Origin of the sequence: Virgifigura deserti (genome assembly GCA_003576685.1) — a bacterium.
GTDB lineage: Bacteria > Pseudomonadota > Alphaproteobacteria > Dongiales > Dongiaceae > Virgifigura > Virgifigura deserti.
Window position 1 is genome coordinate 1 of the sequence record QOZR01000012.1, and the last position, 56973, is coordinate 56973.

Sequence of the window (56973 nt, forward strand, 5' to 3'; positions counted from 1 at the left end):
GCTGGTGGTGGGCGGCGGGCCGGCCGGTCTGGCGGCGGCGCTCGCCGCGGGCCGCGCCGGCGCCCGGGTGATCCTCGCCGACGAGCAAGCGGAGCTCGGCGGGTCGCTGCTCGGCGGCCGCGCGACCATCGACGGCATGCCGGCGGCCGACTGGGTCGCCGCGACCGAGGCCGAATTACGGGCGATGCCGGAGGTCCGGCTGCTCCCCCGCGCCACCGTCTTCGGCTATTACGACCACAACTATCTGACGATCATCGAGCGCGTCAGCGACCATCTGAGCGATCGCGGCAGGCAGCCGCGCCTGCGGCTGTGGAAGCTGCGCGCAAAGCAGGTGGTACTGGCGACCGGGGCTATCGAGCGGCCGCTGGTCTTCGCCGACAATGACCGGCCGGGAATCATGCTGGCCTCGGCGGCGCAGACCTATACGAACCGCTACGGTGTCGCGCCGGGCCGGCGGGCGGTGCTGTTCACCAACAATGACGGCGCCTATCGCGCCGCGCTGGACCTCGCCAAGGCCGGGGTCGACGTGGCAGCGGTGGTCGACCTTCGCACCGATCCGCACGGCCCCCTGCCGGCAGAGGCGCGCGAGCGCGGCATCCGGGTAATCGGCGGCCATGCAATCGTCGGTACGACCGGCTTCCGCCGCGTCGCTTCGGTCAAGGTGGCGCCGCTCGATGCCGCCGGTGAACCGATCGGCGGCCCAGTGCAGAGCCTCGCCTGCGATCTGGTGCTGAACTCCGGCGGCTGGAATCCGGCGGTGCATCTGTTCTCGCAATCACGCGGCAAGCTGCGCTACGACGCTGATCTTTCGGCATTCCTGCCCGATCTGTCGGCACAGCAGGAACGCTCGGCCGGCGCCGCCAAGGGCTCCTACGCCCTCGCCGCCTGTTTGGCGGAGGGTTTCGAGGCTGGCGCCGCGGCCGCCTCGAAGGCCGGTCACGACGGAGGCACGGGCCAGGCGCCGGAAGCAGGGCCGGAACCGGAAGAGACGCCGGCCAAGCCGGTCTGGTTGGTGCCGGGCGAGAAGCAGATCGGCCAAGGCGGCAAGCATTTCGTCGATTACCAGAATGACGTCACCGCCGCCGACGTGCTGCTGGCCTCGCGCGAGGGCTATCGCTCGGTCGAGCATCTGAAGCGCTATACCACGACCGGCATGGGTACTGATCAGGGCAAGACCAGCAACGTCAACGCCTTGGCGATCCTGGCTGCGAGTCTGGGTCAGGAGATTCCGGCGGTCGGCACGACCACCTTCCGCCCGCCCTACACGCCGGTGACGATCGGCGCCTTCTCCGGCTATGACCAGGGCGACCTGGTAGAGCCGATCCGGCGGACGCCGATGCATTCCTGGCATGAGAGCGTCGGCGCCCTGTTCGAGAATGTCGGCCAGTGGCGCCGGGCCTGGTACTACCCGCGCCCCGGCGAGACCATGCAGGACGCCGTCAATCGCGAGACCAAGGCGGCGCGGACCAGCGTCGGCATTGTCGACGCCTCCACCCTGGGCAAGATCGACATCCAGGGGCCGGATGCGGCGAAGCTGCTGAACTGGGTCTATACCAATGCCTGGAGCAAGCTGGAGATCGGCCGCTGCCGCTATGGCCTGATGCTCGGCGAGGACGGCATGGTATTCGACGACGGCGTGACGACCCGTGTCGGCGAGAACCACTATCTGATGAGCACCACCACCGGCAACGCCGCCCGGGTGCTGAGCTGGCTCGAGGAGTGGCTGCAATGCGAATGGCCCGACCTCGAAGTCTATTGCACCAGCGTGACCGAGCAATGGGCGACGGTGGCGATCAACGGGCCGATGAGCCGCAAGCTGCTGAGCGAGTTGACGCAGGACATCGACCTCGATCCGCAGGCCTTCCCCTTCATGTCGATGCGTGAGGGCCATGTCGCCGGCATCCCGGCGCGCGTCTTCCGGATCAGCTTCACCGGCGAATTGAGCTTCGAGGTGAGTGTACCTGCATGCTATGGCCTCGCTTTGTGGCAGGCGCTGATGACGGCCGGCGAGAAGTATCAGATCACCCCCTATGGCACCGAGGCGATGCACGTGCTGCGCGCCGAGAAGGGCTATATCATTGTGGGCCAGGAAACCGACGGCACCCAGACGCCCGGCGATCTCGGCATGGACTGGATCGTCAGCAAGAAGAAGGGCGATTTCCTCGGCCGCCGCTCGCTGGCCCGCAGCGACACGGCGCGTGGCGACCGCAAGCATCTGATCGGCCTGTTGACCGACAATCCGAGCGAGGTGCTCCCGGAGGGCGGCCAGATCGTCGCCGAGTTGAAGGACAAGCCGCCGATGATCATGATCGGCCATGTTACCTCGAGCTATTACAGCCCCAATGTCGGGCGCTCGATCGCGATGGCGGTGGTGAAGAACGGCCGCAACCGCATGGGCGAGACGGTCTTCGTTCCTCTTGAGGATCGCGTGATCCGCGCGACGGTGACGGAGCCGCGCTTCTTCGATCTGGAGGGGAAACGCATCGATGGGTAGAACGTCGTTTGCGGCCCGCGTGCGTCGACAAGTTCAGCATGAGGGTTGCGGTACCTTTGAACGAGTCCTCATCCTGAGCCTGTCGAAGGATGAAGCTGCCGCGTCAAAGCGGGCGAGTGTTTATGACCATGATTGACTTCTCTCTGCGGCGCAGCCCCCTCGCCCATCGCGGCTTGATCGCCCGCGCCGCCTCCGACGCCGCGGCGCGCGAGGCCGGCGTGACGCTCGGCGAGCAGCCGCATCGCTGCCAGATCAATCTGCGCGGCGACGCCGGCGATTCAGGCTTCCTTGCAGCCGTCGAGGACGTCACCGGTCTGCGCCTGCCGGTCGAGCCGAACACCGTCGCGACGGTGGAAGACCTGTCAGCCCTGTGGCTCGGCCCGGATGAGTGGCTGATCGTCGGGCCGGGCGGTCGCGAAGGCGATCTCACCGGCGGCCTGCGCGGTGCGCTCGAGGGTCGTCATTTCGCCGTTACCGACGTATCCGAAGCACGGACGGTGATCGCCATATCGGGCCCGCACGCCCGCGACCTGCTGGCCAAGGGCACCAGCCTCGACCTGCATCCGCGGGTCTTCGGCCCCGGCCGCTGTGCCCAGAGCGGCATTGCGAAGGCGACGATGATCCTGCATCAGCTCGATGCCAATGGGGACGGGGCCGACGGAGCCGGGGCTGATGAGCAGCCCACCTTCGAGATCTATATCGCCAACAGCTTCGCCGACTATCTCTGGACCTGGCTGGAGCGGGCCGCGGCCGAATACCGTGTCGCGGTGACGGCAGGTTGACCGGGCGGCCGACGTGAAACCGGAAACCTTCAAGCTCGAGCGGTACTTCGCGCGTTACGAGTTCTCGACGAAGTACCTGCTGTCTTCGAGCGATTGCGAGTCGGTGACGGTGGCCGATCTCCTGACGCTCGAGCCGAACGCGCGGGAGGACTTCGACCGGCTCTGGCTCGGCTATACCGAGAGTCACGGCGATCCGGCACTCCGGCAGACCGTCAGCGCGCTCTACGATACCGTATCGGCCGATGAGGTCCTGATCCATACCGGTGCCGAGGAGGCGATCTTCGCTTTCATGAATGTCGTGCTCCAGCCCGGCGATCACATCATCGTCCACGCGCCCGCCTACCAGTCGCTGCATGAGATCGCCCGTACGATCGGCGCCGAGGTGACGGAATGGCGTGCCGACGAACAGGACGGCTGGAGCCTGGATCCCGAGGCTCTGCGCCAGGCGATCCGCGGCAACACCAAGGCGATTGTCCTCAACTGCCCGCATAACCCGACCGGCTATCTCATGGATCGTGAACGGTTTTCCACCGTGGTGGCGGTCGCACGGGCGCATGGCCTGTATCTTTTCTCCGATGAGGTCTATCGCGAGCTGGAGCACGACCCCGCGGACCGGCTGCCGGCCGCCTGCGACCTTTATGAGCGCGCGGTGTCGCTCGGCGTGATGTCGAAGACCTATGGCTTGCCGGGCCTCAGGATCGGCTGGATCGCAACCAAGGACGCGACGCTCTATAACGCGATGGCCGGCTTCAAGGACTATCTGACCATCTGTAATAGCGCGCCTAGCGAGTTTCTCGCCCGCCTCGCGCTGCAGCATCGCCGGATGCTGGCCGAGCGCAGCCGGCGGATCGTGCTCGACAATCTCGACCTGCTCGACGGCTTCTTCGACCGACAGCAGCACCTGTTCGCTTGGCAGCGGCCGGAGGCCGGGCCGATCGCCTTCCCGCGACTCCTCACCGGCGGCGCGGAGGCCTTTTGCAAGCGCATCGTAGAGCAGGCCGGCGTCCTCCTCTTACCGAGCACCCTCTACGATGCCGGCGACTCCCATATCCGCTTCGGCTTCGGCCGGAAGAACCTTCCGGAAGCCGTGGAGCATCTGGAAGCGGCGCTGTCCCCCTAGGGCACTGAGATGCTGCTCGCCTGCAGGAAACGGATCCTGTAGGATCTTCTGCGCGATAAAAATGCCACGCCGCCATCAGGCAGCGTGGCTCAGGTTGGGAGGAAACGTTAGCGGCAGACCGGAACCGTGCCAAACAGAAGTCTCGGCTGCCGTTAACGCCAACATAATCTCATGCTGCGTCGCAGCATAACAAGCTTCTTTTTGCTCCCCTGCCTTTTTTTAATGCCACCGTCATCTTCTGGCATTTTCGCTATTCCATTGAGCATACTGCCTAAATTTTCAGCGTTGCTGAGAAGCAGGCTCGATCGCACTCTCACGCGCCGACACAACTGACACCCCCTAAAATGCTGCGCTGCAATATTCTGGCGGGAGCGGCCATGGATTGCCCTGCGCATCGTCAAACGGCTCAAACTTCACCGTCCCTTGCATTGGACAATTCGCACCCCGCCTCGGCCAACAACCAATCGCGAAACGCGGCGATCCGCGGGTCCTCCGCCGCCGCCTCGAGGCAGACGATGTAATAGGCGAAGCTCGTCGGAACGCAGAGGTCGAACGGCCAGACCAGCCGGCCGGCGGCAAGATCGTCGGCCACCAGTGCACGGCTGCCCAGCGCCACCCCCTGTCCCTGAACGGCCGCCTGCAGCACCATGGAATGCTGAGTGAATCGCGGCCCGCGGGTGACATCGACCGACTCGACTCCGGCAGCGCTGAGCCAACTGCGCCAGTCCGGCCACTCCCCCTTCGCCGGCGTCCACTCCAGATGCAGCAGCCGATGCCATCGCAGGTCGGCCGGCTCGCGCAGCGGATGTTCGCCCTCCAGCAGCGCTGGGCTGCAGACCGGGAACACCTCATCCTCGAACAGACGAACCGCGTGGAGCCCGGGAAAATCACCGGCGCCGTAGCGGATCGCCATGTCGATCTCCTCGCGCGTCAGATCGACATGCGCGCTCGACGCGTCCAGAAAGACGTCGATCTCGGGATGGCGCTGCTTGAAGCGGTCGAGCCGGGCAATGAGCCACGTTGCGGCGAGGGACGGATCGACGCTGACCGTGAGAAGCCGCGCGTTGCTCGCCCGCATCTTGCGCGCCGCCTGGGAAAGCCGGTCGAAGCCGGCGCGCAGATCCTCGAGCCCGCTGGCGCCGGCCTCTGTCAGTCGAAGGCCGCCTTCGGCACGTCGCAGCAGCTTCACGCCCAGCCCCTCCTCCAGCGCCTTCACCTGCTGGCTGACGGCAGCCGGCGTCACATGCAATTCGTCGGCCGCGGCCCTGATGCTGCCATGCCGTGACACGGCCTCGAAGGCTCGCAATGCGTTCAAGGAGGGAAGCCGCCGCGCCATTCGGAACCTGAATTAAGCTTTTCTTACTTTGTATCTCAGGAAATCCCGTTTGGCTAGAAGCCTAATTCACTATAGCTAAAGGGAATGACATGCACAATTCCACCTTCTCCAGCTCGACACAGACCAGAAAGATTAAAGAGAAGCTTACTCTCAGCGCATGATTTGTGGCGTAGATTGCGCGAACGGGTGGCGCGCGGAATCGGGCGGATCGAAATTTCCCTTCGCCGGCGCCGAAACCGGGCCGACGCGATCCGTTGGCTGATGCGGCTTGATGACCGAATGTTGCGAGACGTCGGCCTGACGCGCGAAGATGCGCTCGAACTCAACCGCTCCTGGCGGTCGGGCCGGTGGCAACCAACGCGACGGTGCCGGACGCGTGACGACGCGTCGTGACGCGCGATCAGCCCATCTCGTGACGGAGTCAGGCTTTCGCCATGTAGGCGTCGCGGAGGACCGTGGCCTCCAGCTCGATCTCCTCGAGGCGGTTCTTGACAACGTCGCCGATGCTGATGATGCCGCACAGCCGGCCATTCTCAAGGACCGGCAAATGGCGGATGCGGCCGCGCGTCATCTTCGCCATCACCTGCTTGATGCCGTCCTCCGGCGTGCAGGTGGCCAGCTCGTGCACCATCACGTCGCCGACTGTAAGACCGAGCAATTCGACACCCCGCTCGGCAAGACCGTAGACGATGTCCCGCTCCGAGATGATGCCGAGCGGCGTCGCCCCGTCACGGCTGACCACGAGCGCGCCGATCCGTTCCAGCCGCAACCGTTGGATCGCGGTGGTCAGCGGCGTCTCCGGCCGCGTCGTGACAACCGTTCGCCCCTTCGCCTTCAGAATCGCGTCGACCTTCATGGACGTCCTCCCATCGCACGGTTCTTTCTTTCCGTCCGAGCGTTGCTTCGCCCCTCGAGATTCAGATAGGCAGCCCTGGGCGGCGCCCCAAGGCGAATCCCAGGGGCCAAACCTGAGCAGGAATCGAGGCGGCAAAAACAAAATCCGCCGGCGCAAGCGCCGGCGGATCGGAGACAAAGTTCGATCGTTCGCTCCGTCGTGGCACGACCGAAGCGAGCGCGGGCTGACGCGGCCACCGACAGGCGAGTCAGAGCACCGAGACGGTGAAGAGGATCGCGGCAGCCACGGAGCCGACCGTGAAGACGGTCTCAAGGCTCGGCCACCTGTGCTCGTCCGCCCGAGTCGCAGCGATGCGGACGCGACCGGCAACCTCCTTCGCCGACATTGTATGGCCATAATGGCAATAACAAACGATGCTGTGGACTTCCCAGTCGGACAACCCGAAATACCGCATGGCCTCGCCCAGCTTGTCGCTGCGCAGGCCGTCGGCGCGAAGCACCGGGTCCTCGAACGCCACCGTCAGGGGCGAGTTGTCGCTACGCATCCAGGCACGCTCCGCCTGTGGCGCAAACTCCGTCCGCATCAGGGAACGCAGGGACCCGCCCTGGTGCTGCTCCAGAACCTCGGCCCAGCGCTCAAGACGCTGGCGCTTCGTCATCTTCTTCCGGTGCGAAACTTTCGGGTAAACTTCGGCGACTTCCGTGAGTTCGTTCAAGCTCCTGAGTTTCATAGTCTCTCCTCCGATTATCGCGGATCGACTTCACTGCGCCCTTTTGATCTTAGCACTCTTTGGCAAACCATCCAGCGGCAGTCGGGTATTTTTCTTTCGCCGCATCCGGGCGGTTTACGGGTGGCAAACTCCGCCTTTGAATCGTCATTAAATCCGGCGACAGTTCCAGAAACATTTCCGTGTCCCGTAGAATGACGCATCGGATCGTTCCCGAACGAAAGGTATCCATCATGAAGTCTCCCAAGGCCGTCGCGCTTCTCATCTTCCTGCTGGCGGGCGGTTGCACGACGCCCACAATGAATGGTGTGGCACCCGCCGATGAACTTTCGCCCGTCCCCGCCAGTGTTGCCGGAACCTATCGGCTGCAGAGCGTGAACGACCAGGCGCTGCCGGCACTCGTCGGAAGCTGGGACGACTGCCGGGAAGATCTTCTGAGCGCGGCGCTGACCCTCCGTCCCAACCGACGCTATCTAATGACCGCAACCGCTCGTCAGGAATGCGCCGGTGCCGCGCCGATCGAGAGCCGCGGCCGCGGGACGCAGGGCCGCTATACGGTTCAAGGCGACACCATCCGGCTCGATGACGAGCCCACCATGCTGGCCGGCGCCGCGGGGCCGGGCTGGGTCGACGACTATTCCGGTCGCCGTTTCGCCGTCGAGGAGATCGAGGGTGTCGGCATGCTCGATGGCGACACCCTGACGCTCCGCCTCGAAGGCGGCGGGATCGCCACATTCCGCAGAATGCAGCGCTAAACTGCTTAGGTTCGGCCGACAAGTGGTGTCATTAACAGGGCTGCGGATCTTTTTCTCCGGCATGGCGGTTATATCCGCATGGCCGCCGCGACGGCAACTTCCGGAGGATGGTCCATGTACGCCCGGCAAATGCTCGAGACGCACCCGCGCAAGCCAGTCGCCGACGCGGATGTCCTGGTCGCCTGCATCGAAGCCTGTCACGCCTGCGCGCAAAGCTGCACCGCCTGCGCCGACGCCTGTCTGGGCGAGCAGGAAATCGGCATGCTGATCCGTTGCATCCGCCTGAACCAGGATTGCGAGGACATCTGCGCGATCACCGGCGCGATGCTATCGCGCCAGACCGAACCAGACTGGCACCTCATGCGCCGCCAGTTGGAAGCCTGCGCGATGTCCTGCCGGATCTGCGGCGACGAGTGCGGCCGGCACGGCGACCGTCACGCGCACTGCCGGATCTGCGCCGAAGCCTGCCGCGCCTGCGAGGAGGCATGCAACCGCATGATCACGGCCGTGCCGGCGTAACACCGCCGGGTGCGAGGCAAGTGCGTCTCGAGCGCATCCCGGCGGCTTCGACGATCTTGTCTACCGCGATTCGCTCTGGCAGATTGGATGCGAGAATAAAAATTCCAATCATTCAGGGAGGATGGCGGTGATGGTAGGCAGGTCGGGCGGAGTATCGCGACGCAACCTCATCCAATATGGCGCGTTGACGATCGGAGCGGTGGCGGTCGGCGCGCCCTTCATGCGCACGGCGCGCGCCCAGGCATCCACGTTCAAGGTCGGCGTCATCACCTCCTTGTCCGGCGAGAACATATTCGGCGGCAACCTGACGCGTCAGGGATATGATCTCTGGGCCGAGGTGATGAACGAGAAAGGCGGCGTCGAGGTTGGCGGCGAGCGCTTCCAGATCGAGATGTTCTACGGCGACGACCAGAGCAATCCAGCTACCGGCGCCGATGCGGCCGAGCGCCTGATCGTCCAGGAGGAGGTCGATGTCCTCTTCGGCCCCTATACCAGCGGCGTGACCCTAGCCGTGCAGCCGATCTGCCACAAATACGGCGTGCCGATGATTTCCGGATCGGCGGAATCGCCAAACGTCTGGAAGGCCAAGCCCGAGTTCAATTTCGGCATGATCCCGGCGGTCGACACCTCGTCCGGGAAGTCGGTCGGCGTGCTGGCCGACATGTCGGACCCCAAGGCCAGAAGCATCGCCGTCATCGGTGTGAACGAGCCGTTCTCGAAGGAAACCGCGGAAGGTTTCCGTGCGGGCGCCGAGGACGCCGGCCTCGAGGTGCTAGCCTACGAGTTGGTTCCGTCCACGGCCGACATGACGCCGACCATCTCCAAGATCGCCGCGCTCAATCCCGATCTGGTCGCCGTCGGTGGACATGAGGAAGCCCTCATCAACGTCGTCAAGGCCTCGAAGTCCCTCAACTTCCGCCCCAAGGGCCTGATCATGCATTACGGCGTGACCAACCCGGCCTTTGCCAGGGAACTGGGCGCCGACGCCGACGGCACCTCTGGCATTGCCGTCTGGCTGCCCTCCGTCCCCTATGAGGATGAGGTCTTCGGCACGGCCAAGGAGTATGACGAGCGCGCGCACAACCGCTGGGGCAGCCATCCCGACTACACCGAAGCAGCCTGCTCGGCGAGTGGCCTCGTCTTCGCCGACGCCGCCAAGCGGCTCGGCAAGAAGCCTCCCTTCAGCGCCGAGGACAAGGTCGCCCTCAAGGACGCGATCGCCGAAACCGATATCACGACCTTCTACGGCCCCGTGAAGTTCGAGAAGGAAGGCAACCACTATCACGACAATATCCAACCGGTTCCGGTCCTCATCCAGATCAAGGACGGAGTGTCGGTCCCGGTCGGGCCCAAGGATGCGGCGGAGGCCGAACTCACCTACCCGCTGCCTGCGTGGAAATAGCGCAGCTGGGCCGGCGGCTCGCCCGGGTCGCCGGCCTATCCTTTCACTGTTGATCAACGGACGGGCCCGGTGGACCTGCTTCTCCAGACCCTGCTCAACGGCATCTTGATCGGGGGCATCATTGCCTCGTTCTCGATCGGCTTCCAACTGACCTTCGGCGTACTGCATGTTATCGATTTCGCGGTCGGCGCCTGGGTCGTTCTGGGCGGATATCTCGCTTATTGGATGTCGACGCTGCTCGGCGTCGGCGGTTTTGTCAGCCTGCCGGTCGCCTTCGTGGTCTTCGGCGCCATCGGTTATCTGATCGGACCCGTCATCTACCGCGTGCGCAACAGCCGCTACGCGCGACCGGAACTCATGGCGCTCGCGCTCACCTTCGGCCTCTTCACGCTACTGCGCGGCGGGGCGCTCACGCTTTGGGGATTCAACACGCGCAGCGTGCCGACGGCACTGAGCGGCGAGAGCCTGATGATCGGCTCGGTCACGGTGCCGCTCCTGCGCGTCGTCGCCTTTGCCTTCGCCTGCGCTGTCGCCGCCGCGCTCTTCCTCATCCTCTACCGCACGCGCTACGGGCTGGCGATCCGCGCGACTGCGGAGAACCGGCACAATGCCGGCCTGATGGGAGTCGACGTGCAGCGCCTGAGCGCCAACGTCTACGGCCTTTACGCGGCAGTCACCGGCATGGCTGGCGTACTCATGGCCGCGATCTATTCGGTCAATCCGGAAATCGGCCTGCGCTATACGCTGTTCGCCTTCTTCGTCGCCGTTCTGGCCGGGCTCGGCTCGGTCGGCGGCGCGATTCTCGCCGCGCTCCTGTTCGGCATCATGGAGTCCGTCGTCGCGACCTATGTCGGGTCGAGCTATTCGCATCTTGCGATCTTCGCAACGCTCTATCTCGTGCTGCTGGTGTCGCCCCGCGGCATCCTTCAGCGCGGCCTTTGAGGAGATCCCCGGTGCGAGGTTGGTTTCCCATAGTCCTGCTCGTCTGCGGCGCAGCGGTTGTTTTCGCGCTTCCCGAGCTGCTCAATGCCTATTGGCTGCGCATCGCCACCGGCGTCCTGATGTGGGCGGGACTCGCCTGCTCCTGGAACATCATCGGCGGCTATGCCGGCTATATCGACTTCGGCCATTCCGTCTTCTTCGGCATCGGCGCCTATGCGAGCGCGATCCTCATGGGCGATGCGTTTGGCTGGCCTTTCGCGGCGACGATTCCCGTCGGCCTGCTCGCCGCCGGCGGCGTCGCCGCCGTGATCGGGGGCCCGACGCTCCGGCTGCGCGGCGCCTATTTTGCGATCGCGACCTGGGCCTTCGCAGAGACGCTGCTGCAGCTCGCCACCGTGCTCGAGATCACCGGCGGCACCGCCGGGCTCAGCCTGCCGCCGTTCCTCAACGAGCGCTTCTTCTATTTCGCCATGCTGACGGCCGCGGCAGCGACCTATGCGCTTACCTGGCTTCTGTTCGAGCGGTCGCGCTTCGGCCTCAAGGTCAAGGCGCTGCGCGACCATGAGCCGGCGGCCGAGGCGATGGGCATCAACACCGCCGCGGTCAAGCTGCAGGCATTCGCGCTCAGCGCCGCGACCGCCGCGGTCTTCGGCAGCATCTATGCCTACTGGGTCACCTTCATCAACCCGCGCAGCACGCTCGGCGGCGACATCACCGACCAGATGGTCGTCATGGTCCTGCTCGGCGGGTTGGGCAGCCTTTGGGGGCCGGCGCTCGGTGCCGCCGCCCTCTTCATCGTCAACCGCATCTTCTGGATGTACTGGGGCGACACGACCTTCTACATCGCGATTCTCGGCCTTGCCATCATCGTCGTGGTGCTGTTCCTGCCGAACGGGCTCGCGGGGCTCTTCGCCCGGAAGACACAGAACGGAAGCCAGAACGCAGGCCGCGCACTGTGGCGTGCGCTCACCCGCCCGGGAGTTGAACGTTGACCGGGAGCGTGGAAAGCGTCGCCGGAGGACCGATCCTTGTCGTGCGCGATCTCCGGCGGAGCTTCGGCGGGATCAAGGCGGCGGACGGCGTCAACCTGGAGGTTCGGCGCAAGGAAATTGTCGGCCTCATCGGGCCGAACGGAAGCGGCAAGTCGACGCTCTTCAATTTGGTATCCGGGGCGATCAACCCGGAGGGCGGGGAGATCCTCTTCAACGGCCGCGACATCGCCGGCTGGAAGCCGCACCGCGTCGCCCGTGCCGGTCTGGCGCGCACCTTCCAGATCCCGGCCCTCTTCGACAATATGAGCGTGATGGAGAATCTTCTGTCCGCCGCCGCCGAGGGGCACTGGAACGGGGCGCGGGGCCGCGCCGAGGAGGTGCTGCGGCTGCTGCGGATCGAGGCCGTACGCGACAACCGCGCGGTGGACCTCTCCGGCGGCCAGCAGAAGCTGCTCGAGTTCGGCCGCGCGATGATGCGCGAAGCCCCTCTCGTCCTGCTCGACGAGGTGACTGCGGGCGTCCACCTCAACATCCGCAGCATCATCCTCGACGCGGTCGCCCGGCTGCGCGACAGCGGCACGACATTCTTCCTCATCGAGCACGACATGGAGCTCGTGAAGAACGTCTGCGATCGCATCATCGTCATGGATGCCGGCCAAGTGATCACGACCGGGCGTTTCGACGAGATCGCAACGAACTCGGAAGTGATGCAGGCTTATCTGGGACGGCGCGCCGAGGTGAGCCCATGAGTCGCCTGATCGCCAGCGACATCGTCACCGGCTACGGCAAGCAGGAGATCGTGCATGGCGTGTCGCTGACCGCCGACAGCGGCGAGATCACCTGCATCTTCGGGCCGAACGGCTGCGGCAAGTCGACGCTGCTCAAGGCCATCGCCGGCGCGCTCCCCGCCTGGCGCGGCGAGGTGCGCATCGACGAGCGTGCCTTGAGCAACCTGCCGGCGCATATGATCGTCCGTCATGGCCTCGTGATGATGCCCCAGGGGGGCGGCGTCTTTCCGCGGCTGACCGTGCTGGAGAACCTGCGCATGGGCGGCTATGCCGTCGTCGACGGCCGGCTAGTCGAGCAGCGCATCGAGACATTGCTGGAAGAGTACCCGTCGCTGAAGCGCCGGACGACGGTCGCGGCCGGATCGCTCAGCGGCGGCGAGCAGATGATGCTGGCGCTCGCGCGGGCCCTCGTGTCGGAGCCGCGCTTTATCCTGCTCGACGAGCCGTCGGCGGGGCTGTCGCCTGCCCTCGTGTCGCAGACCCTGGAACGCGTGCAGGCGCTGACCAGGCACGGCATCGGCATCGTCATGGTCGAGCAGAACATCCGAGAGGCACTGCCGATGGCGGACCGGCTCTACATCCTCGCGGCCGGCGAGACACGATTCGAAGGTACGCCGCAGGACGTGCGCGACGATGCGCAGCTGATGGAGATCTATATGGGCCAGGACAGCGCATCCGCAACGGACGCGCTGTCCTGAGGCCCCGGCTGAGCACCGGGTACCGGAAACCGATCAGACGTTCGAATCCGGGACCGCGGCCTTCTTCTTGGCGATGAATTCCTGCAGCGCCTCGTCCACACCGGGGTCGATCTCCGGCGCCTCATAGTCGGCCAGCATGCGCTTCCAGAGCTTGTTCGCGCGCTGCGCCGCGTCGAGGGCGCCTTCCGCCTCCCACTGCTCGAAGCTGTTGTTGTCGGCGATCTTCGAGCGATAGAACGCGGTCTCGAAATTAGCCTGGGTGTGGCTGCAGCCGAGATAGTGGCTGCCCGGCCCGACCTCGCGGATCGCGTCGAGCGCCTGGCCGTTCTCGGACAGGTCAATGCCTCCTGCCAGCACCTGCATCATGCCGAGCTGGTCGGTGTCCATCACGAACTTCTCATAGCCGGAGGCGAGGCCGCCCTCAAGCCACCCCGCCCCATGCAGGACGAAGTTGGTGCCGGCCTGCACGGTCGGCAGCAGGGTCTGCGCGCTCTCATAGGCCGCCTGCGCGTCGGGAATCTTCGAGGCGCAGAGCGAGCCGCCGGTGCGGAACGGAATGCCGAGCCGCCGGGCAAGCTGCGCCGCCGCGAGCGAGACCAGCGCCGGCTCCGGCGTACCGAAGGTGGGCGCCCCCGACTGCATCGAGATCGAACTGGCGAACACGCCGAATATGACGGGCGCGCCCGGCCGCACGAGCTGAGTCGTGCCGGCGCCGGCCAGCACCTCCGCCAGCACTTGGGCCAGCGTCCCGGCGGCGGTCACCGGGCTCATGGCGCCGGCCAGGATGAACGGCGTCACGATGCAGGCTTGGTTCGCGCGGGCATAGACCTTGAGCGCACCCAGCATGGTGCCGTCCCAGACCATCGGCGAGTTGGCGTTGATCAGGCTGGTGATGACGGTGTTGTTCTCGACAAAGTCGGCACCGAACAGGATCCGCGCCATTTCCACCGTGTCGGCCGCGCGGTCCGGCTGCGTCACCGAGCCCATGAACGGCTTATCCGAATAGCGGATGTGGCTGTAGACCATGTCGAGATGCCGCTTGTTCACCGGCAGATCTACCGGCTCGCACACTGTGCCGCCGGAATGGTGGATCGCCGGCGACATGTAGGCGAGCTTCACGAAGTTGCGGAAATCCTCGATCGTGGCGTAGCGGCGCCCCTCGTCGAGCGAGCGGATGAAGGGTGGCCCATAGACCGGCGCGAAGACCGTGTGGTTGCCGCCGATGACGACGTTGCGCTCCGGGTTGCGGGCATGCTGCGTATACTGGCGCGGAGCCGATTTCTGGATGATCGAGCGGGGCAGCCCGCGGGGAAAGCGCACACGGGTGCCCTTGACATCGGCGCCGGCGTCCTTCCAAAGCTGCAGGGCCTCCTCATCATCGCGGAACTCGATGCCGACCTCTTCCAGAATGGTGTCGGCGTTGCGCTCGATGAGCTCGAGGCCCTCCTCGCCCAGCACCTCGGTCAGCGGGATTTTCCGCGTAATGTAGGGAAGCTGCTCGATCTTCGGCTTGGTGCGCGCAGCCCGGCGGGCCTCGGCGCCACCACGGGCGCGACGGCCGCCACTTGGCGGTTCGGCTGCTGATGCTTCGGTCGGCTGCGGACGGGTCATCGCTGGTCTCATCCTGTTCACGGAGTCTGGCGCAGAGTATCCGCCTGCGGCCAAGCGCCCATCTTGCGAATTCGCGACAGCAGCTTGCGTGTTCGCGCCAGCATTTACCTGGTGGAACGCCCGGAAATTCTCGCCGGAAAGCTGCCGGGGAAAGCCGCCGGGGAAAGCCGCCAAGGAAAGCCGATTGACCCTCGCCCGCCTCGGTGCGATTCTATTACTTAATATTCTGTTTCCGACGCCGGACGGTTTCGCCAAATGCGGGCCCAGCCGCAGTTGGGCCAACGACCGAATGACGGGCCGTCCTTCGCCACTAGCCGAGGGAGGATCCGCCTGATGTCAGCCTGCTTGCGTTTCGCCGCTGCCGCGTTTGCCATCCTCTTGCCCTGGAGCGTCGCTGACGCCGCCCCGCAGGTGCTGGGGCTCGTCGCCAGCAACGGCAGCCCGACGCCGCTCATCTGCAAGGGCGCCGAATGCAGCGCCCATCTCAGCGCCTTCTGCCTGCAGGAGGCGCGCGAGGCGCCCTCGTCCGGAACCGCCTATGCGCCGGCCGCGGGCGACACGGTCACACTCGTCGCGACGATGGCGGACGGCCGCACGCTCCGCGTGCCGGGCCAGGATTATCTGGACTTCACAAGCCTGATCGGCTTCACCTCGGTGCGGGTCAGCCTGCCGCTGGGCACCTTCGACGCCCTGGGCGCAGTCGATGCCGCCGTCGAGGTCGGCCCGGCGGTTTCGCTGCTGCCGGCCACGCTGGCGCATGACCCGGATCCGCAGACGGCGCAAGAGATCGCACTGGCCACCGGCCCGATCCGGCAGGCGGCGGGCCGGGTCTTCGAAGCACCGGGCACCGCCAGCGACGCGGCCCGGATCACCAGCCTGTTCATCAATGCCCTTACCCCTGGCCAGATGGAACCGCAGGCGACGCGGGACGGGCTGTGGCAGGCCAAGGCCGCCCATCCGACGATCGCCGGCGCCACGACAGACGGCATTGTCATGGCGCAGCGCATTTACGACGCCTGCCGCGGCGCCGTCGACTCGCGCTCGGCCAACTCGTTGCGGAGCTGCCTCGAACTCCGCCACGCCGAGCTGATGGGTCGGACGAACCATAAGTTCTGGGACTCGATTGGCGGATCGTAATCGGAAGGTGGCGCTCGGCCCCACCCCGACTCTCCCCCACTTCGCGGGGAGGGAGTGGTCGGCATCTTTCAAATCATGAAGGGGCTGTTCCGAGGCGCCGTCCAACTGGCGTGAATCCGACAGTTGCCGTCGCGGAATCGAAAGCCCACAGGGGCAGCGAGGATATCTAAAGGCCTGGAGAGTGTCGTCAGGCCTAGGATGGCCGGTGCGCTTAGACTTAATGGCTCGGGCGGGAGGCTAAGGATGAAGAATCATGCGCGGGTGGTGGTGATCGGCGGCGGCGTCGTCGGCGTCAGCATCCTCTACCATCTGACGAAGAAGGGCTGGTCGGACGTGGTGCTGTGCGAGCGGACCGAGCTGACCGCCGGCTCGACCTGGCATGCCGCCGGCCTCCTGCCGCTCTTCAATATGAGCTACTGCGTCGGCCAGCTGCACAAATACTCGGTCGACCTCTACAAGCGGCTGCCGGAAGAGACTGGGCAGGATGTGAGCTTCCACGTCACCGGCAATCTGCGGCTCGCCACCAACAAGGAGCGGATGGACGAGTACCAGAAGTACTGCGGCACCGCGAACACCATCGGCGTCCCCTTCGAGATCATCGGTCCGAAGGAGGTCAAGGAACTCTGGCCGCTCTGCAACACCGACGGCATCGTAGGCGCGCTGTACCACCCGCAAGACGGCCATATCGCGCCGGTCGACGTGACGCAGGCGCTGGCGATCGGCGCCCGCAAGGGCGGCGCCGACATCTATCGCGACACACCGGTTACCGGTATCGAGCAGAAGCCGAATGGCGAGTGGCTGGTCAAGACCACCAAGGGCGACATCACCTGCGAGCATGTGGTGACCGCGACCGGCAATTATGCGCGGCAGACCGGCGCCATGGTCGGCCTCGACCTGCCGGTCATTCCCGTGGAGCACCAGTACATCGTCACCGAGGCGCATCCGGAGCTGATCAAGCGCAAGGAGCAGGGCCTGCCCGAGATGGCGGTGCTGCGCGAGAGCGACGCCTCCTACTATATGCGCGAGGAGCGCCAGGGCCTGATCCTCGGCCCGTATGAGAAGCACGCCCCGGCCTGCTTCGTCGACGGCGTGCCGGACAGCTTCGGCCAGGACCTCTTCCCCGGCGATCTAGAGCGCCTGGAGCCCTATATCGAGGCGGCGATCAACCGAGTGCCGATCTTCGGCGAAGCCGGCATCAAGGACGTCGTCAACGGCCCGATCGCCTACACGCCGGATGGCAGCCCGCTGATCGGTCCGGCCTGGGGCCTGAAGAACTTCTGGCTCTGCGAGGGGCACAGCTTCGGCGTGACCGCCGCCGGCGGGTCCGGCTGGCAGCTCGCCGAATGGATCACCGAGGGCGAGCCCGGCATCGATCTGTGGGACGTGGACCCACGGCGCTTCGGCCCCTACGCCAACAAGCGCTACACCAAGATCAAGAACGAGGAAGCCTACGAGCACGTCTTCATCGTTCATTACCCGTTCGAGGAGCGCCCGGCGGCGCGGCCGGCGAAGGCGACGCCCAGCTATGACCGGCAGGCGGCGATGGGCGCCGTCTGGGGCCAGAAATACGGCTGGGAGCGGGCGAACTGGTTCGCGCCGAAGGGCATGGAGCCGAAGGAGGAATACAGCTTCCGCCGCACCAACTTCTTTGAGCCGGTGCGCGCGGAATGTCAGGCGGTGCGGGAGCGGGCCGGGCTGATAGACCTGACCGGTTTCTCGAAGTTCGAGGTCTCCGGACCGGGCGCCGAGGCCTTTCTCGACCGCCTCGTCGCCAACCGACTGCCGAAGAAGATCGGCCGCATCGCGCTGGCCCATGTGCTGACCGAGACCGGCGGCGTCAAGACCGAGTTCACGATCACGCGCTTGGCTGAGGATCGTTTCTATCTGATCAGCGCTGCGGCGGCCGAGCGGCATGACTATGACCTGCTGCTGAAGAACCTGCCGGCCGACGGCAGCGTCCGGCTCGACAACCTGACGCTCGGCACCGGCGTGCTGGTGCTGGCGGGACCGAAGGCGCGCGACGTGCTGTCGAAGGTTACCGATGCCGATCTCTCGAACGCCGCCTTCCCGTGGCTGTCGGCCCAGGAAATCCAGATCGGGGTCGCGCCGGTCCGGGCGATCCGCGTCAATTTCGTCGGCGAGCTGGGCTGGGAACTGCACCATCCGCTGCCCTACCAGAACACGATCTTCGACGCGCTGATGGCCGCCGGCGAGGAGTTCGGCATCGCTCCCTTCGGCATCCGCGCCATGGACTCGCTGCGGATCGAGAAAGGCTATCGCTACTGGCGGGTCGATCTAACCACCGACTATTCCGCCTTCCAAGCCGGGCTCGACCGGTTCGTCCATCTGAACAAGGGCGAGTTCATCGGCCGCGAGGCGCTGGTCCGCGAGCAGCAGCAGGGGATTCCCCGCCGCTTCGTGACGCTCGCCGTCGACGTCAAGGACGCCGATCCGCTGGGCAACGAGCCCGTATACCAGAACGGCCAGATAGTCGGCCGCGCGACCTCCGGCGCCTATGGCTATGCGGTCGAGAAGAGCCTGGCGCTGGCCTATGTCAGCCCAGAGGTCGCGGCCCCCGGCACCAAGCTCGAGATGGAGATCCTGGGCGAGCGTTTCCCGGCGACGGTCATCGAGGAGTCGCCCTGGGATCCGGAGAACGCCCGCTTGCGGGCATGACACAACCGCAGGTAACATAACCGCAAAGGCGAATATCGAACGCCCGGACGAACAGTCCGGGCGTTCCGCTCATCGGATCTTTTCGCCGAGGCCATGAGGCCGATGGGCAGCAGTTAAGAACAAATTCGCGTCCGACAGGTAAGGCCGAATGCGGATATTATCTGCAACAAGTCATGGAGACCGTCATGTCCACAAGAATGCTGCTGGCCTGTGGCGCCAGCATCCTTTGCCTTTCGGCCACCCAGGCCCAGGCTGAAATCGAGCTTGGCCTGGCGACGGCGCTTACCGGCCAGATTGCTGCGCTCGGCCAGCAGTCCCGTCGCGGCGCCGAAGCTGCGATTGAGGACATCAACGAGAAGGGCGGCGTCCTCGGCGAAGAACTCGTGCTCACGGCCGGCGACGATGCCTGCGATCCGAAGCAGGCGGTCGCGCTCGCCAATCAATTCGTGTCCGACGGGGTTGAGATCGTCATAGGCCATCTCTGCTCCTCTGCCGCTATCGCCGCCGCGGACGTCTATGCCGAGGAGGGGACGGTGATGCTCACCGCTTCGGCAACGAGCCCGGCGCTCACCGCGAAAGCCTACGACACCATCTTCCGCGCCTGCGGTCGCGACGACCAGCAGGCCACCCTGGCGGCGGAGCTGATCCTGAAGCAGTTTCCCGACAAGCGGATTGCCATCGTTCATGACAAGGGGGCCTATGGCCAGGGCTTGGCGATGGAGATGGAGAAGGCACTCGCCAATGCCGGCGTCACGCCGGCCTACACGGGATCGATCGCGGCCGGCGAGAGAGACTACTCGGCGTTGATCACGCGATTGAAGGCGGACAATGTCGACGTCCTGTACTATGGCGGATATCATTCGGAGCTTGGGCTGATCGCCCGGCAGGCCGCGCAGCAAGGCTATGACCTGCAGCTGATTGCGGCGGACGGCCTCGCGACCGATGAGTACTGGGCGATCGCGGGCGAGGCCGGCGAGGGCACCCTGTTCACCTTCAGCCCGGACCCGAAGCGCAACCCGGAGATCACGTCCATTCTGGAGGAACTGCGCGCGGAGGGTCCAGAACCCGACAATTTCACGCTCTACCACTATGCAGCGGTGCAGATCCTGGCTCAGGCTATCGAAGAAGCCGGCTCCGCCGATCCGGAAGCGGTGGCAGAGGCCCTGCATTCGGGAACATTCGACACGATCGTCGGCACCATGCAGTTCGACGAGCGCGGCGACCTGACGAAGCCGGACTATGTCTTCTACGAATGGAAGGACGGCAGCTACGACTACGCCGCTCAGTAAACCCGCCCGATCCCGCGCTCACCGCCAGTCCGGCTGGCAGCAAGCGCGGGATCATCTCTTGCTGATGCGGGGCGAAAGTCCTACGGTTCGCCATATCGACAACTGCCGACCGTAACAGAAGGCCAGACCTCATGTCCGACCGCCTTGCCCGACTGCTCGCCTCGCGCCCGTTCCTGCTCGCCGATGGTGCGACAGGAACCAACCTATTCGAGGCGGGGCTGCAGACCGGCGACGCGCCGGAGCTGTGGAACATCGACCATCCGGAGAAGATCGAGGCGCTGCATCAAGGCATGCTGGATGCCGGCGCCGACATCATCCTGACCAACAGCTTCGGCGGCACGCGTCACCGGCTGAAGCTCCATAAGGCGCAGGACCGCGTGGCCGAGATCAATGGAGCGGCGGCGCGGATCGCCCGGCGCACGGCAGACGCGCACGCGGCCGCGACCGGCCGCGAGATCATCGTTGCCGGGTCGATCGGCCCGACCGGCGAGCTGTTCGAGCCGCTGGGGCCGCTCACCATCGCCGACGGAACGGAAGCCTTCGCCGAGCAGGCGCGCGCGCTCGCGGATAACGGCGTGGACGTACTGTGGGTCGAGACCATGTCGTCGAAGGACGAGCTTCAGGCGGCCGTCGCCGGCGCCGGCTCGGCCGGCCTACCGGTGGTTTCGACGCTGAGCTTCGACACCAACGGCCGGACCATGATGGGCGTGACGCCGGCCGAGGTGGCGACGCTCTGCCACCATCTGCAGCCGCGGCCGCTGGCCTATGGCGCGAACTGCGGCGTCGGCGCGGCCGAACTGGTGGCGGCTGTGGTCAATATGAGCGCCGGCGCCGAGGACGGCGACGTGATCGTCGCCAAGGCCAACTGCGGCATCCCCTATTTCGAGGGCAGCGAAATCCGCTATGACGGAACGCCTGAGCTGATGGCCGACTATGCGCGCATGGCGCTCGACGCCGGCGCCCGGATCATCGGCGGCTGCTGCGGCACGAGCCCTGCGCACCTGAAGGCGATGCGTGCGGCGCTGGACAGCTACAGCCCGGGCGAGAAGCCGAGCATGCAAGACATCGTCGCCCGCCTCGGCCAGATCTCGACCGGTGCCGAGCGGCAGGCCTCGGGCGAAACCGCCGGCGAGGCGGAGGGCGGCAGCCGTCGCCGCAGCCGGCGGCGGGGCAGCGACGCGGCGGAGTAGGTGTGCCGATTCTCATCCTTCCACAGGCTCAGGATGAGGTTCTTTCCAAACTCCTCACGCTGAGCTTATCGAAGCATGAGGGCCGGCGCGCTGAGCGTCAGCCCAGCACCGTCTCGATCTCGGCGATGCTTTCCAGGACGTAATCCGCCCGTGAGGCCAGGCTTTCGCGCGGGCTGGCGCCGGTAAGGACGCCGATCGCAAGGCCGGCGCCGGCGGCGCGGGCCATCTCCAGATCGTGCGGCGTGTCGCCGACGACAGCCACCGCCGCGCAGGGAACATCGACCGCGCGGCAGAAGGCCCGAACCATGCCGGGACCGGGCTTCGTCCCATGCCCCGTGTCATAGCCACAGACGAAGTCGAGCAGCGCCGAGAGTCCGAAATTCGCCATCGTCTCCTCGGCCGCCGCATGGCTGTCCATCGTCGCGAGGCCGAGCCGAAGGCCGCGCTGCTTCAGGCGGGCGAAAAGTTGCGGGAGGTCGGTTACCGGCTTCGCGCTCGCGACGCCATGCCGACGGAAGTAATCGTCGAACTGCTGGGCAAGCGCTAGGACGTCGGTCCGCCCAAGCACCGATCCCCAAAGCTCCGCAAGCTCGCGATTCGTTCCCGCGGCCATCACCGAATGCGGATCGAGCCGCCCGGTCGCCGGATCGCGGCCGCCGATGGTCAGCAGATGCTGGGCCAACGCCGCATCGCGCCCGGCGGCCTGCTGCGCGACCGCCTCCATGGCCGGCAGCCAGGTCCCGAAGAAATCGAACAGGGTGCCGTCCTTGTCGAACAGGATGGCGCGGATCGGTTCAGGCAAGGCGGACCTCATCCTTCGACAAGCTCAGGATGAGGTCCTCATGTTGAGCTTGTCGAAACATGGGGGCCGGGGATCGGGTTTCCGGGTTTACGAAATCGGCTTTCAGCTCGCGGCAACCGCAGGCGTCGCGTCCGTCTGGCCTTTCAGGTCGGTCTGCTTCAGCATGCCGCGATAGATCTCATGTTCGCCGACGACGCCGAGCAGCCGGCCGGACTCGTCGAGCAGGATTAGCGGCCGGCGCGTCGTCTGGCGGACCAGGATCGCCGCCCGCATGGGCGATTGCGCATCGCCAGTCACCATGACTGTCGGCGGCAACTGAGCAAGGTCCAGATCCGGCGTATAGGCAACGAACCGGCCCGGCGCATCGCCGACGCGCAAGGCCACGGGCCGGCCGGCCTCGTCGAGCCGGCAGCGGCAGCGTCCCGCCCGGTCGAGCAGCACGGTCGCGCCGTCGCCCGGATCGCGCGCGAGATCCTGCAACGGCCGCATCAGCGTACCGCCGGTCAGCACGTTCAGCGGATTCATTGAGGCGACGAACTGCCGGACATAATCGTTGACAGGCTTCGTCACGATCTCCTCCGGCGGGCCGAACTGGACGATCCGCCCCGCCTCCATGATCGCGATGTGGGTCCCGATCTTCAGCGCCTCGTCGAGGTCGTGGCTGACGAAGACGATCGTCTTCTTGAGGCTGCGCTGCAGTTCCAGGAGCTCGTCCTGCAGATGCTCGCGGATCAGCGGGTCGAGCGCCGAGAACGGCTCGTCCATCAGCAGGATATCGGCGTCGGTGGCGAAAGCGCGCGCCAAGCCGACGCGCTGCTGCATGCCGCCCGAGAGCTCGTGCGGGAACTTGTGCGCCCACTGATCCAGCCGGACCAGCTTCAGCTTCTCGGCGACATGGCTGTCGCGCTCCGCCTTGGACATGCCGCGGATCTCGAGGCCGAAGCCGACATTGTCGCGGATGTTGCGCCAGGGCATCAAGGCGAACTGCTGGAATACCATCGAGATCCGTTTCATGCGCAAGCGGCGCAATGTGGCCGGATCGCAGGAGGCGACGTCGATGTCCCTGCCGCCGTCATGGACGAGGACGCGGCCGCGGCTCGCCTTGTTCAGCCCGTTGATGCAGCGGAGCAGCGAGGACTTGCCCGAGCCGGACAGGCCCATCAGCACGCAGATCTCGCCGGTATTGACGGAAATCGACGCGTCATGCACCGCGACCAGATTGCCGGTCGCCTCAAAGATCGCGTCCCGCCCCTCCCCCTGGTCGAGCATCCCCAAGGCCTTCTTCGGATCGGGGCCGAAGACGACATCGACGGAATCGAAAGCGACGGCGGCCATCGGCTCAGCGCTCCTTCGCGTCGCCGGTCGGCTCGACCTGCTTCAGCACGCGGTCGAGGATGATGGCGACGATGACGATGGCGAGGCCGGCTTCGAAGCCTTGCGCGATGTTGACCGAATTCAGGGCCCGCACGACCGGCTTGCCGAGCCCGTCGGCGCCGACGAGCGCGGCGATCACGACCATCGACAGCGACAGCATGATGCATTGGGTGATGCCGGCCATGATGGTCGGCATGGCATGCGGCAGCTCGACCTTGTAGAGCAGCTGCCACCGCGTCGCGCCGAAGGACTCGCCCGCCTCGACCAGCGGCTTCGGCACGCCGATGATGCCGAGATAGGTCAGGCGGATCGGCGCGGGGATCGCGAAGATGACGGTCGAGATCAGGCCCGGCACCATGCCGAGGCCGAACAGGATCAGGGTCGGGATCAGATAGACGAAGGTCGGGATCGTCTGCATCATGTCGAGAACCGGCCGCAGGCCCGCATAGAACCAGGGTCGCCGTGCCGCATAGATGCCGATCGGCACGCCGATCGCAATCGAGATGGCCGTGGCGAACAGCACCAGGGCCAAAGTCTCGGTCATCTCCTCCCAGAATCCCAGGTTCAGGATCAGCAGCAGCCCCAGGCCGATGAGCGCCACCAGCCGCCAGCTTCTGTGCAGCCAATAGCCGAAGACGCAGAGCAGCAGGATCAGGGCAAGCGGCGGCGTCGCCGCGAGGAGGTCGACGAGCGCCTCGATCAGAAAGCCCAGCCCCTCGGAAATGGCGTCGAACAGCCAGTCGAAATTGTCGGTGATCCAGCCGACGAAGGCCTCGACCCACTTGCCGAGCGGAATCTTATTGTCGGTGAGGAATTCGTTCAGCCATTCCATGGGAAAGCGCCGATCTGTTGGAGTGCGGCGGGGTCGCTCCCCATCCTTCGCCCCTCGACAAGCTCGGGGTGAGGAGGCTCAGGATAAGGAACTCGGGAGTCGAACGAGACCCTCATGTTGAGCTTGTCAAAACATGAGGGTCCCATCGGCATCGCTTGAAACCTAAACGCCGAGATCTTCCTTCACGGCGGCCAGGCCGTCCTCGCCCTCGATGGTCTCGACCCCGGCCAGCCACTCGTCGAGCACCGTCGGATTGGCCTGGAGCCACTCCTCCGCCGCATCTTCAGGCTGCATCCCGCCATCAAGGATCTTGCCCATCACCTCGTTCTCCATCGGCAGCGTGAATTTCAGGTTTCTGAGGAGCTTGGCCACGTTCGGGCATTCTTCCAAATAGCCCTTGCGGACGTTGGTGAAGACGGTGGCGCCGCCGAAATTCGGACCGAAATAGTCGTCACCACCGGCGAGATAGGTCAAATCGAAGTTGCTGTTCATCGGATGCGGCTCCCAGCCGAGGAAGACGATCCACTCCTCGTCGTCCACCGCGCGGGCAACCTGCGAGAGCATCCCCTGCTCGCTCGATTCCACGATCTCGAAGTCGCCCAGGCCGAAGGCGTCGGCCTCAATCATGTCGAGGATCAGCCGGTTGCCGTCGTTGCCGGGCTCGATCCCGTAGATCTTGCCTTCGAACTGCTCCTGGTGCTCGGCGATGTCGGCGAAATCCTTGACGCCGGCCTCGGCGACATATTGCGGAACGGCAAGCGTGTATTTGGCGCCTTCGAGATTGGGCTCGTCCAACTGCACGACCGTGCCGGCCTTCAGATAGGGCGTGATGTCCCCGGTCATTGTCGGCATCCAGTTGCCGAGAAAGACGTCGATGTCGTTGTTGGCGAGGCTGGTGTAGGTGACCGGAACCGACAGTACGTTCACTTCCGGATCATAGCCGAGCCCCTCCAGCACGACCGAGGTCAGCGCCGTCGTCGCCGTGATATCGGTCCAGCCGACGTCGGAGAACCGAACCGTCTCGCAGGACTCCGGATCCGCGGCATGCGCGGCACCGGCAACAAGCAGGACCGTTGCGGCGGATGCGGTGAAAAGCGTTTTCAGGGCCATAGGACTGCGTCTCCCTTTATCCTCTCATTGCGACAAGCTGTCCGGGCTTGGTTTTTCCACCAGCCCGGTTGTTCATACCGCTGTGGGCCTGCTTGTCTGTTTGCGGCTTCTCCGTCCGCCTGCACCTTGAATCAAGCGCGCAACGGGAACGGCAAATCAAGCGGAAACTCGTTGCCGCGAACGACTAGACGATGCACCGTTACCTGCGGTTCATTTTTTTAATTGACCGTCCAATTTAAATTCGATAAGCCTGACCTTGTCAAGCGGCATGGGTGGCCCCTATTTGGCCGGCATCGATTTGCCAGCCCGCTGCGGCGTCGCAGAGGCCGCCCGCGATCCTGCGGAGTAGCGTGACCTTGCCGAAAGTGGGAATGGAACCGATCCGGCGACGTCAGCTCATCGACGCGACGATTGGCGCTATCCACGAGCATGGCTTCGCCGACACGACCGTGTCGCGCATCAGCGCCCGTGCCGGCGTCTCCACCGGAATCGTGCATCATTACTTCCGGGGCAAGGACGATCTGCTCGAGGCGACGCTGCGGGCGATCGCCGCCGCGCTGCGGCGCGACACGACCGATCGGCTGGCGCGGGCGCGGTCGCCCCGCGAGCGGATCGACGCCGTGATCGACAGCAACCTGGCGCCCGACCGGTTCACGCCCGAGGCCGTCTCAGCCTGGCTCGCCTTCTGGTCGCAAGTGCCAACCTCGGCGCAGCTCGCCCGCATCCAACGGATCATCATGCAGCGCGTGCACAGCAACCTCGTCCACGCGCTGCGCGCCCTCGTGCCCGGCGAGCAGGCCCAGAAGATCGCCGCCGGGCTCGGCATTCTGATCGACGGGCTGTGGCTGCGCGCGGCGCTGAGCAAGGAATTGCCCGATACCGAATTCGCGCTGATGCTGGCGCGCGACTATCTCGATCGCCAATTGCGGGAGTTCCGCCATGAAGAATTTGCCTGAACAGAAACTCTATATCGACGGCGGCTATGTCGATGCCCGGTCCGGAGAAACCTTCGAGACGATCAATCCGGCAACAGGCGAGATGATCTGCGCGATTCAAGTCGCCGGCGCGGCGGATGTCGACCGCGCGGTGGAGTCGGCCCAGAAGGGCTTCCGAGAATGGTCCGCAATGACCGGGGCGCAGCGCGGCCGCGTCCTGCTGAACGCGGTTAAGCTGCTGCGCGAGCGCAACCAGGAAATCGCCGAGCTCGAGGTCATGGACACCGGGAAGCCGATCCAGGAAGCGGTCGCGGTGGACGTATCGTCGGGCGCCGACGCGATCGAGTATTACGCCGGCATCGCCGCCTCGATCCATGGCGACCATTACGACCTCGGCACCGCCTTCGCCTATACCCGGCGCGAGCCGCTCGGCGTCTGCGCCGGCATCGGCGCCTGGAATTATCCGATTCAGATCGCTTGCTGGAAGTCCGGCCCGGCGCTGGCCTGCGGCAACGCGATGATCTTCAAGCCGGCGGAGCTCACCCCCCTCACGGCTCTGAAGCTGGCCGAGATCTATACCGAGGCCGGCGTTCCGGCTGGTGTCTTCAATGTGGTTCAGGGCGCGGCGCCGACCGGCCAGGCGATGACGCGGCATCCCGGCATCGCCAAGGTTTCGCTCACCGGCGAGGTCTCGACCGGCAAGCGGGTGATGGCCGATGCCGCGGCGACGCTGAAATATGTGACCCTGGAGCTCGGCGGCAAGTCGCCGCTGATCGTCTTCGCCGACGCCGACCTCGACAATGCGGTCTCGGCGGCGATGATGGCAAACTTCTACACCCAGGGCGAGATCTGCTCCAACGGCACCCGCGTCTATGTCGAGGCGGCGGTGCATGATGCCTTTATCGAGAAGCTGGCGGCGCGCACCCGCAACATGCGGATCGGCGACCCGACCGACCCGGAGACCCATGTCGGCGCGCTGATCAGCCGCGAGCATATGGAGAAGGTGCTGGGCTATATCGAGGCCGGCAAGCGCGAGGGGGCAACCCTGGTCTGCGGCGGCGGCCGTCCGACCGACCCGGCGCTCGCCAACGGATTCTTCGTTGAGCCCACCATATTCGACGCCTGCCGCGACGATATGCGGATCGTGCGCGAGGAGATCTTCGGCCCGGTGATGTCGGTGCTAACCTTCACCGGCGAGGAGGAGGTGATCGCGCGGGCCAACGACACCGAGTACGGTCTCGCCGCCGGCGTCTTCACACGCGACCTGCAGCGCGGCCACCGGGTGGTCGCCCGGCTCGAGGCCGGTACCTGCTGGATCAACAACTACAACGTCACGCCCATCGAGATGCCGTTCGGCGGCTATAAGCAGTCCGGCATCGGACGCGAGAACAGCCTCGCCACCATCGAACATTACACGCAGCTGAAGAGCGTCTATGTCGAGATGGGTGACGTCGAGGCACCCTATTGAGCATGGCAGAACGATGAACCAGCCAAACACATATGACTACATTATCGTCGGTGCGGGCTCGGCCGGGTGCGTGCTGGCGAACCGGCTGTCGGCCGATCCGAAGACGAAGGTCCTGCTGCTGGAGGCGGGGCCGAAGGACCGCAGCATCTATATCCATATGCCGTCGGCCTTCGCCTACCCGCTGGCGGACGACAAGTTCAACTGGTACTACGAGTCCGAGCCCGAACCCTATATGGACGGACGGCGGATGTATTGTCCGCGCGGGCGAGTAATCGGCGGCTCCTCCTCGATCAACGGCATGGTCTATATCCGCGGCCACGCCCGCGACTATGACCGCTGGGCCCAAGGGGGACTCAGCAACTGGTCCTATGCCGACGTGCTGCCTTACTTCAAGAAGGCCGAGACGCGGAACAAGGGCGGCGACGCCTATCGCGGCGACAGCGGACCACTGCATGTCTCAACCGCCCGGATGGACAATCCACTGTTCAAGGCCTTCATCGAGGCCGGCGTCCAGGCGGGATATCCGTTCACCGAGGACATGAACGGCTATCAGCAGGAAGGCCTCGGCGTGATGGACATGACCGTCCATAAGGGCCGGCGCTGGAGCGCCGCCAAGGCCTATCTCTACCCGGTCATGGATCGGCCGAACCTGACGGTCGAGACTGGCGCCTTCACCACGCGGCTCCTGTTCGAGAAGACCCGGGCCGTCGGCGTCGAGTTCGCCCAGAAGGGCGCGGTGCGACAGGTTCGGGCGGAGCGCGAGGTGATCCTCTCCAGCGGCGCCATAAACTCGCCGCAGCTCCTGATGCTTTCCGGCATCGGCAATGCCGATGCGCTGCGCGCGCTGGAAATTCCGGTGGTGGCGGACCTGCCGGGTGTCGGCGAGAATCTGCAGGACCATATCGAGATCTACGTCCAGTATGAATGTACACAGCCGATCTCGCTCTATCCTTCCTTGAAGCCGTGGAACAAGCTGAAGATCGGCGTCGACTGGCTGTTCTTCGGCAAGGGGATCGGCGCCAGCAATCAGTTCGAGTCCGGCGGCTTCATCCGCAGCCATGCGGGCATCGAGCATCCCAACCTGCAATATCACTTCCTGCCGATCGCCATCTCCTACGACGCGCGGGAGAAGCCGGACCGGCACGGCTTTCAGGCGCATGTCGGGCCGATGCGGCCGACCAGCGTCGGCCATGTCCGGCTGACCTCGAAGGACCCGCGGGCGCATCCGAGCATCCTGTTCAACTACAATCAGACGGAAAGCGACCGGCGCGAGATGCGCGAGGGCGTCCGGCTGACGCGCGAGATCTTCGCCCAGAAGGCGTTCGATCCCTATCGCGGCCCGGAAATGGCGCCGGGCAGCCAAGTTCAAAGCGACGCGGACATCGACGCCTTCGTGCGGGCCAAGGCTGAGAGCGCCTATCACCCCTCCTGCACCTGCAAGATGGGCACGGACTCGGACCCGATGGCGGTGGTCGACGGTTCGATGCGGGTGCGCGGGATCGAATCCCTGCGCGTGGTCGACGCCTCGGTCATGCCGAGCATCGTCAGCGGCAATCTGAACGCGCCGACCATCATGATCGCCGAGAAGGCCGCGGACATCATTCTCGGCAAGCCGCCGCTGCCGCGTGCCGACGTCCCGGTCTATATCGCCGAGAACTGGATGACGGCGCAGCGATAGGAGTCGCGGGAGCGCACGCATAAGTACAAGTAATGAGATGCACCAGAATTTTCCAAGGTGAGGCTCCACACTCCACAGTTTAGAGTCGGCGTGACATGGTCGGGAGCTAACACAAGGGAGGACGGCGTGCCGGAACAGAGCACTCTATCGGCAGACAGCAGCAGACCCGCACGCCGTGGCAGCGAGGCGCGGCGTGCGCGGCGCAGCGAGCGGGACCGTCAGGCGCCGCCCTACATCTCCCGGCGAATTCCCCTCTATGACCTGCTCGGCGAGGAGGGCTTGGCCGCGCTCGACGATCATGCAGACAGGATCCTTCAGGAGATCGGGATCGAGTTTCACGGCGATGCCGAATGCCTTCGCCTCTGGAAGGAGGCCGGCGCCGATGTCCAGGGCGAGCGGGTCCGGTTCGAGCGCGGCATGGTCCGACGGATCATCCAGGCGACGACGCCCCGGCAGTTCACCCAGCAGGCGCGCAACCCGGCGCGCTCCGTGGAGATCGGCGGCGACAATGTCGTCTTCTCCCCCGCCTATGGCTCGCCCTTTGTGCGCGACCTGGAGGGCGGGCGGCGCTATGGCTCGATCGAGGATTTCCGGAATTTCGTGAAGCTGGCCTATTCGTCGCCCTGGCTGCACCATTCCGGCGGCACGATCTGCGAGCCGGTCGACATCCCGGTCAACAAGCGCCATCTCGACATGGTCTATGCCCATATCCGCTGGTCGGACAAGGCCTTCATGGGCTCGGTCACAGCGCCGGAGCGGGCCGAGGATTCTATTGAGATGTGCCGCCTGTTGTTCGGCGCCGAGTTCGTCGACCGGAACTGCGTCATCCTCGGCAACATCAACGTGAATTCGCCGCTGGTCTATGACGTCACCATGACCGGCGCGCTGCGCGCATATGCGGCGGCGAACCAGGCGGCGGTCGTCGTCCCGTTCATCCTGGGCGGCGCCATGGGGCCGGTGACGACGGCGGGCGCGATCGCGCAGGCCCATGCCGAAGCGATGGTCGGCGTCGCCCTGACTCAGCTCGTCCGCCCTGGCGCGCCGGTGATCTATGGCAATTTCCTGAGCTCGATGTCGCTGCGCTCGGGCGCGCCGACCTTCGGCATGCCGGAGCCGGCGCTCGCCTATCTCGCGGTTGGCCAGCTCGCGCGGCGACTCGGCGTTCCGCTGCGCTGCGGCGGATCGCTGACGGCTTCGAAGGTCGCCGACGCCCAGGCCGCGCAGGAGAGCGCCGACTCGCTGATGCCGGCCCTGCTCTGCGGCGCGAACTTCATCCTGCATGCCGCCGGCTGGCTCGAAGGCGGACTGACCATGGGCTATGAGAAGTTCGTCATCGATGCCGACCATCTCGGCATGATGCATGTGTTCACGCAGGGCCTGACGCTCGACGACAACGCTTTCGCGCTCGACGCCTTCCGGGAGGTCGGGCCGGGCAAGCATTTCCTCGGCTGCGCCCATACCATGGCGAACTACCAGACGGCCTTCTACGACCCGGAGGTCGCCGACAACGATTCCTTCGAGCAATGGCGGGATGCCGGCGAGAAGGACACGCAGGCCCGCGCTCATGCACGCTGGAAGAAGATGCTGTCGGAATATGTTCCGCCGCCGATCGATCCGGCCGTCGACGAGGCGCTGCAGGACTTCATCGCGCGCAAGAAGGAGGCGATTGCCGACGCCTGGCACTAATCCATCAGAGTTAGCCGCCGAGTCGAAGGATCAGGAAATCCCCTTGCATGCCGGTGTCCGGCTGGGGTTCGCTTGTCGTCCGACCGACCGCCTCAACCAAGTGAGACGCCATGACCTCGAAAGACCCCCTCCTCCAGCCCTTCCAGCTCAAGCACCTCACGCTCAAGAACCGGGTGATGAGCACGGCGCACGAGCCGGCTTATTCCGAGGACGGGATGCCGAAGGAAAGGTATCGGCTTTATCACGAGGAGAAGGCGAAGGGCGGCATCGCGCTGACCGTGATCGGCGGCTCGGCCATCGTCGCGCCGGACAGCGCCCCCGCCTTCGGCAATCTGTACGTCTATAAGGACGAGATCGTGCCCTGGTTCCGGGAACTGTCGGACGCGGTCCATGCCCATGGCTGCGCGGTGATGTGCCAGATCACCCATCTCGGCCGCCGCACCAACTGGAACAAGGCCGATTGGCTGCCCGTGATCTCCCCCTCGCCGGTCCGCGAGCCGGCGCACCGGGCCTTTCCGAAGGAGGCCGAGGATTTCGACCTTCGCCGTGTCGTAAAGGCCTATGGCGATGCCGCCCGTCGCTGCCGGGAGGGCGGTCTCGACGGCATCGAGATCGAGGCCTACGGCCATCTGTTCGACGCCTTCTGGTCGCCCGCGACGAACCAGCGGACCGACGCCTATGGCGGAAGCCTGGAGAACCGCCTGCGCTTCGGCCTCGAAGTACTGGAGGAGATCCGCCGACAGGTCGGCCAGGACTATATCGTCGGTGTCCGCCTGGTCGTCGACGAGGATCGGAAGCGGCAAACCGGGGTGGACGCCGCGGAGGGGCTGGAAATCGCCCGGCGTCTCGTCGCAACCGGCTGGGTCGACTTCCTCAACGTCATCAAGGGGCATATCGACACCGACGAGGCGCTCAGCCACGTCATCCCGAGCATGGGCACGCCCGCCGCGCCGCATCTCGCGCTAGCCGGGGATGTCCGCCGCGAGATGGGAGTTCCGGTCTTTCATGCCGCGCGGATCAACGACGTCGCGACCGCGCGCTACGCCGTCTCCGAGGGGCTGCTCGACATGGTGGGCATGACCCGCGCCCATATGGCCGATCCGCATATCGTCGCCAAGATCGAGCGCGGCGAGGAACAGCAGATCCGGCCCTGCGTCGGCGCCAGCTACTGCATCGACCGGATCTATGAGGGCAATGAGGCGCTCTGCGTCCACAACCCGGCGACGGGCCGCGAGGCTACGATGCCGCATGTCATCCGCCGCACGGACGGGCCGACGCAGAAGGTGGTCGTGGTCGGTGCCGGTCCCGCGGGGCTCGAGGCCGCGCGCGTCGCCGCGGCGCGTGGGCATGAGGTCGTGCTGCTCGAAGCGTCGGCGCAGACGGGCGGCCAGGTGCGGCTCGCCGCGGCGCTGTCGCGGCGGAAAGAGATCGTCGGCATCGTCGATTGGCGCACCGAACAGTGCGAGCGCCTGGGCGTTTCGATGCGCTTCAACATCCTGGCCGAGGCGGAGGACGTGCGCGCCGAGAAGCCGGATGTCGCGATCATCGCCACCGGCGGCTTGCCGAACACGTCGTTCCTGCCGGACGGCGAGGATCTCGTCGTCACGACCTGGGACATCCTCAGCGGCGCGGCGAAGCCGGCCGACGACGTCCTTCTGTTCGACGACAACGGCGCGCATCCGGGCATGACCGCGGCCGAAGCGATCGCGCTCGCCGGTGCGCGGCTGGAGATCGCTACGCCGGAGCGGACCCTTGCGCCGGATGTCGGCGGCATGAATTACCCGGCCTATTTCAAGGTGTTCGCCGAATATGGCGTGACGATCACGCTCAACCAGCGCCTGATCGGCGTTCGGCGCGAAGGCAACAAGCTCGCGGCCACGCTCTACAGCGACTATGCCCGCGCGACGCAGGAGCGGCTGGTCGATCAGGTGGTCGTCGAGCACGGAACCTTGCCGTTCGACGACCTTTACTTCGCGCTGAAGCCCGATTCGAGGAATGGGGGCGAGATCGACATCGATGCCCTCACTGCGGGACAGCCGCAGGCAACCGTCAATAACCGGGACGGCGCGTTTCAGCTCTTCCGCATCGGCGATGCGGTGTCCAGCCGCAACATCCACGCTGCGATCTATGACGCGCTGCGGCTTTGCGTCGCGATGTAATGCGGGGGATCAGCCGGCCGTAGCCCGGCGAGGCTCCTCCTCCGCCGGCGGCAGATCGTCCCCAGTGTCGGTGCGCGGGTCGAGCTGACTGCCTACCGCGATGGCGTCGAGCGGAACGAACGGTCCCTGCTCCTCGGCCGGAAGGGCCGGACGCTGACGCATCCGATGCCGCGCAAAGGCGGCCAGGGCGGCCCCGGTCACCATCAGGAACAGGAACAGGCTCGAGGGGCCGAGCTGCCCCATTACGGCCGCGGCGAGAAGGGGTCCGCAGGTCGCGCCGATGGCCCAGGCGAGCAGCATCCCGGCGCTCGCCGCGACCGTCTGGTCACGATCCACATAGTCGAAGGCGTGAGCGACGCTGATCGGGTAGAGCGTCGCCATGAAGCCGCCGAACAGACCGGTCAAGGCGAACATCATCCCGAACGTTCCGACGTCCATCACCGCCACGAGATATTGGGCGAAGCAGACCACAGCCGTAGCCGTCAATACCCAGACGAGCACGGTCCGCCGGTCGAACCGGTCGGACAGACGGCCGATCGGCCACTGCAGGAGCAGGCCGCCAAAGACGGACGCACCCATGAATAGCGAGACGGAGAAGATCGACAGGCCGATCGCCTGTCCGAAGATCGCCCCCATCCCGTAGAAGGCGCCACTGAGCAGCCCGGCGCCGAAGGTGCCGGCGACGCCCAGAGGCGAGATCTCGTAGAGCTGACGGAACGACAGCGCCCGGATATGCCCAAGGTCCGGCGCATCGACCCGGGTCAGCACCACCGGCACGAGCGACAGGCTAAACATCAGCGCGGCGAGACAGAACAGCTCGACGCCGGTTACCTGCCAGCCATTCACCAGAAGCTGGCCGACACCGGACGAGAAATAAGCGGTGACCATGTAGAAGGACAGAATCTGGCCTCGCGTCTCGTTGCTGCTGCGGACGTTCAGCCAGCTTTCGATCGACGCGAACAGGCCCGCCAGGCAGAACCCGCTGACGCCCCTCAGGATCGCCCAAGGCAGGACGTCGAACCAGAGCGCGTGCAGCAACGTCGCCGCCGAGGCGACGGCGGCGAAGGCCGCGAAGGCGCGGATATGGCCGACGCGCCCGATGATCCGCTGGCCGAAGATGCAGCCGCCGACCAAGCCCGCGTAATAGGACGACATGACGAGGCCCGACACCTCCGGGGGCAGTCCTTCGATGCCCATCCGGATCGGCAGCGTGATGCCCATCAGGCCATTGGCGAGGATAAGAATGCCGGCGCCCAGCAGGAGCGAGGCGACGGAACGGAGCGCTTCGATCAAGGCGGCAGGCCCCCCGCGAAAGAGTCCGCCCCCTTGTGCCTGACCCGAGCACCGGAGGCAAGCGCGCCGACGCTGTCGATCGGGCGATACGTCACTCCGCCGATCCACAGATCCCTTGCAATGCCGCCCAATCCTCCGGCGTCATGGCCGGCCCTCCGGCCGGCGAGCCGCGTGCCGTGGCGATTTGACGCAGCGCCGCCGCGGGGTGCGTCGAGAGATAGGCGAAGACCTGGGGCAGTTCCTCCTCCTCTCGCGCCAGACGCGCGAAGAAGTCGGCCAGCCCGTCAGTCCGGATGTTTGCCGCGGCCAGCAGTTCAACGGCGCGGGCATCCGCTTCCGCCTCGAAGTCACGGCTATAGGCGAGCATCGTCAGGACCGGCGCCACATTGGCGAGGCTCGAGCCGCCGGACAAGAGCTCGAAGATCAAGCCCGCCCCCAGGTTCCGGACCATTGACCGCATGCCATGGCGTTCGACGGTGTGGCCGACCTCATGCGCCAGCACGCCTGCGACCTCCTCGGCGGATCCGGCCGTTTCGATCAATCCGCTCAAAAGCAGGATATGTCCACCGGGCGCGGCAAAGGCGTTGATCTCCGCTCGATCGACGACCGTCACGGTGACTGGGTGTGGAGGCGTGAGGCTCTCCGTCAGCCGCGCCGCCAATCGGTCGAGCGCTTCGGTCCCCGCAGGCTCGTTGCAAACCTTGCCCGTCGCCAGCAGCTCCTCGACGAGTCGGCGGCCGAGCCGGTCCTCCCAACTCCGCGGCACCAGCCCTGCGGTGAGGTCCGCGACCGGTGGCCAGAGGAACCACAGGGCGGCCGCGACGGCGGCGAAGCCTGCCGTCGCCAGTCCGAAGCGACGAACCGCCTGCCGGGAGAGGCGGGACCGCGAGGCGAGCTGCGGCGCAAGCGTCAACAGCTCGGTCAGCCGCGAGCCGTCTAGCGGAGCATCGTCCGCCAGAACTTCGCTGAGGACGAGGCGGGCCTCGTCGGCCTCGCCGCGAGCCAGCCGCAACACCTGTCCGGCACGAATCCGCTTGGCGCTAATCCGCTCGGTGGCGCGGAGCTCGGCATAAGGCCAGGTTGCCAGCGGCAGGCCGTCGGCATCGGCGATCTCCAGCGCCGAGGTGCCGAACGCGACGGTCACGGCATGGCGTTCGGCGGCCCTCCCGTCAAGGAAATAGCCCGTCCAGGGCGTCCCGTTCAAACGCCCACCGCGTCCATGCCGAAATAGCTGGCAAGTCCTTCGCCGGTCTTCGGACCCTGCTCGGCCTGTGAAATCTTCTTGAAATCCACAGCGCCCTCCACGGCCAGATTCTGGCACCAGAAGTCGAGTGTCCGCCGGACGACCACCGGATAGAGGAGCCCCAGGCTGACGACCAGCAGGAGGAGATTGCTGATCTGCAGCCAGGCGACCTGCAATCCGGTCACCGGCATCGCGAAGCGCAAGCCGGCAACGCTCAGCCGGCTGGCATAGTAGCGATAGGAGCGCGCGGCGAACCAGAACATCGACAGGAAGAGCGTCGGGAGCGCCAGGGCCCAGGCGATCAGAAAGGGCTTGAAGAGATCCTTGCCCTGACCGTCGAACGCGAAAGGCTGGCTCCCGAACGACAGGTTGTTCATCTCATAGCTCTTCAGCCGAACATTGACGAACGGCGTGTAGAGGCCGAGGGTCAGCACCGTGAGCAGGAGGCCGCGCATCGCCAGGCCGAGATAGACCCAAGCCGAGCCCGCCTGCTGGAAGCGGATGCCGCGCCACAGCGTGCGACTCATGCGATAGCGTTGGGCGGCGTAGGTCCCCAGATAGATCAGCGACATGATGATCGTGAACCGGAGAAGTTCACTGGCCCAATAGAACTCCGGAAGAAACTGGAAAAAAAGGAAGTCCAACACGCCGAGCCCGATGAAGATTGGGATCAAGGCCAGCATCGCCTTCAGGAAACCGAGGAACAGTTCCTTGCCCGTACCAACATATTCGAACGGCTCGTCCAGAAACCGCAGATGGGACCAGATGAAGCGCCGGATGCGCGTCGTCGCCCAAAACCGGTAGATGCCGAGCGTCACGAAGGTGAGGACGAGGTTCTTCAGATAGATCCAGAACAGATCCAGGCTTCGCCCGTCATAGCGCACGCGGCGCCCCGGCTCTTTCGGGCCGGGTGCTTTCGCGGCAATGTGATCGGCACCCAGCGGCGGCGTCATCGCCGCGGAAAAGGTCGCATCGGTCATATCGGCTTCCCCTGTTCAGCCTACCCGGCGAATACGACCGTAGCTTGTTGCGGCAGTTTCTAATTATTCCTTTTCAGAGACGCTTTAGGCTTCGTTAACGGCCCGGGACCAGGCACCCAGAGAACGATATGAGCCGCCGGATCAGCGGCCCGAATCGCTCGAAGGCGTCGCCGGGCCGCGTCGACCAGCCGATATGCGGCAAGTCGAGGCCGGACGGCAGCCCGTCCTCCAACACCAGCCCACCCAGGCACTCCTAGACACCGGACCCGGACATTCGAACCGGACGTCACAAACCCCGGCGCTGGATCGTCATGAGGCTGAAGGGCGGATTTGCCCATGACGGAGGAGAAAGCTATGAGCGAAGCTAGCGCCGTCAGATACGACCAGGAGATCCCGGATGTCCTCCAGGCACTCGCCGCCGTGCACACCAAGGTGGATGCGCATGGCCTGGATCGGACCATCCATCATCTCGTCCAGCTCCGCGCGTCTCAGATCAACCGGTGCGCCTTCTGCATCAAGATGCATGTGAAGGAAGCCCGACAGGACGGCGAGCCAACGAACGGCTGGACCGGGTGATCATCTGGGACCATGTCAACGACTTCAGCGAGCGCGAAAAGGCGGCGCTGGCATGGACCGAAGCGCTGACTCTGCTGGACCCGAAAGCCGATCTCGGAGCACTCCGCGCCCGGCTGAGGGCGCATTTCTCCGATGAGGAGATCGGCGCCCTGACCGCCACCGTGACCATGATCAACCTGTGGAACCGCATCCAGGTGTCGAGGCACTGACATGCCGGACCGCGACGACGCCCTCGTCTTCGAGGAAACCCGTCCCAGGCTCCTGGGCCTGGCTTATCGCATCCTCGGCTCGCGGGCCGACACCGAGGATGCCGTCCAGGACACCTTCCTCAAGTGGCGGAAGGCCGACAGGGACAAGATCGAGACGCCGGCGGCATGGCTGACGACCATCTGCACCCGCCGGTGCCTTGACCTGCTCCGGTCCGCTCACAAGTCACGGGTGGACTATGTCGGCGCCTGGTTGCCCGAGCCGATCCACACGCCGATCGACGATGGGACCGAGAACACCCTGTCACTGGCGTCGTCGCTGACCACCGCATTCCTGCTGATGCTCGAGCGGCTCACGCCGAAGGAGTGGGCCGCCTACCTGCTGCACGATATCTTCGACGTCTCATACGCCGAGGTCGCGGAAACGCTCGATATCCGGGAGAGCACCTGCCGGTAGCTGGTGTCCAGGGCACGCGCCAATATCGAGCAGGCGAAGGTCAGGCATACCACTCCGGTCGAAAGGCAGGAGCAGCTTCTAGCGGCCTTCGGAGCGGCCGTCACCGACGGCTCCACGGGACCGCTCGCCGCCCTCCTCTCGGACGACATCCAACTCGCCGCCGACGGCGGCGGCAAGGTGCCGACGGTTCCCCGCGTGCTGCACGGCGAGGCGGAAGTCATCGGCTTCATCGCGGAAAGCCTTCGCGAATATTGGGCCGACTATCAATGGATCACGTTGGACATCAATGGCGGCCGAGGCATCGTCCTGCGGAAGGATGGCGTGACCACGGCGGCCGTCTCCTTCGCCTATGACGAAGCCGGCCGAACGACGAACATCTACATCATGCGCAATCCCGACAAGCTTTCGCGCGTGGGAGAGACCGCGATCCATTGGGCGAGCGACGCGGCTCCCGGCCTGAACCGCAAACTCCGCATTCTGTTGCCGTCTTCGCGCTGGCACCGGCCCCGCTTAGTTGAACAAAGTGGAGTACGATCCGATGGGGTTGAGCCAAGCTGATCGGATCGTACTCCAAGGTCGGGAGGATCGGCACTGGAAGAGGTGCCCGAGGCGGCTCCGTTACTCGACCTCGTCGGCGGTAAACTGGGCCGTGGTTCCGTCAAGCTCATCGGCCTCGATCACCCCGGGATCCGACAAGGTTCCGACGACGATCATCACGAGCAGGATACCGACCGAGACGATCCCGGCGGCGATGACGTCCCGGCCGGTCAGTTCGGGTGCGGGCTCAATCTTCCTCATCGGACAGCTCCTTCGAAGAGATGCAACAACCGTTGATGGAAGCAACTATCTCGCAAAAGAGGCCGAAGCGATGTGACCCCAATCACAGTCCGGGTCACAATCCGAAGTGATTTCACCACGCCATGATGAAGGGTTCGTAAGCGCCGCTAGCTCACCACCATCGCCGCCAGCGTCTCGACGCGGTCGGCCTCCTCTGGCGGCTTGTCCCAGCGGATGCGGTGGACGCGCGGAAACCGCATGGCCAAGCCGGACTTGTGACGGGTCGAGGGATGGACGCTGTCGAAGGCGACCTCCAGCACAAGGCCAGGCCGGACCTGCCGCACCGGCCCAAACCGGTCGATGGTGTTATCGCGGACCCACTTGTCGAGGCGCAGCAGCTCCGCGTCGGTGAAGCCGAAATAGGCCTTGCCGACGGGCACCAGCTCGGCCGCCCCGTCGGTCGGATCACCGCGCCAGGCACCGAAGGTGTAGTCGGAGTAGTAGGAGGACCGTTTGCCATGGCCGCGCTGGGCATACATTACCACGACGTCGAGCGTCAGCGCGCCGCGTTTCCATTTGAACCAGGGCCCCTTCGGGCGGCCGGAGACATAGGGGCTGTCGCAGCGCTTCAGCATCAGCCCTTCGATCCCCGCCATGCGCGCTCCGTCGCGCAGGGCCGTGAGCTCATCCCAGCTCGCGAAGGGGACCAGCGGCGACAGGTCCATGCGGTCCTTCATTCTCGAACGCGGCGCCGTCGCAGCATGCCACGCCTCGAGCCGCCGCCGCCGCTCCATAAAGGGCAGCGGCCGCAGATCCTCCCCTCCTTCGAACAGGATGTCATAGAGCCGCAGGAAGGCCGGATAATCGGCCAGCATCTTCGCGGTCACGACCTTACGGTTCAGCCGCTGCTGCAGGTCGTTGAATGGCGCGACCACACCGTCGCGGCAGACCAGCAGCTCGCCATCCAGCACCGCGTCGAAATCGAGCGCACCCACAAGGTCGGGAAACGCACCACCGACATCATCTCCCGTGCGGGAGAACAGGCGGCTTTCCCCCTGCCCCAGGCTGCCCCCCAGGCCACCATCGGCCCGCGCGACGATCTGGACACGGATGCCGTCCCACTTCCATTCGGCGGCGTAATCAGCCGGGTCGAGGCCCGCCAGTTCCGCCGCCTCGATCGGATTGGCCAGCATCAGCGGCCGGAACATCGCGAGGCTGTCGACGCTCGGCCGCGGCGCCCGCCCTTCCAGCCAGGCGAACAGCGCCTCATAGGGCGGGGTCAGGCCATGCCAGACCTCCTCGACCGCGCCCACGTCCACCGTCTGCCCGTTTCCGGCGCCGAACTGGGCCAGCGCGGTCTTGGCCAGACGGGCGGAGACGCCGACGCGGAGGCCGCCAGTGATCAGCTTCAAGAGCGCCCAGCGGCCGTTCGCATCAAGCGCATCGAGCCAGCGCTCGACCAAGGCCGGGACCTCGGTCTTCTTGGCGGCGGACAGCCCCTCCACGACCTCGGTCAGCTCCGGCTCGCGATTGGCGCCCGGCCGCTGCGGCCAGATCAGCGCGACCGTCTCGGCCAGATCGCCGACGAAGTCGTAGGACCATTCGAACAGCGCCGCGTCGACCCGCGTCGCGACCAGCGCCCGAATCATCGCCGGCTTGGCGGCGTCGAAGGCCAGCCCGCCGGTGAGCGCTGCCAGCGCATAGCCACGATCCGGATCCGGTGTCGCGGCGAAATGGGCCTCGATCAACCGCAGCTTGCCGAGCCGACCGGGCGTGAAGGCGAGCCGGTCGAGCAGCATGGCGAAGGCTTTCACTGACCCTCCTCATCCCGACCGACCAGGGCCAGTGCGCGAGCCCGGTAGCCGCGGCCGGCGGCATGATGGATCAGAGCCTCCTCGCGACCGTGCGTTACCCAAACCTCCGGCGCACCGACATCGTCGAGCGTCTGCGTCAGCTCGTCCCAATCGGCATGGTCGGAGATCACCAATGGCAGTTCGACGCCGCGCTGCCGGGCGCGGGCGCGCACCCGCATCCAGCCGCTCGCCATCGCGGTGAGAGGGTCCGGCAGCCGCCGCGCCCAGCGGTCGGCGATCGCCGACGGCGGCGCCAGTACGATCTGCCCCGCCATCTCCGCCTTCGTCGCGACCGTCACCGGCCGAAGATCGCCGAGCGCCACGCCTTCCGCCTCATAGAGGTCGCACAAGGCCGTCAGCGCGCCGTGAACATAGATCGGCGCGTCGTAGCCGGCCGCGCGCAGCAGCGTGATCACCCGCTGGCATTTGCCGAGCGCATAGACGCCGACGACATGCCCCCGCTCGGGAAAGAGCCGGAGTGAGTCGAGGAGCTTGCCGATCTCCTCGCCGTCTGGCGGATGGCGGAACACTGGCAGGCCGAAGGTCGCCTCCGTGACGAAGACGTCGCAGGGCACTGGCTCGAATGCGGCGCAGGTGGCGTCGAGCCGGCGCTTGTAGTCGCCGGAGACGACGATGCGACTGCCGCGATACTCCAGCACCGCCTGCGCGCTGCCGAGGATGTGGCCCGCTGGCGCGAGGTGGACCGTGACGTCGCCGACCCGCAAGGGCTCACCATAGGCAAGCGGCTGTGTCGCAGCGGCCATTTCCGGCCCGTAGCGCGCCGCCATGATCGCCAGCGTGCCGGGGGTTGCCAGCACGCGGCCATGGCCCGGCCGCGCATGGTCGGCATGGCCGTGCGTGACCACCGCCCGATCGACCGCGCGAGTCGGATCGACATAGAAGCCGCCGGGCTCGCAAAAGAGTCCCCGGGGCGTTACCTTCACCCAATCCTCGGGTCTTTTTTGCGGAGCGGGTGTGGGAACGGACATGGCGTCGGAGCTTGCTTTCCCGGATTTCGTCTTGGACCGGCGCCTGGCGGCGGACACGGTGGAGCTCGCACGCTGGCCGCTGTCGCTGGTGCTGTTGATGAACGAGCGTCGCTGGCCGTGGCTGATCCTCGTGCCGCGCCGACCGGAGCTGCGCGATGTGGACGACCTTCCGCCGGCCGAGCGGACGGTCCTGATCGAGGAGACGGCACGCGTCAGCCGCGTCCTGAAAGATACGATGCGACCGGCGAAAATCAATGTCGCCGCCCTAGGCAATGTGGTGCCGCAACTGCATGTCCATGTCATCGCCCGATTCACCGACGATCCGGCTTGGCCTAGGCCTGTCTGGGGCACGCCCCCGGAGCTTTATGAAGCCGAGGCGCTGCGGAAACGCTCGGCGTTTTTCCGGCAGGCGCTGAACGACGGCTAAGCCTCGTTTTTCTTCTTTTCTCGCGCCACCCACGCTCTACAATTCCGGCTCTCTCATCCTCACAGGGGAGGTTCAGTTGGCCACCATCGATCAAGACCCAGGCGCTCGCGTGGACGAGATCGCCGGTGGGATTTACCGGATCTCCATGCCACTTCCTCCCAGCGCCGTTCCCGGCGGTTTCACTCTGAACCAGTATCTCATCGTCGACGATGAGCCGATGCTGATCCATACGGGGCCGCGGCGGCTGTTTCCGCTGCTACGCAGCGCCGTCGCGCATGTCATGCCGGTAGACGGCTTGCGGCACGTCGCCTTTTCACACTTCGAGGCGGACGAGTGCGGTGCGCTTAATGAGCTCCTCGCGGTCGCACCGAACGCGACGCCGCTCTGCGGCCGCGTCGCGGCGATGGTATCGGTAGAGGACTATGCCGACCGGCCGCCTCGCGCGTTGAGCGACGGTGAGACGGTGTCGTTGGGATCGCATTCGGTCCGCTGGTACGACACGCCGCATCTGCCGCATGCCTGGGAATGCGGGTTCCTGATGGAAACCAGCACCGACACGCTGCTCTGCGGCGATCTTTTCACCCAGGGCGGCCTCGGCGATCCGCCGCTAACCGAGGCGGATATCCTGGAGCCGAGCGAAGCGTTCCGCATGGGAATGGATTACTTCTCCCACACGAGGCACGCCCGCGCGATGCTCGACCGCCTCGCCGAAGCGAAGCCGACAACGCTGGCCTGCATGCATGGCAGCGCTTGGCGCGGCGATGGCGCGGCACTGCTGCGCGCGCTCGCCGATCGGCTCGACCCGCAATGAGGCCACTTCTGCGTCCCGGCGACCGGCATGTCTTCTCCTACCAAGTGCCGCGGGAGAAGACGGTGCCGTTCCTCTATGGCGAGTCGCCGGACTTTCGGGCCATGCCGGAGGTGTTCGCGACCGGCTTCATGGTCGGCCTGCTGGAGTGGGCCTGCCTCGATCATCTGCGCGTCTGCGTCGAGCCCGGCGAGGGCAGCCTCGGCATCGCGATCGACGTGACCCATGCGGCGCCGACCGTGCCCGGCATGACGGTGACGGTCACGGCCGTGATCGAGGCGATCGACGGGCGCCGCGTTACCTGGCGGGTGGAGGCGCGGGACGAGGTCGACCTGATCAGCGAGGGCCGCCACCAGCGCATGATCGTGACCTGGGACCGGTTCGCGAAGAAGCTCGACGGGAAGCGCGCCGCCTGGGCGGTGCGGCCGCCAAGAGAAAAACAAGATTCGTAGAAGCCAATCGGAGAATTGGTTTCCGAACGACGCGGAACGAACATGGGTTGCCACCTTTATTCACAGCCGCTAGCATAATTGTAATCGAATCGCGCTCGAAACGGTTGTGGCCGCCAGAGTTCCCGATTTGGAAACAATAAAGACAAAAATAAAAGATGAGCCGCCAAAGGCGGCCACGATTGGGGAGCCGGCGCAACTGGAACTGTCCAATGCCGGACGCTAGGGAGGAAAAAATGAAAGAATCTCGAACCGCGATCAAAACCGTTCGGGCCGCGCAGGCATTCTCGCGTCGCGGCTTGCTGAAGGGCGCGGCCGTCGCGGGCGGCACCGCGGCCGTTCTCGGCGTCGCCGGCGAGGTCGGTGCGCCTTATATCGGCACCGCCAAAGCTCAGACGACGACCTGGAAGATCCAGACCTCGTGGCCCGGCGGGGTCGGACTACAGATCTTCGAGGATTGGTGCAACGGCATCGTCGAGAAGACGGGCGGCGAACTCGCCTTCGAACCTTATGGCGCCCAGGCCGTGGTCGGCGACTTCCAGCTGTTCGACGCTGTGAAGAACGGCGTGCTCCAGGCGATGAACCCGTTCACCATCTACTGGGCGGGTCGCATGCCGGCCTCGGTCTTCCTCACCTCCTACCCGCTGGGCCCGCGCAACCCGCATGAGTGGGATGTCTTCTATTACAGCCTGGGCGGCCTCGAGATCACCCGCGAGCTGTTCGCGAACGAGGGGATGTACTATGTCGGCCCGATCCATCACGGCGCCAACATCATCCACTCCAAGGTGCCGATCAACTCGATCGAGGACTTCCGCGGGCGCAAGATGCGGCTGCCCGGCGGCATGGTCGCCGAGGTCTTCCAGGCGGCAGGCGCCAAGACGACGCTGCTTCCGGGCTCGGAGATCTTCCCGGCCCTCGAGAAGGGCACCATCGACGTTGCCGACTATACCGGCCCGGCGGTCAACTGGGCGCTCGGCTTCGCCGAGGTCACCAACTTCATCTCGACCGGCCCGGCGGGCTTCATGTCGATCTACCAGCCGGTCGACCTGATGGACCTGACGGTCGGCATGGACGCCTGGAACGCCCTGTCGCCCGAAATGAAGCAGTTCGTCGAGATGGAAGTCCATGTCTACTCCGACATGCATCATGCCCTCATCCAGGCAGCGGATCTGGAGGCATGGAAGAAGTTCGAGGAGGCGGGCACCATCATCACCCGCCTGTCGCAGGCGGATGTCGACAAGTTCACCGAACTCGCTGTGCCGCGCTGGTATGCCTGGGCGAACAAGGACAAGAGCGCAGCCCGGATCTTCAAGATCCAGCTCGACTACATGATGTCCGGCAGCCTCGGCTACGTGACGCCGGATATGATCAAGGGGCAGACACTCAACCTGTAGCGCACCATAGCCGAACACAGAGCGCAGGAAGCCGGGGGCGCCGTGACGGCGCCCCCGGTGCGCGAGTCGTGCGACGGCTTGCAAATTTCGGAAGCGAGTCTCGATGCCTGACCTGAATTTTGTCCTGCCACATTGGCTGTACTGGTTGGTTCTTCTTCTAGTTCCGCTCATCGCCATGGTGGTCGTGCGGCGGAGCAGCCGGGACCGCACCCGTTCCGCCCTGTCGCTCCCCTTCGCCTATCTGCTCTGGCTTTCCGGCGGCTTCGTCGGCCTGCACCGCTTCTACGTGAAGAACTGGCTCGGTGCAGTCTACATTCCTCTCTTTCTCGCCATTCTGTACGGCAATGTCCATATGCGCGACGCCCGCCTCGTCATCTCCGAGGCGCGCACCGCCGTGACGGTTGCCGATTTTCAGGTGGAGCACTTTCAGGCGGCTGTCGACGCCGGTGACGAGGGGGCGAGCGAGAGGCTAGCCGCCGCCGAACAGGCGCTTGTCGCTGCAAACGAACAACTCGCGACGGCAACCGACAGCATCTCGTGGTGGCGGACGGCCACCGGCGGCGTTGCCGCCGCCATCGCGCTCCTACTGCTCATCGATGCCGTTCTGTTGCCGGGCCTCGTGCGCCGCCGGGCCGCGCTGGAAGGTCCGGCGCCTGAATTCAGCACAGCCCCGACCGCGGAGGTGCCGCAGGCCGGCACCAGGGAGGATCCCGCCCGTCTTGTGCGGACGCGCGTGACCGACGTGATCGATGCGATCAGCGGATGGACGGGCGAGTTCGTCGCCTATTGGTCGATCATCGCCGTGTTCGCCTACTACTACGAGGTGGTCGCCCGGTACGTCTTCAACTCGCCGACGAACTGGGTCCATGAGAGCATGTTCCTCATGTTCGGCATGCAGTACCTGATCTCCGGCGCCTATGCCTATCGGGAGGATGCGCATGTCCGTGTCGACGTGCTCTACCTCTACCTGTCGGAGCGCGGGAAGGTCATCACCGACATCATCACGTCGATTTTCTTCTTTATCTTCAGCGGTTCGCTGCTCGTCACCGGCTGGATCTTCATGATGGATTCCGTGAACGTGTGGGAAGTGTCCTTCACGGAGTGGGCGATCCAGTACTGGCCGGTGAAGATAGCGATCCCGCTCGGGGCTTTTCTGATCCTGCTGCAGGGCCTGTCCAAGCTGATCAAGGACATCACCCTGCTGAGACGAATGGGGGCGTAGAGAATGGGTCTGGAGGTCGGGATCGGGTGGCTCACCATCATCATGTTCGGATCGCTGGTGGTCCTGCTGATGGCGGGGCTGCCGCTGGCATTCGTCACTGGCGGGCTGGCCTGCGTGTTCCTCTTTCTCTTCGGCGACGCGCAGATGTTGAACATCCTGCCGTCCCGCATCTTTCCGTTCATGACGAACTATCAGCTCTCCGCCATTCCGATGTTCATCTTCATGGCGTCGATGCTGGAACGGGCCGGACTGATCGAGGACCTGTTCGATATTATCTATAAAATTCTCGGCGGTCTTCGCGGCGGGCTCGCTTCGGCGGCGATCATCGCTGCAACCATCCTCGCGGCCATGGTCGGGGTGATCGGCGCCACCGAGGTCACGATGGGCATGATCGCTTTGCCGGCCATGCTGAAGCGCAAGTACGACCCTGAGCTTGCCTGCGGCTCGATCCTTGCCGGCGGCACCCTCGGCATCCTGATCCCGCCATCGATCCTGGCGATCCTCTTTGCCGTCATCGCGCAGCAATCCGTCGGCGCGCTGTTCATGGGCTCCTTCCTCCCGGGCTTCCTTTTGTCCGGCCTGTACATCCTTTATGTCACGGCGCGGAGCTACCTGAACCCGGCCATGGGGCCGGCCCTGCCGCCGGAAGAGCGGATCAGCCTGCGCGAGAAGGTCCGGCTTGTCTCCGGCATGGTCCCCGCAATCATCCTGGTCGTACTGGTGCTGGGCGTGATCTTCACCGGCATCGCCACCCCCGTCGAGGCGGCGGGAATCGGCACCTTCGGCGCGATCGTGGTGGCGGCGCTGCACCGGCGCCTATCCTGGCAATCGCTTCGCGAGGCGGCGATCACGACCCTCAAGGCCACGTCGATGGTGCTCTGGATCGTCTTCGGGGCGAGCGTCTTCGTCGGCCTTTATATCGTCGAAGGCGGCCGCGAGTTCGTCACCGACATGCTCGTCGGAACCGGATTGGGATCCTATGGCGTCCTGGTGATCATGATGATCATCCTGGTCGTGCTGGGCATGTTCCTGGACTGGGTCGGCATTCTCCTGCTGGCCGTTCCCATCTTCGTGCCGATCATGATGAGCCTCGAATGGAATGGCCTCTTCGGCTTTCCGGGCATCGCCCCGGAGGATGTGCCGCTGTGGTTCGGCGTGGTCTACATGGTGAACATGCAGATGTCGTTCCTGAGCCCGCCCTTCGGCTATGCACTGTTCTATCTCAAGAGCGTCGCGCCGCCGGAGGTCACGATGGCCATGATCTTCCGGAGTGCGATCCCCTTCCTGTTCATCCAGGTGTTCGCGCTCGCCCTCTGCATCATCTTCCCCGAGATCATCCTGTGGCTGCCGAGGTTGGTCTACGGTTGAGCCAACGCTCCATTGCAGGACGGGCGAGCCGTTATCGGCGCGCAGGAAGAATCGAGAGACGCGACGACAAGTGCACGCGCGAGAAGCCTGTTCATATCCACGAGTTGCCGACCCACGGCTTGCACGGCAATCAGGGGGAGCTCCGTGCATGCAAGCACTACCGTCCTCGATTGGAGCGTTTCGAGGAGCGTGCTGAAGCGGGTGGCGACCAACCCGTCAGTGGGGCCGAGGCGCTTGATGTCGAGGATCAGCCGATGGACCGCATCGCTGTCACGTGGCCTTTCAATCGATACCAGTGCCCCCAGGCGCCGATAGGGTGACCACCGCCCGAGTTCCATGACCGGACGAGCTCCGAGCAGAGCCACCTGCCGCAGCCCTTGCGCCCGAACATAGTCGCTGAGAACATCGGAAAGCGACACGAGCCGAGCCGGCAACCGGAGCGAGCCTATCCGCGCCTCGAAGTAATGCAGCGTGTTGCAGGCAATCGCGATCAGGTCGACTTGGCAGGCAAGGGTCCGAAGCGCCGTCTCCAGTTGTGACCAGACCTCCTCCTCGTGCGTTTCGAGATGCATCGACAGCCCCAGCCGCGGTTCGGAGAGGATGATGACATAGGGCGCATCGAGGTCGCCCGAAAAGGCCGTCCCGAGAAGCTCCCTGTTTTCTTCCAGGAGCTTGGACCACAAGTCGACACCCGCCTCCGGACCTGAGCCGGAGATGATGCCGATCCGAAGGCGGCATTCGGACGTCACGGAGTGTGCGCCGGAACACGCCCGTATCGCTGCTTGGCGATATGGACCGCCCAGGGAAAGAGGAAATGGAACAGCGGCGGGGGGCGGTGCATGGTGAGCCGCCACAGCCCCGGCATGTTGTTCAGGCGCGATGCGCTCCGTTCCGTCAGGTTGTTTACCCGCCCGACGATCGCGGTTCGCGCGTCATCGATCCGTTCGGCCCAAAGGGGCGGAAGCGAGCCGGACCGGACGAATTGCCCGGACAGGCGGCGCAGCCAGGCGCGGTAATCGGCCAGGGACCGCTCGGTCAGGAACGCCTCGGACTCAGCCCGATTCCAGAGCACGACGGAGGCAGCGCGCTTGACCTGCCCGAAAAACTCGCGCGGGACGCCCGCTTCCTCGGCGATCCGCCGGCTCAGCGGTTGACTGTACTGGCTGGACACGTCCCACGGCTTCATCTCGTCGGCGTGGGTAATGGCGTGGATCTGCCGGTACTCCCGCGCGCCCCAGAACGGGACCGGACAGTTCAGAAAGCCCACCCATAGGCGGTATTCGGTGAGCGACAGGCCACTCGGGTCGGCCCGAACGATATCCGGCCCCAGCCCCTTGTCCGGCTTGGACCAGATCTTGCCACCATGGAAGCCCGTGAAGACGACGCGGCCCCGCAGGAGATCCTCCGCACCGCTGAAGTGCATCTCCTCACCATAGGCATTCGCTGCGAGGAAGGGCACTTCCGGAAGCGCACGCGCCCGCCACGCATCCCGATCCAGGATGGTGCAATCGAGCCCTAGATGCGCGGCGATCCGGTCGCCGCAATCATTGAATCCGCCTCTTGCCGTCCGGAAGGAGAAGACCTCCCGGTTGCCCGCTTCCTTGGCAAGGGCTGTCACTGCCGGCGAGTCATAACCCGTGGAAACGGTGCCGATAGTTCGGTACGGGAACCGGCGAGCGAGGCTTCTTGCATTCTCCACGAGCTCCGCCGTCACTGAGACCAGGAACGTGCGGTAAGGCTCGAAACCGGAGAAATCGCGATCGGGCCACGGCTTCCGTCGGACTTCGAGGGAAGCGCCATCCCAGACCAGATTGTCGAAGTAGCAGAGTTCGAGATCGCCCTGCAATATCCGGACCCGGCGTTGGAACGCATCGAGGCCTGCGACGACTGTCCGAAAATCTGAATAATAGCCTGGATAGCAAGGATCGAGCTCGATCCCCAAGGTCGCAATGAGACACAGAAGAGAGTTCGAAACGTAGACCGCGTCCTCCTGGCGCGAGACCTGCAGGCGGTCGATCGTCGAACCGGATCCGACGAACGTGACCGTCCCCGCGCGACGACGCCCGCCGCTTCCAGCCACGATGTCGGTGCGGTCGAAGCCGCCATCCTCATAGGGGCCGGCCCACGCCGCCTCACAGAACCATTCATCCGCGACCTCGACGCGCTGACCGTGCCATATGACGATCTCGCTCGAATCGCGCCGGCACATTGCCAACCATGCCAGCGGCGGCCAATCGGCGATCGGTTCAAACCGGAAGCGCACGCTCACGCCCTCGCGGAGTCAGCTGATTGCGATCTTCGACGTCGAACGGCAACGGCGTCCGCCCGGAGATACCCCGGAAACCAATGTGCGATCCGCTGATAGGCTCGACTTTCCACCACCGAGTACCATTAAAGCCCACCCTCTCGTTTCACAGTATAGCTTTCCAGTATACATCGCCACAGCGAAATTTGACGCCAGTCGAAAGAAGGCCTGAAGAAATGCTGTTCGAATTACTTTATCTTGGCTGTGCGGTCTCTTCGGCCTGTCACAGCGCTGGAATCACCCGGCGTAGCACCCGCGCCGCGCCTTCGGCGGTCGCGGCGAGGAAGGCGGCGAAGTCGAGATGGCTGTCGGCGCCGGCGAGGTCGCTGAGCGAGCGGAAGATCACGCAGGGGGCACCATAGCGCTCTGCAACCTGAGCGACGGCGCCGCCTTCCATCTCCACGGCCTGGGCGGCGAAGCTCTCGAACAGGCGCCGGCGCGTCGCCTCGCAATTGATGAACTGGTCGCCGGTCAGCACCGTACCGAAGCGGAGCCGCGGCACCCGCGGCGCGCCGCCTGTCGCCGCGGCCGAGAGCGACGGCAGAGTAAAGCCGTCGAGCGCGCCGGCAACCGCCGCGCGCAGGCCTGCATTCATCTCGTAACCCAGCCTGTCCCGCCACTCGCCCAAGGGCGGCACGCCGGGGCGGTAGGGCTTCAGGCGGCCCTCGACCATGGCGCCGTAATCATGCTGGATCAGACGCTCAGCGATCACCACGTCGCCGATGCCGAGGTCCGGGTCGAGCCCGCCGGCGACGCCGGACAGCAGCAGGCCGCGGCAGTCGAAGCGCTCGAGCAGCAGCGTGGCGACCAGCGCCCCACCGACCTTGCCAATCCCGCCCTCGACCAGCACCACCGGGCAACCGTCGAGGTGGCCCTGGCGGAACTGATACCCGGCGCGCTCGGTCGTCGCGTCAATATCGAGCGCGGCATCAAGATGCTCGAGTTCCTCGGGCAGCGCGCAGATCACACCGAGCGGCTTCATATCCTTCGGCACCAGCCCCTCCCTATCCCTGTCGCCCAGCATCGTAAGGTGCGCCGCGGACGGGCGAAAGGTCGGAGAACACATCGGCGAAGCGCCGCGAGGTTATGCCCGTCACCTCCCTGAAGGGCTGCGGATCGGCGGTGTTGTCCCGCATCATAACCGTGAGCGCCGCGGTCGTGACCGGCTCGCGGCCCCACCGATCGCCCAGCCGCCCGATCAGTCGCACCAATGGCAGGGGCAGATGCACCAGTCGGGCTGGTGGGGAGCCGAGGCGCCGCCGGAACTCCGCCAGCAGGATTGCCAGACTCACCGGTTCCTGGCCGACGGCATCGATCACCTGTCGCCGCCCGACGCCGTTTTCGACGACGCGACGAACCGCCTCGGCCAGATCCGCCATATGGATCGGCTGAAATGTCTGCTCGCCCGTGCCGACCACCGGCAGGAACCAAGGCACGGTCGCGAACGTGCGAAACTGGGAGGCGCAGCCGGCGGGCCCTGCCTCGGTGTAGACGACCGACGGCCGCAGAATCGTCCAGTCGAGCCCAAGGCTTTGGAGGTAGTCGTCGGCCGCCAGCTTGCTGTGCGCATAGTCGCTATCCGCGCCGGAGCCGACGCCCAGGGCCGAGAGCTGGACGACGCGCTCGACACCGGCCACGAGGCAGGCGGTGAACAGCGCCTTCGGCGCCGCCCGATGGATTGCCGCTATGGACTCAGCGTCCCGGGCATGCAAGATCCCGGCACAGTTGATGACCGCATCGACTCCCCTGACGCGGGGCAGCCACAGTTCCGGATCGACGGCGCGCGTGAAGTCGCAGGCGACGACCATTTGCGCCGGAAACATCCGGCGGGCGCGCTCGAGATCGCGCACGCAGCAGACGATCCGGTGCCCGGCGGTAGAGAGCGCCGCGACGAGATGACGGCCGATGAACCCGGATGCGCCGGTGATCAGGATCCGCATGATCGCTTCTCCTCCGAGAACGCCGCTGCCGAAAACGAGCTAAGCGCGATTCGCGATATGAGTGTAGAGAGATCTTCGCCCGCCTCCCTCCCGCCCGGCTTCCTCGACTGGTTCGCGAGCCGGGGCTGGGCACCGCATGCGCATCAGCAGGAGATGCTGGCGGCGGACGCCGCCGGGCAATCGTCGCTCCTGATCGCGCCGACCGGCGGCGGCAAGACGCTGGCCGGGTTCCTGCCAACGCTCGTCGATCTTGCGGAGAACCCGCGCGCGGGGCTGCACACGCTCTATATCTCGCCGCTGAAGGCGCTGGCGGTGGACATCCACCGCAACCTCGAGCAGCCGATCGCCGAGATGGGCTTGGCCGTGACGAGCGAGACGCGCACCGGCGACACGCCGCAGGCGAAGCGGCAGCGGCAACGGCGCCGGCCGCCCCATATCCTGATGACCACGCCCGAATCGCTGGCCCTACTCCTCTCCTATCCGGATGCGCCGGAGCTGTTTCGCGGCCTGAACCGGATCGTCGTCGACGAGCTGCATGCGCTGGCTGGGACGAAGCGCGGCGACCTGCTGGCGCTCGGCCTCGCCCGGCTGCAGCGGCTGGCGCCGGACTGCCGGCGCGCGGGACTGTCGGCGACCGTCGCCGACGAGGCGACGCTGATCGCGTGGCTGTCGCCGACCGGTCGCGCCGAAAACGCGCCCGTGCGGCTGGTGCGCGGCCGGGCCGGCGCAACGGCGGAGGTTGCGATCCTGGCCACGGCGGAGCGGCTACCCTGGTCCGGGCATATGGCCATCCATGCGATGGCCGAGCTCTATGCGGCGATCCGCGACGCCGGAACGACGCTGGTCTTCGTCAACACCCGGGCGCAGGCCGAGCTCGTGTTCCAGGCGCTGTGGCGCCTCAACGACGACAACCTGCCGATCGCGCTGCATCATGGCAGCCTCGCGGCCGAGCAGCGCCGCAAGGTCGAGGCCGCGATGGCGCGCGGCATCCTGCGCGCGGTGGTGGCCACCTCCTCGCTCGACCTCGGGGTCGATTGGGCCGCGGTCGATCTGGTGGCGCAGGTCGGCGCGCCGAAGGGCGCGAGCCGGCTGATCCAGCGGATCGGCCGCGCCAACCATCGGCTGGATGAGCCGAGCCGAGCATTGCTGGTGCCGGCCAACCGGTTCGAGGTCCTGGAATGCCGCGCCGCGCTGGAGGCGATCCGCGATAATGCGCTCGACGGCGCGCCGTCACGCGCCGGCGGGCTCGACGTGCTCGCCCAGCATATCCTGGGCATGGCCTGCTCTGCGCCCTTCGCCGCCGAAGACCTGTTCGCCGAGGTGCGATCGGCTGCGCCCTATGCCGACCTCGCGCGCAACGACTTCGACGACACGCTCGCCTTCGTCGCGACCGGCGGGTATGCGCTTCGCACCTACGACCGCTGGCGCCGGCTGGAGCGCGACGAGGCGGGATGCTACCGGGTCGCCGGCCCCGCGTTCGTCCGACGCTACCGCATGAATGTCGGCACCATCGTCGAGGCGCCGATGCTGCGCGTCCGGCTGCGGCGCGGCCGCACGCTCGGCGAGATCGAGGAATATTTTGTCCAGGGCCTAGTGCCCGGCGACAGCTTCATCTTCGCCGGCCAGCTCCTGCGCTTCGAGGGCGTCCGTGAGACCACCGTGGAGGTCAGTCGCGGAACCGGGACGCTGCCGAAGGTGCCGGCCTATGCCGGCGGACGGCTGCCGCTGACGACGCAACTCGCCGATCGGGTCCGCGCAATGTTGGCCGATCCCGACCGCTGGCGCGATCTGCCCGAGGCGGTGCGAGAGTGGCTCCGGCTGCAGCGCCGCCGCTCCGTCCTGCCGCAGCGCGACGGCCTGCTCGTCGAGAGCTTTCCCCGCGGCGGCAAGGAGTATCTGGTCGCCTATTGCTTCGAGGGCCGCAACGCGCACCAGACCCTCGGCATGCTGCTGACGCGGCGGATGGAACGCGCCGGCCTGGGGCCGCTGGGCTTCGTCGCCAGCGATTACGTGCTCGCCGTCTGGAGCCTGCGGCCGGCGCGCGATATCGACGCGCTGTTCGACGAGGACATGCTGGGCGACGATCTCGAGGCCTGGATGGAGGAGTCGAGCATGCTAAAGCGGACGTTCCGCAACGTCGCGGTGATCGCCGGGCTGATCGAGCGGCGCCATCCCGGGCAGGAGAAGACCGGCCGCCAGGTCACCTTCAACTCCGATTTGATCTATGACGTGCTGCGCCGCCATGAGCCCGACCACATCCTGCTCCGGGCGACCCGGGCGGAGGCCGCTGGAGGCCTCACCGACGTCGCCCGGCTGGGCGCGATGCTGGCGCGCGCCAAAGGGCGCATCACCCATCGGCGGCTGCCGCGCGTGTCGCCGCTCGCCCTGCCGGTGCTGCTCGAGATCGGCAAGGAATCGGTTTATGGCGCGGCCCTCGACGATCTGCTAGACGAGGCGGCCGAAGCCCTGATCGAAGAGGCGATGCGCGACGAGTCGGCGCCGCAGCTTCCCCGGCGCCGCAGCTTCAATTGTGATGCCGCTTCTGAATGAAGATGCCCCAACCGCTATCCCCATCCACCCTGAGCCTCAACGGCGCCGAGCTGCTCGCCGACCTCTCCGGCGCGCTGGTCTGGCCGGCGCAGCGCACGCTCGTCGTCGCCGACCTGCATCTGGAGAAGGGGTCGGCCCTCGCCCGCTCCGGCAGCCTGCTGCCGCCCTACGATACGCGCGCGACGCTCGCGACCCTGACGGACCTGCTCGCGCGGCATTGCCCCGAGCGGGTGATCTGCCTCGGCGACAGCTTTCATGATCCGCAGGCCGCCGACCGCCTCGCGCCGCGGGATCGCGCCACGCTGCGCCGCCTGACCGGGAGTCGCGACTGGGTGTGGATCTGCGGCAATCACGATCCGGCGCCGCCGGCGGAACTCGGCGGCCGCTTCGCCGAAGAGGAGAAGATCGGTCCGCTGCTGTTCCGGCATCAAGCCGCACCTGATTCTGTCACCGGCGAGGTGTCCGGGCACTTCCATCCGAAGATCAGCCTGTCGGTGCGCGGCAAGCGCGTCGGCGGACGCTGCTTCGTCGGGAACGCGCGACGCCTGATCCTGCCGGCCTTCGGCGCCTATGCCGGCGGCCTCGACGTGCGCGACCCGGCAATCGCCTGCCTGTTCGCCGACGGGTTCTCGGTGCATCTGCTCGGCCGCGCCAAGCTGCATAGCTTTCGGGTTCGCTAGACGGCAGACCGAGCCCGCGTGGGGCCGCTCTCAACCGGTGTCATTTGCACCTACCCCGAAACGCGCCCAAGCCGGATGATGTCGTTGAGGGCGAGGCCAGCCGGCAGGGTCCCGTAGGTCCATCCCCAGTCGCCATCCAGCCGGGAGGCGCAGAATGCGTCCGCCACCGGGGCCGGCCCATGCCGGACCAGCAGTGCCGCCTGCAGCAGGACGGCCATCGATTCGGCGATCCGGCGCGCGCGCGGTTCCCGGTCCGTCTTGTCGCCGATGTCGGTCTTCAGCCGGTCGATCGCACGGTCCAGCCGTCGGTCGCCGCCGCGCGCGACCTCGAGTTCCGCGAACAGGGCCTCCACGGCCGCCGGATCCCGGTCCATGGTGCGAAGCACATCCAGGCAGATGACGTTGCCGGAGCCCTCCCAGATGCTGTTGAGCGGCGCCTGGCGGTACAGCCTCGGCATGACCGATTCTTCGACATATCCCGACCCGCCATGGCATTCCAACGCCTCGCAGACGTGACCGGGAAGACGCTTGTTGATCCAGTACTTCCCGATCGCGACGGCGAGCCGCGAAAAGGACGCGGCCGCCGGGTCCGCGGCCGACTCGTCGAAGCTGCGCGCGACCCGGGCCGCCATCATCGTCGCCGCCACCCACTCCACGACCAGATCGGCCAGCACGTCCCGCATCAGCGGCTGATCCGAGAGCAGCCGCTGAAAGGCCGATCGGTGGGAGGTGTGGTGGACCGCCTGCACGACCGCCTGCCGCATCAGGCCGGCGGCGGCGAGCGCCGTGTCGAGGCGCGTGTGATGCACCATCTCGATGATCGTGCGTACTCCCTGCCCCTCCTCGCCGATCAGCCGCGCCCAGGTCTGTCGATATTCGATTTCGGACGATGCGTTCGAGCGGTCGCCCAGCTTGTCCTTGAGGCGTTGGATGAAGAACGGATTGCGGGTGCCGTCCGGGCGCCAGCGCGGCACCAGGAAGCAGGACAGCCCAGCCCCAGTCTGGGCCAGCGTAAGGAAGGCATCCGACATGGGCGCGGAGCAGAACCATTTGTGACCGGTCAGCTCGAACGCGCCCGCATCGCCGAGCGCCACGGCACGGGTGGTGTTGGCCCGGACGTCGGAACCGCCCTGCTTTTCCGTCATGGCCATCCCGATCGTGACGCCGGCCTTTTCCGCCGCGGGGATGAAGCGCGGATCATAGGATGCGGCGGTGGCAAGCACCTCCCATTCGGTGGCGACGTCCGGCTGCTTCCTGAGCGCCGGGATCGCGGCGTAGGTCATGGTGATCGGGCAGCAGACGCCCGCTTCGGCCTGAACCAGAAGATATTCGAGCGCCATATGGGCGACCTGCCCACCAGATCGGGGCGCGGTCCAGGCTATCGAATGCACCTCATGTGTCTTGGCCAGGGCCATGAGTTCATGATAGGCCGGGTGGTAGACTACCTCATCCAGGCGATGGCCGAACCGGTCGAATGTGCGGAGCTCGGGCGGGTAGCGGTTGGCAGCCTCGGCGAGTTCCGCCACGCGCTCGCTGCCGAGAACGGCACCGAAGGCGCGGACCTTGTCCGCGGCCCAGCCGGCGCCTTCCCGCGCAAGGGCCAGACGCAGGATCGGATCGCTGTCGAAGAGATTATAGTCGACCAGCGGCGGCGATTGATTCGTCACCTCATGGCTGTCGAAGACGGATATAGGCCGTCTTGGTGGCATGGGGTTCCCTCGCAGCCGCAGGATAAACGCCCGCGATCGCCGACGCCTCTTTGATTAACGTAAACGCCCTCAGAACCTTAACTAAACTTAGGAAATGAAATATTAGCACAATCGACGTACCATACGAATAGAGACAGGATGTCAGGGAGTCCGGGACGCTGATGCCGGTTCTTAAGACCGGCCACGGCCGAACGGTCCACGCGATGAGCGGCAGCCCCGAGATTGAAATCAACGAGGCGCTCTATCAATGGTGCGTGCGGGCGTTCTCCCTGCTGCGCCATCGTCTCGGAATCAACATCAGGGTCCACGACGCCGACGGCCATATCAAAGCGGGCCAGATATTTCTGTTCAATCACTTCGCCCGCTTCGAAACAATCATTCCCCAATAT

Annotated in this window: 53 protein-coding genes (1 of these 53 only partly in view); 33 read left to right on the forward strand and 20 right to left on the reverse strand. The window is 65.8% G+C overall.

Annotated elements, in window-relative coordinates:
• From DT069_RS19155 to DT069_RS19165, 3 genes are all read left to right on the forward strand, one after another.
• Nucleotides 1-2494, forward strand: a 2494-nt coding sequence (locus tag DT069_RS19155) for a sarcosine oxidase subunit alpha family protein (protein WP_119461945.1), incomplete at its 5' end; no start/stop codon positions are given.
• A 122-nt stretch (nt 2495-2616) separates the two neighbouring features.
• Nucleotides 2617-3276, forward strand: a complete 660-nt coding sequence (locus DT069_RS19160; RefSeq protein WP_425450375.1) for a sarcosine oxidase subunit gamma — start codon at nt 2617-2619, stop codon at nt 3274-3276.
• Nucleotides 3277-3289: 13 nt separating this feature from the next.
• Nucleotides 3290-4396, forward strand: coding sequence for an aminotransferase class I/II-fold pyridoxal phosphate-dependent enzyme (locus DT069_RS19165; RefSeq protein ID WP_119461946.1), 1107 nt, complete (start codon nt 3290-3292; stop codon nt 4394-4396).
• 406 nt (nt 4397-4802) lie between these two features.
• Here DT069_RS19165 and gcvA read toward each other — a convergent pair whose 3' ends face one another.
• Nucleotides 4803-5732, reverse strand: a complete 930-nt coding sequence (gcvA, locus tag DT069_RS19170) for a transcriptional regulator GcvA (protein WP_119461947.1) — start codon at nt 5730-5732, stop codon at nt 4803-4805.
• An 84-nt stretch (nt 5733-5816) separates the two neighbouring features.
• Between gcvA and DT069_RS19175 the strand changes: the two genes are divergently transcribed.
• Nucleotides 5817-6125 carry a YjiS-like domain-containing protein gene (locus DT069_RS19175; RefSeq protein WP_119461948.1) on the forward strand — a complete coding sequence of 103 codons (309 nt, stop codon included), beginning with the start codon at nt 5817-5819 and terminating at the stop codon, nt 6123-6125.
• 28 nt (nt 6126-6153) lie between these two features.
• Here DT069_RS19175 and DT069_RS19180 read toward each other — a convergent pair whose 3' ends face one another.
• The 3 genes from DT069_RS19180 to DT069_RS25045 all read right to left on the reverse strand — a co-directional run bounded on the left by DT069_RS19180 (nt 6154) and on the right by DT069_RS25045 (nt 7550).
• The gene (locus DT069_RS19180) at nt 6154-6588 is read right to left on the reverse strand and encodes a CBS domain-containing protein (protein ID WP_119461949.1); all 435 of its coding nucleotides are present in this window, start codon (nt 6586-6588) and stop codon (nt 6154-6156) included.
• Nucleotides 6589-6835: 247 nt separating this feature from the next.
• On the reverse strand, nt 6836-7318 hold the full coding sequence (locus DT069_RS19185) for a hypothetical protein (RefSeq protein WP_425450376.1): 483 nt from the start codon (nt 7316-7318) through the stop codon (nt 6836-6838).
• Between the two features lie 49 nt (nt 7319-7367).
• Nucleotides 7368-7550: a hypothetical protein gene (locus DT069_RS25045; RefSeq protein ID WP_425450377.1), complete on the reverse strand. Its 183-nt coding sequence runs from the start codon at nt 7548-7550 to the stop codon at nt 7368-7370.
• On the opposite strand from DT069_RS25045, the gene DT069_RS19190 reads away from it, so the two are divergent.
• From DT069_RS19190 to DT069_RS19220, 7 genes are all read left to right on the forward strand, one after another.
• Nucleotides 7549-8070 carry a hypothetical protein gene (locus tag DT069_RS19190; RefSeq protein WP_162913295.1) on the forward strand — a complete coding sequence of 174 codons (522 nt, stop codon included), beginning with the start codon at nt 7549-7551 and terminating at the stop codon, nt 8068-8070. The two genes, DT069_RS25045 and DT069_RS19190, sit on opposite strands and share 2 nt — an antisense overlap.
• A gap of 114 nt (nt 8071-8184) precedes the next feature.
• Nucleotides 8185-8589: a four-helix bundle copper-binding protein gene (locus DT069_RS19195; RefSeq protein WP_119461951.1), complete on the forward strand. Its 405-nt coding sequence runs from the start codon at nt 8185-8187 to the stop codon at nt 8587-8589.
• A gap of 130 nt (nt 8590-8719) precedes the next feature.
• Nucleotides 8720-9991 carry an amino acid ABC transporter substrate-binding protein gene (locus tag DT069_RS19200; protein WP_119462079.1) on the forward strand — a complete coding sequence of 424 codons (1272 nt, stop codon included), beginning with the start codon at nt 8720-8722 and terminating at the stop codon, nt 9989-9991.
• A gap of 69 nt (nt 9992-10060) precedes the next feature.
• The gene (locus DT069_RS19205; RefSeq protein WP_119461952.1) at nt 10061-10933 is read left to right on the forward strand and encodes a branched-chain amino acid ABC transporter permease; all 873 of its coding nucleotides are present in this window, start codon (nt 10061-10063) and stop codon (nt 10931-10933) included.
• A gap of 11 nt (nt 10934-10944) precedes the next feature.
• Nucleotides 10945-11925, forward strand: a complete 981-nt coding sequence (locus DT069_RS19210; protein ID WP_425450378.1) for a branched-chain amino acid ABC transporter permease — start codon at nt 10945-10947, stop codon at nt 11923-11925.
• Nucleotides 11922-12674, forward strand: a complete 753-nt coding sequence (locus tag DT069_RS19215) for an ABC transporter ATP-binding protein (RefSeq protein WP_425450379.1) — start codon at nt 11922-11924, stop codon at nt 12672-12674. The genes DT069_RS19210 and DT069_RS19215 overlap by 4 nt, the downstream gene beginning before the upstream one ends.
• The gene (locus DT069_RS19220; RefSeq protein WP_119461953.1) at nt 12671-13411 is read left to right on the forward strand and encodes an ABC transporter ATP-binding protein; all 741 of its coding nucleotides are present in this window, start codon (nt 12671-12673) and stop codon (nt 13409-13411) included. The genes DT069_RS19215 and DT069_RS19220 overlap by 4 nt, the downstream gene beginning before the upstream one ends.
• A 33-nt stretch (nt 13412-13444) precedes the next feature.
• Here DT069_RS19220 and DT069_RS19225 read toward each other — a convergent pair whose 3' ends face one another.
• Nucleotides 13445-15022 carry a trimethylamine methyltransferase family protein gene (locus DT069_RS19225; RefSeq protein ID WP_119461954.1) on the reverse strand — a complete coding sequence of 526 codons (1578 nt, stop codon included), beginning with the start codon at nt 15020-15022 and terminating at the stop codon, nt 13445-13447.
• Between the two features lie 333 nt (nt 15023-15355).
• On the opposite strand from DT069_RS19225, the gene DT069_RS19230 reads away from it, so the two are divergent.
• The 4 genes from DT069_RS19230 to bmt all read left to right on the forward strand — a co-directional run bounded on the left by DT069_RS19230 (nt 15356) and on the right by bmt (nt 21314).
• Entirely contained in the window at nt 15356-16159 is an 804-nt protein-coding gene (locus DT069_RS19230; RefSeq protein WP_119461955.1) for a hypothetical protein, read from the forward strand.
• 243 nt (nt 16160-16402) lie between these two features.
• A complete protein-coding gene (locus DT069_RS19235) occupies nt 16403-18835 on the forward strand; it encodes a GcvT family protein (RefSeq protein WP_119461956.1) in 2433 nt (810 codons plus the stop codon).
• Nucleotides 18836-19020: 185 nt separating this feature from the next.
• On the forward strand, nt 19021-20124 hold the full coding sequence (locus DT069_RS19240; RefSeq protein ID WP_119462082.1) for a branched-chain amino acid ABC transporter substrate-binding protein: 1104 nt from the start codon (nt 19021-19023) through the stop codon (nt 20122-20124).
• A 131-nt stretch (nt 20125-20255) separates the two neighbouring features.
• Nucleotides 20256-21314: a betaine--homocysteine S-methyltransferase gene (gene bmt / locus DT069_RS19245; RefSeq protein WP_119461957.1), complete on the forward strand. Its 1059-nt coding sequence runs from the start codon at nt 20256-20258 to the stop codon at nt 21312-21314.
• A 97-nt stretch (nt 21315-21411) separates the two neighbouring features.
• Here the strand turns inward: bmt and DT069_RS19250 are convergent, their stop codons facing one another.
• The 4 genes from DT069_RS19250 to DT069_RS19265 form a co-directional block, all read right to left on the reverse strand.
• Entirely contained in the window at nt 21412-22116 is a 705-nt protein-coding gene (locus DT069_RS19250) for an HAD family hydrolase (RefSeq protein WP_425450380.1), read from the reverse strand.
• Nucleotides 22117-22218: 102 nt separating this feature from the next.
• A complete protein-coding gene (gene choV / locus DT069_RS19255; RefSeq protein ID WP_119461959.1) occupies nt 22219-23451 on the reverse strand; it encodes a choline ABC transporter ATP-binding protein in 1233 nt (410 codons plus the stop codon).
• 4 nt (nt 23452-23455) lie between these two features.
• On the reverse strand, nt 23456-24322 hold the full coding sequence (gene choW, locus DT069_RS19260; RefSeq protein WP_119461960.1) for a choline ABC transporter permease subunit: 867 nt from the start codon (nt 24320-24322) through the stop codon (nt 23456-23458).
• Nucleotides 24323-24484: 162 nt separating this feature from the next.
• Nucleotides 24485-25432 (reverse strand): choline ABC transporter substrate-binding protein, encoded by a 948-nt coding sequence (locus DT069_RS19265; protein ID WP_119461961.1) that lies wholly within the window; start codon nt 25430-25432, stop codon nt 24485-24487.
• A gap of 371 nt (nt 25433-25803) precedes the next feature.
• On the opposite strand from DT069_RS19265, the gene betI reads away from it, so the two are divergent.
• The 5 genes from betI (at nt 25804) to DT069_RS19290 (ending at nt 33358) form a co-directional block, all read left to right on the forward strand.
• Nucleotides 25804-26388 carry a choline-binding transcriptional repressor BetI gene (gene betI / locus DT069_RS19270; RefSeq protein ID WP_425450381.1) on the forward strand — a complete coding sequence of 195 codons (585 nt, stop codon included), beginning with the start codon at nt 25804-25806 and terminating at the stop codon, nt 26386-26388.
• Nucleotides 26372-27835, forward strand: a complete 1464-nt coding sequence (gene betB / locus DT069_RS19275; protein ID WP_119461962.1) for a betaine-aldehyde dehydrogenase — start codon at nt 26372-26374, stop codon at nt 27833-27835. Before betI ends, betB begins: the two co-directional genes overlap by 17 nt.
• Before the next feature lie 13 nt (nt 27836-27848).
• Complete coding sequence (gene betA / locus DT069_RS19280; protein ID WP_119461963.1) at nt 27849-29513, forward strand: choline dehydrogenase; 1665 nt, start codon at nt 27849-27851, stop codon at nt 29511-29513.
• A 126-nt stretch (nt 29514-29639) separates the two neighbouring features.
• Complete coding sequence (locus DT069_RS19285; RefSeq protein WP_119461964.1) at nt 29640-31199, forward strand: trimethylamine methyltransferase family protein; 1560 nt, start codon at nt 29640-29642, stop codon at nt 31197-31199.
• 110 nt (nt 31200-31309) lie between these two features.
• Entirely contained in the window at nt 31310-33358 is a 2049-nt protein-coding gene (locus tag DT069_RS19290; protein ID WP_119461965.1) for an oxidoreductase, read from the forward strand.
• A gap of 9 nt (nt 33359-33367) precedes the next feature.
• On the opposite strand, the gene DT069_RS19295 is transcribed toward DT069_RS19290, so the two are convergent.
• The 3 genes from DT069_RS19295 to DT069_RS19305 form a co-directional block, all read right to left on the reverse strand.
• Complete coding sequence (locus DT069_RS19295) at nt 33368-34651, reverse strand: MFS transporter (protein WP_119461966.1); 1284 nt, start codon at nt 34649-34651, stop codon at nt 33368-33370.
• 91 nt (nt 34652-34742) lie between these two features.
• On the reverse strand, nt 34743-35855 hold the full coding sequence (locus DT069_RS19300) for a M48 family metallopeptidase (protein WP_162913296.1): 1113 nt from the start codon (nt 35853-35855) through the stop codon (nt 34743-34745).
• Complete coding sequence (locus tag DT069_RS19305; RefSeq protein ID WP_119461968.1) at nt 35852-36874, reverse strand: YjgN family protein; 1023 nt, start codon at nt 36872-36874, stop codon at nt 35852-35854. Before DT069_RS19305 ends, DT069_RS19300 begins: the two co-directional genes overlap by 4 nt.
• 354 nt (nt 36875-37228) lie before the next feature.
• On the opposite strand from DT069_RS19305, the gene DT069_RS25050 reads away from it, so the two are divergent.
• The 4 genes from DT069_RS25050 to DT069_RS25065 are packed head-to-tail and all read left to right on the forward strand — an operon-like array spanning nt 37229 to nt 38671.
• The gene (locus DT069_RS25050) at nt 37229-37450 is read left to right on the forward strand and encodes a carboxymuconolactone decarboxylase family protein (protein ID WP_425450382.1); all 222 of its coding nucleotides are present in this window, start codon (nt 37229-37231) and stop codon (nt 37448-37450) included.
• Nucleotides 37447-37659, forward strand: a complete 213-nt coding sequence (locus tag DT069_RS25055) for a carboxymuconolactone decarboxylase family protein (RefSeq protein ID WP_425450383.1) — start codon at nt 37447-37449, stop codon at nt 37657-37659. The genes DT069_RS25050 and DT069_RS25055 overlap by 4 nt, the downstream gene beginning before the upstream one ends.
• A 1-nt stretch (nt 37660) precedes the next feature.
• Complete coding sequence (locus tag DT069_RS25060; protein WP_425450384.1) at nt 37661-38113, forward strand: sigma-70 family RNA polymerase sigma factor; 453 nt, start codon at nt 37661-37663, stop codon at nt 38111-38113.
• Between the two features lie 3 nt (nt 38114-38116).
• Nucleotides 38117-38671, forward strand: a complete 555-nt coding sequence (locus DT069_RS25065) for a sigma-70 family RNA polymerase sigma factor family protein (RefSeq protein WP_425450385.1) — start codon at nt 38117-38119, stop codon at nt 38669-38671.
• A gap of 60 nt (nt 38672-38731) precedes the next feature.
• Here the strand turns inward: DT069_RS25065 and DT069_RS19320 are convergent, their stop codons facing one another.
• The 3 genes from DT069_RS19320 to DT069_RS19330 all read right to left on the reverse strand — a co-directional run bounded on the left by DT069_RS19320 (nt 38732) and on the right by DT069_RS19330 (nt 41687).
• Nucleotides 38732-38911, reverse strand: coding sequence for a hypothetical protein (locus tag DT069_RS19320; RefSeq protein ID WP_119461969.1), 180 nt, complete (start codon nt 38909-38911; stop codon nt 38732-38734).
• Between the two features lie 146 nt (nt 38912-39057).
• Nucleotides 39058-40704: a cisplatin damage response ATP-dependent DNA ligase gene (locus DT069_RS19325; RefSeq protein ID WP_119461970.1), complete on the reverse strand. Its 1647-nt coding sequence runs from the start codon at nt 40702-40704 to the stop codon at nt 39058-39060.
• A complete protein-coding gene (locus DT069_RS19330; RefSeq protein WP_425450386.1) occupies nt 40701-41687 on the reverse strand; it encodes a ligase-associated DNA damage response exonuclease in 987 nt (328 codons plus the stop codon). Before DT069_RS19330 ends, DT069_RS19325 begins: the two co-directional genes overlap by 4 nt.
• A gap of 43 nt (nt 41688-41730) precedes the next feature.
• On the opposite strand from DT069_RS19330, the gene DT069_RS19335 reads away from it, so the two are divergent.
• The 6 genes from DT069_RS19335 to DT069_RS19360 all read left to right on the forward strand — a co-directional run bounded on the left by DT069_RS19335 (nt 41731) and on the right by DT069_RS19360 (nt 47400).
• Complete coding sequence (locus DT069_RS19335; RefSeq protein WP_119461972.1) at nt 41731-42159, forward strand: HIT domain-containing protein; 429 nt, start codon at nt 41731-41733, stop codon at nt 42157-42159.
• A gap of 76 nt (nt 42160-42235) precedes the next feature.
• Complete coding sequence (locus tag DT069_RS19340) at nt 42236-42970, forward strand: oxygen-binding di-iron domain-containing protein (RefSeq protein WP_119461973.1); 735 nt, start codon at nt 42236-42238, stop codon at nt 42968-42970.
• Nucleotides 42967-43419 (forward strand): thioesterase family protein, encoded by a 453-nt coding sequence (locus DT069_RS19345; protein ID WP_119461974.1) that lies wholly within the window; start codon nt 42967-42969, stop codon nt 43417-43419. The genes DT069_RS19340 and DT069_RS19345 overlap by 4 nt, the downstream gene beginning before the upstream one ends.
• Nucleotides 43420-43652: 233 nt before the next feature.
• Nucleotides 43653-44810 carry a TRAP transporter substrate-binding protein DctP gene (gene dctP, locus DT069_RS19350; protein WP_425450387.1) on the forward strand — a complete coding sequence of 386 codons (1158 nt, stop codon included), beginning with the start codon at nt 43653-43655 and terminating at the stop codon, nt 44808-44810.
• 103 nt (nt 44811-44913) lie between these two features.
• Entirely contained in the window at nt 44914-46032 is a 1119-nt protein-coding gene (locus DT069_RS19355) for a TRAP transporter small permease subunit (RefSeq protein ID WP_119461976.1), read from the forward strand.
• A 3-nt stretch (nt 46033-46035) separates the two neighbouring features.
• Nucleotides 46036-47400 (forward strand): TRAP transporter large permease, encoded by a 1365-nt coding sequence (locus tag DT069_RS19360; RefSeq protein ID WP_119461977.1) that lies wholly within the window; start codon nt 46036-46038, stop codon nt 47398-47400.
• On the opposite strand, the gene DT069_RS19365 is transcribed toward DT069_RS19360, so the two are convergent.
• From DT069_RS19365 to DT069_RS19380, 4 genes are all read right to left on the reverse strand, one after another.
• Nucleotides 47391-48149, reverse strand: a complete 759-nt coding sequence (locus tag DT069_RS19365) for an aspartate/glutamate racemase family protein (protein ID WP_425450388.1) — start codon at nt 48147-48149, stop codon at nt 47391-47393. The two genes, DT069_RS19360 and DT069_RS19365, sit on opposite strands and share 10 nt — an antisense overlap.
• Nucleotides 48146-49669: a hypothetical protein gene (locus DT069_RS19370; RefSeq protein WP_119461978.1), complete on the reverse strand. Its 1524-nt coding sequence runs from the start codon at nt 49667-49669 to the stop codon at nt 48146-48148. Before DT069_RS19370 ends, DT069_RS19365 begins: the two co-directional genes overlap by 4 nt.
• 259 nt (nt 49670-49928) lie before the next feature.
• Entirely contained in the window at nt 49929-50699 is a 771-nt protein-coding gene (locus DT069_RS19375; RefSeq protein ID WP_425450389.1) for a 5'-methylthioadenosine/adenosylhomocysteine nucleosidase, read from the reverse strand.
• 10 nt (nt 50700-50709) lie between these two features.
• Nucleotides 50710-51645, reverse strand: coding sequence for a complex I NDUFA9 subunit family protein (locus DT069_RS19380; protein WP_119461979.1), 936 nt, complete (start codon nt 51643-51645; stop codon nt 50710-50712).
• Nucleotides 51646-51702: 57 nt separating this feature from the next.
• Between DT069_RS19380 and DT069_RS19385 the strand changes: the two genes are divergently transcribed.
• Both DT069_RS19385 and pdeM read left to right on the forward strand, forming a co-directional pair.
• Nucleotides 51703-54195 carry a ligase-associated DNA damage response DEXH box helicase gene (locus tag DT069_RS19385; RefSeq protein ID WP_119462086.1) on the forward strand — a complete coding sequence of 831 codons (2493 nt, stop codon included), beginning with the start codon at nt 51703-51705 and terminating at the stop codon, nt 54193-54195.
• Nucleotides 54192-54875, forward strand: a complete 684-nt coding sequence (gene pdeM / locus DT069_RS19390) for a ligase-associated DNA damage response endonuclease PdeM (protein ID WP_425450390.1) — start codon at nt 54192-54194, stop codon at nt 54873-54875. The genes DT069_RS19385 and pdeM overlap by 4 nt, the downstream gene beginning before the upstream one ends.
• A 50-nt stretch (nt 54876-54925) precedes the next feature.
• Here the strand turns inward: pdeM and DT069_RS19395 are convergent, their stop codons facing one another.
• Nucleotides 54926-56584, reverse strand: coding sequence for an acyl-CoA dehydrogenase family protein (locus DT069_RS19395; RefSeq protein ID WP_119461980.1), 1659 nt, complete (start codon nt 56582-56584; stop codon nt 54926-54928).
• Nucleotides 56585-56745: 161 nt separating this feature from the next.
• Here DT069_RS19395 and DT069_RS19400 point away from each other — a divergent pair, with 161 nt between their 5' ends.
• A protein-coding gene (locus tag DT069_RS19400) for an alpha/beta fold hydrolase (protein WP_119461981.1) crosses the window boundary here: on the forward strand, nt 56746-56973 show its 5' end (the start). It continues 3969 nt past the right edge of the window; the window shows 228 of its 4197 coding nt (coding positions 1-228); it begins with the start codon at nt 56746-56748; its stop codon lies off the right edge, out of view.

What these genes read in the sequence shown, in the direction of transcription:
- betA (WP_119461963.1), top strand. Translation starts at nt 27,849, where the DNA reads ATGAACCAGCCAAACACATATGACTACATTATCGTCGGTGCGGGCTCG.
- DT069_RS19185 (WP_425450376.1), bottom strand. Translation starts at nt 7,318, where the DNA reads ATGAAACTCAGGAGCTTGAACGAACTCACGGAAGTCGCCGAAGTTTAC.
- DT069_RS19160 (WP_425450375.1), top strand. Translation starts at nt 2,617, where the DNA reads ATGACCATGATTGACTTCTCTCTGCGGCGCAGCCCCCTCGCCCATCGC.
- DT069_RS25045 (WP_425450377.1), bottom strand. Translation starts at nt 7,550, where the DNA reads ATGATGGATACCTTTCGTTCGGGAACGATCCGATGCGTCATTCTACGG.
- DT069_RS19345 (WP_119461974.1), top strand. Translation starts at nt 42,967, where the DNA reads ATGAGGCCACTTCTGCGTCCCGGCGACCGGCATGTCTTCTCCTACCAA.
- dctP (WP_425450387.1), top strand. Translation starts at nt 43,653, where the DNA reads ATGAAAGAATCTCGAACCGCGATCAAAACCGTTCGGGCCGCGCAGGCA.
- DT069_RS19385 (WP_119462086.1), top strand. Translation starts at nt 51,703, where the DNA reads ATGAGTGTAGAGAGATCTTCGCCCGCCTCCCTCCCGCCCGGCTTCCTC.
- DT069_RS19195 (WP_119461951.1), top strand. Translation starts at nt 8,185, where the DNA reads ATGTACGCCCGGCAAATGCTCGAGACGCACCCGCGCAAGCCAGTCGCC.
- DT069_RS25050 (WP_425450382.1), top strand. Translation starts at nt 37,229, where the DNA reads ATGAGCGAAGCTAGCGCCGTCAGATACGACCAGGAGATCCCGGATGTC.
- bmt (WP_119461957.1), top strand. Translation starts at nt 20,256, where the DNA reads ATGTCCGACCGCCTTGCCCGACTGCTCGCCTCGCGCCCGTTCCTGCTC.
- DT069_RS19265 (WP_119461961.1), bottom strand. Translation starts at nt 25,432, where the DNA reads ATGGCCCTGAAAACGCTTTTCACCGCATCCGCCGCAACGGTCCTGCTT.
- DT069_RS19380 (WP_119461979.1), bottom strand. Translation starts at nt 51,645, where the DNA reads ATGCGGATCCTGATCACCGGCGCATCCGGGTTCATCGGCCGTCATCTC.
- betB (WP_119461962.1), top strand. Translation starts at nt 26,372, where the DNA reads ATGAAGAATTTGCCTGAACAGAAACTCTATATCGACGGCGGCTATGTC.
- DT069_RS19360 (WP_119461977.1), top strand. Translation starts at nt 46,036, where the DNA reads ATGGGTCTGGAGGTCGGGATCGGGTGGCTCACCATCATCATGTTCGGA.
- DT069_RS19180 (WP_119461949.1), bottom strand. Translation starts at nt 6,588, where the DNA reads ATGAAGGTCGACGCGATTCTGAAGGCGAAGGGGCGAACGGTTGTCACG.
- DT069_RS19200 (WP_119462079.1), top strand. Translation starts at nt 8,720, where the DNA reads ATGGTAGGCAGGTCGGGCGGAGTATCGCGACGCAACCTCATCCAATAT.
- DT069_RS19230 (WP_119461955.1), top strand. Translation starts at nt 15,356, where the DNA reads ATGTCAGCCTGCTTGCGTTTCGCCGCTGCCGCGTTTGCCATCCTCTTG.
- DT069_RS19220 (WP_119461953.1), top strand. Translation starts at nt 12,671, where the DNA reads ATGAGTCGCCTGATCGCCAGCGACATCGTCACCGGCTACGGCAAGCAG.
- DT069_RS19395 (WP_119461980.1), bottom strand. Translation starts at nt 56,584, where the DNA reads ATGCCACCAAGACGGCCTATATCCGTCTTCGACAGCCATGAGGTGACG.
- betI (WP_425450381.1), top strand. Translation starts at nt 25,804, where the DNA reads ATGGAACCGATCCGGCGACGTCAGCTCATCGACGCGACGATTGGCGCT.
- DT069_RS19320 (WP_119461969.1), bottom strand. Translation starts at nt 38,911, where the DNA reads ATGAGGAAGATTGAGCCCGCACCCGAACTGACCGGCCGGGACGTCATC.
- choW (WP_119461960.1), bottom strand. Translation starts at nt 24,322, where the DNA reads ATGGAATGGCTGAACGAATTCCTCACCGACAATAAGATTCCGCTCGGC.
- DT069_RS19190 (WP_162913295.1), top strand. Translation starts at nt 7,549, where the DNA reads ATGAAGTCTCCCAAGGCCGTCGCGCTTCTCATCTTCCTGCTGGCGGGC.
- DT069_RS19225 (WP_119461954.1), bottom strand. Translation starts at nt 15,022, where the DNA reads ATGACCCGTCCGCAGCCGACCGAAGCATCAGCAGCCGAACCGCCAAGT.
- DT069_RS19175 (WP_119461948.1), top strand. Translation starts at nt 5,817, where the DNA reads ATGACATGCACAATTCCACCTTCTCCAGCTCGACACAGACCAGAAAGA.
- DT069_RS19290 (WP_119461965.1), top strand. Translation starts at nt 31,310, where the DNA reads ATGACCTCGAAAGACCCCCTCCTCCAGCCCTTCCAGCTCAAGCACCTC.
- DT069_RS25060 (WP_425450384.1), top strand. Translation starts at nt 37,661, where the DNA reads ATGCCGGACCGCGACGACGCCCTCGTCTTCGAGGAAACCCGTCCCAGG.
- pdeM (WP_425450390.1), top strand. Translation starts at nt 54,192, where the DNA reads ATGAAGATGCCCCAACCGCTATCCCCATCCACCCTGAGCCTCAACGGC.
- gcvA (WP_119461947.1), bottom strand. Translation starts at nt 5,732, where the DNA reads ATGGCGCGGCGGCTTCCCTCCTTGAACGCATTGCGAGCCTTCGAGGCC.
- choV (WP_119461959.1), bottom strand. Translation starts at nt 23,451, where the DNA reads ATGGCCGCCGTCGCTTTCGATTCCGTCGATGTCGTCTTCGGCCCCGAT.
- DT069_RS19235 (WP_119461956.1), top strand. Translation starts at nt 16,403, where the DNA reads ATGAAGAATCATGCGCGGGTGGTGGTGATCGGCGGCGGCGTCGTCGGC.
- DT069_RS19240 (WP_119462082.1), top strand. Translation starts at nt 19,021, where the DNA reads ATGTCCACAAGAATGCTGCTGGCCTGTGGCGCCAGCATCCTTTGCCTT.
- DT069_RS19355 (WP_119461976.1), top strand. Translation starts at nt 44,914, where the DNA reads ATGCCTGACCTGAATTTTGTCCTGCCACATTGGCTGTACTGGTTGGTT.
- DT069_RS19305 (WP_119461968.1), bottom strand. Translation starts at nt 36,874, where the DNA reads ATGACCGATGCGACCTTTTCCGCGGCGATGACGCCGCCGCTGGGTGCC.
- DT069_RS19335 (WP_119461972.1), top strand. Translation starts at nt 41,731, where the DNA reads ATGGCGTCGGAGCTTGCTTTCCCGGATTTCGTCTTGGACCGGCGCCTG.